Below are 57,671 nucleotides of genomic sequence, written 5' to 3'. Positions count from 1 at the left end.
GTTATTTAATTGAGACCGGAGAAGAGCTAAAGGAAGAAGTAAGTAAACTAATTATTCGAAATCAACATTACAAGTCCGCTCAGAAAATAATTACCTATTTACTAGCCGAAGTAGAGTCAATCTTTAACGCAAATATAAAAGGAAAGCTACTTACAACTAAGGAAGAGTCTGCTCTTAAACTGCTCTTCAGAACTCACTTAGAGCAAGAAATACAAGCCCGTCTAGGTGAAAACGTCCTGGAAATATTTAACCGTCAAATCAATGGAATGGTCTATTTCTTAACAGGAAATTGCCACCTGGAGTGGAAATGATGCTTTTATACAACAAAGCGTTGGATGCAAATCATACACTACTTCGCATGACTGCATTATTAGTCTCTTGGAAAGCAGAAACCGTAGAGGGTGAAGCTCTACGGTTATTTGACTTCTTAATAGCAAATCCTGCTCATATCCAAAAGCTGTCTGTGCCAAGAGATAGGTTTGTCGAAAAAAATGAGTTTAAAAGTTATAAAAACCGATATCAGAACTTTGATCCAAAGAGCCTCTTCAATGCTATGAAAGAAACACACTATGTAGTTATTGAGCGACTTGTTGATCTAGGTATTTTTCAAGCACATAAAAACTCTTCGGAATATCAAGTTCTGCTCGACAATATTCCAGAAGAATTAAAAAATTTAGCTGAATCAAGAGAAAACAGCATATCCAGTCAGGCAATTGATTTCATCGTAGCAAATTTAATCACGATTCCTGTTACAGGCTCTGATGGGTTGAAAAAAATAACAAGTTTAATGGACTACAAATACGATGTTAATTAAACCTACTTTGAAGGTTGAGAGGCTTCATGTAAAAAGAGGTTCTCAAATTGCTTTTGATGAAGTTTTTCATCAAGGTGTTAATGTGTTGTTTGGGAAAAATGGTTCCGGCAAGACTTCCGTGATTCAACTGCTAATGTATGGGCTAGGATATGAAGTCCCAAACTGGAAAGACGAAGCGGGACTATGTGAAAACATTTATGTGGAGTTAAGAGTCAATGGTAGTCCCGTTACGATTAGACGTAAAAACAATGGTTCAGATAAGCAATCAATGGATTTTTGTTTTTCGGAAATGGATGCAGCATTAGCCTCTCCTCTCACAAGTTGGTTTAATTATCCGTATGCAATAGGAAGCAAACCTAGTTTTTCTCAACAAATGTTTGACATACTTGGTTTACCTGAAGCAAAAGCAGATGCAAACAATAATAATGTAACCTTGCATCAAATGTATCGACTTATTTACGCGGATCAATCAAACACCTCTAGTGCCATATTTAACAATGAGCCTTTCGATTCGGCATTCAAAAGGGAATCAATAGGTAAATACCTATTAGGCTTGTACGACAACGAGCTTTATGACGCAAAGATCAAACTTGTTGAAGAAGAGAAAAAACTGCAAAAGATAATTTCAAAACTTCAAGCAATTCAGTCGGTTGTCGGAAAGACTTCTTTTGGCGAGGGCATCGAAACCATTGAAGAACAGAAGACAAACATTTTAAATGATATAGCTTCTATCAATGTCGAAATTATAAAGGTTAAAGAGGAATCTTTGGTTTCATACAGTTCTGAAAAAAAGGAAACAGAGTCCTCGGCAAAAGATAGCGTAGCAATTCGAAATAAATTGCTAGAAGTAGAAACTGAAATTCAACAATTGAATTACAACATACTTGATTCTGAAGAGTTCGTTTCAGAGCTTCTTGACAAACAGTGCGCATTAAGGGACTCAATAAAAGTTGGGAGTTTGATTGATGGGTTCAAGTTTTCTTCGTGCCCAAGTTGTCACAAACCCCTCAAAGAAAAAGCCAAGGAATGCTGTGGCGTATGTGGTGAGCCGAGAGAATCAAAAGACAGTTCAAATAGCCTCCTCAGAATGAAGAATGAAATCGAAATCCAACTTCGCGAATCTGAAAAGCTATTGGAAAAGAAAAAGCAAAAACTAACGGATCTTACAGCTAAACGAAAGGAATTAAGAACCTCATTCAGAAAACAAGTTAGCAAAGTAACTGCAACTATGAGCTCAGTCGACGCCAGTAAAGAAAAGCAGCTATTTGAGCTTTACCGACAAACAGGAGAGCTAGAAGAAAAGCTTCAGACATTAGATAAAATTGCTGAACTACATCAGTCCTTACTTGAATTACGAGCTGACAGGGACTCTGTCCAGTCTGAAGTTAACAGGCTCAACGATAAAATCGAATTGATAGGAAAACAAAGACTCAAGCGTGAACCTGAAATTAAGGCGCTTATATCCGAGAAGCTTTGTGAGTTGCTGAGAAAAGATAATGGTGCAGAAAAAGAATTTAAAAATGCAGGTTATGCAGAGTTTGATTTCGCTGCCAACAGTGTATCAGTGAACGGAAAAACAGCCTTTTCAGAAAGTGGAATGGTCTTATTAAATAACGCGTTTCATGTTGCACTCTTGATGGCCGCACTTGAAAAAAAATATGTGCGCCTACCTCGATTTTTAGTTCTCGATGGCATTGAAAATGGCGGGATGGAAGATGACCGCTCAAAGAATTTTCAGAAAGTCGTAGTTGAGGCACTATCCAGTTACGAAGTAGACTTTCAATTGGTCTTTGCGACAAAAAATGTTGATGAAAGTTTAAAATCAGAGGCTTATATGATTGGTGAGGAATATAGCGAGTCAAACAAGAGCCTAAAATATTTCAGTTAACTTTTCCATATATGACTGTGGTGGAAAAAGGGCTTATAACAAATGGCTGTTGCCGGACGCGCCTACGCTTCGCTCCGGCACGCCGCAAAGCCAAGCGTTACCACTTCAATTTATAAATCACTTTTGTCCATAAGTGAGTTTGAAACGCATCATTGATAACGTACTGCTACTCAATTCCACCCTCATTTTGTCCTGAATTCGATTGAAATGATTAGCAGTGCTGACCATGGATGGTCAGTAAGGCCTGCTTGAGCCATGGATGGTGAATCAGGCCGCCTGCGTAATCATGATTGAGAATTCAGAAAAAGACAAAATGCGGTGTGCTGCGGGGGAGTCCAGAGGGGGGCGCAGCCGCTCCCTTCTGGGTGATGTCGGCACCCCGACGAGAATAACGTGATGAGCCTATAACAGCTAAACCTACCCAGTAAACAAGAAAGATATAAATCCGCCGTGGCGCAGCCACAAACCATCAAAATAAGGCCATGCCCATTAAGATATCCTCCACCAGCTTAGGCACACTCTGACTGGCTTTACCGCCCTTTTTCAGTAAAAACTGGTCGTTATTTCGACTTGGCGCCAGATTCACCTCAACCGTAGTGGCACCTGCCTGATTAGCCAGTGAAACAAAACCAGCCGCGGGATATACCTCCCCAGAAGTGCCGATGGCAATAAACAAATCGCATTGAGATAGTGCCTGTTCTATTTTTTCCATTTGCAGCGGAATTTCGCCAAACCAAACAATATCTGGTCTGAGAGGTTGCGGTAATGGACAACAATCACATAATGTATCAAAACCAAAATGCCCAAAATCAGTGGTCTGTTTACCACTGCGGGGACAACGGGCAGAATTTAACTCCCCGTGCATGTGCAACACTTGCGCCCCTGCCCTTTCATGGAGGTTGTCTACGTTTTGAGTAACTATCAACAACTCCCCACCAAATTGCTTTTGCAGCTTTGCTAAAGCTTGATGGGCATCATTAGGCTTAATTTCTGGCAAACTCAATTGCTGTCGGCGAGCATTATAAAAATCAAACACCAATTGTGGATCACGTTGGTAACCTTCAGGAGTAGCCACATCTTCTATGGCATGGTTTTCCCACAAACCATCATTATCTCTGAATGTATTTATGCCTGATTCAGCTGAAATACCGGCACCAGTTAATACCACAATTTTTTTGTACATCTTTCATCCAATGAAGTTAAATTTAATCACAATTGATAAAAATAATTATTATCAATTGCAACTTTAAGGTTTCAAGTTTACCTTGTAAGCATTAAAATAAAAATATCGATTTCCAAAAAGACAGTTTCATGGCCGAACAAAATCAAGCATTAAAAAAAGCAGGACTGAAGATCACCTTACCTAGAGTAAAAATTTTAGAATTACTTCAGCAACCTGAAAACCAACATATTAGTGCAGAAGATTTGTACAAGATCCTGTTAGAGACAGGTGAGGAGATTGGTTTAGCAACTGTTTACCGTGTGTTAAACCAATTTGACGATGCTGGCATTGTCACCCGTCACCACTTTGAAAGTGGCAAAGCAGTTTTCGAATTAGCTTCAAATGACCATCATGATCATCTGGTGTGCCTTGACTGCGGTGAAGTCATTGAATTTGAAGATGACACCATCGAGCGCATCCAGCATGAAATCGCTCGTAAGCACAATATCAAACTTTCTAATCACAGCCTTTACCTTTACGGTCACTCTACTGACGGTAACTGTAATCACTAATTCAGCCCTTATATTTGCCCTAAATGCATATAACCACTAGGGTTATCTGTACCAGCGTGTTAGGATGCGCGCTGCATTTTTTATAGAGGGCAAATTCATGGTCGCTATTGGTCGTTATAATCGTTTACAAATTCTAGAGAAAGCGCCTCAAGGTATCTACTTAGATGGTCAAGAGCTAGGTAAAATTTTGCTACCCAAGCGATTCACCAATGATCAAATGCACATTGATGATTACCTTGAGGTCTTTATTTTATTTGATTCCGAAGACCGTTTGGTGGCGTCCCTAAAAACGCCTCGTGCACAGGTGGGTGAGTTTGCCTTACTGAACGTTATCGATACCAACAATGTTGGTGCCTTTTTAGATTGGGGCATGGACAAAGACTTATTACTTCCCTTCGGTGAACAGCGCAAGCGAGTTCAGTCGGGTGACCGTGTATTAGTGCATATCTACCTTGATAATGCTTCTGAGCGTATTACCGCCAGCGCTAAAATTGACAAATTTCTGGATAACACGCCTCCACCTTACGGTAAGGGAGAAGAAGTTGACCTAGTGATCGCGACTAAAACTGACTTAGGCTTTAAGGCCATCGTTAATAATAAACATTGGGGGGTATTATTCCACAATGAGGTTAACCAAGCTCTGCCCCAAGGTAAAAAGCTTAAAGGCTACATTAAGCAAGTTCGTCGAGATGATAAAATTGACCTTTGCCTGCACAAAAATCACAAAGCAGCCAAAGATGATGCCAGCGATAAAATTATTGCCACTCTCAAACAAAATGAGGGGTTTTTAGCCGTACATGATAAAAGTGAACCTGAGCTTATTAAGCGAACGTTTGGGCTATCTAAAGCCGCTTTCAAACGTGCTATTGGCAATCTTTACAAACAAAAACTTATTATCATTGAAAAAGACGGCATTCGGCTAGTCTGATCCAGTTCACAATCGAGCCTGCGTAACTATGCGCGGGCTCACATTTCCAGTCCTTGCTGCCACCCAGTCGGTAATTTTGTGCCACCATAACCCTTGCCTTTTTCACACTGAAAACGCTTTTAAATCAATTGTTCATAAACATTGTTAACTCACTCGCAAAATTGTGTTTGGGTGATTTTTTCAAATTCTGCAATTGTTATAATTTAAATATAGGTAAATTGGTCTTACCAATTAATGGACCTCTCGGTTGGGTTTAACCCGTAATGCCACAAATTCTATTTTAAATCGCTTATTAGCAACCTAATAGGCAACAGCAAAGCAACAAGCATTAATATTCTTGTTGTAAAGGTGACAGTAATGACTGAACAAACACAAATGTTCGCAGTAGCCTGGGATGGCTTCAAAGCTGGTGATTGGAAAGAAAACGTAAATGTACGCGACTTTATTCAAGCTAACTACACCCCATACGAAGGCGACGAGTCTTTCTTAGCGCAAGTCACTCCAGCAACAACTGAGTTGTGGCAAAAAGTGATGCAAGGCATTAAACAAGAAAATGCTACCCACGCGCCTGTTGATTTTGATACTGATGTCATTTCTACCATTACTTCTCACCCTGCTGGCTACATCAACAAAGATCAAGAAACCATTGTTGGCCTGCAAACTGAAGCGCCACTTAAGCGTGCGATTATCCCTAACGGCGGTATTCGTATGGTTGAAAGCTCTTGTAAAGTTTACGGCCGCGAACTTGATGCTGGTATCAAGCAAACTTACACCGAGCACCGTAAAACCCATAACGCGGGGGTATTCGACGTTTACAGCCCGGATATTCTACGTTGTCGTAAATCAGGCGTACTAACCGGTCTACCAGATGCCTACGGCCGTGGTCGTATTATTGGTGATTACCGCCGCGTAGCACTATACGGTGTTGATTTCCTAATGCAGGAAAAACAAGCACAACACCGCTCAACCCAACATGATTTTGAAAATGCAGCCAACGTTGCTGAAATCATGCAACTGCGTGAAGAGATTGCTGAGCAACACCGTTCTCTAGGTCAATTAAAAGAAATGGCAGCCAGCTACGGCTTCGACATTTCTGGTCCTGCTACTAACGCCCAAGAAGCGATTCAGTGGACATACTTTGGTTACCTAGCAGCCGTTAAGAGCCAAAACGGTGCGGCAATGTCTATGGGCCGTGTATCTAGCTTCCTAGACATCTACATTGAGCGTGACCTTCAAAAAGGCCTGATTACTGAAGTCCAAGCACAGGAATTCATGGATCACTTCATTATGAAGCTACGTATGGTTCGTTTCCTACGTACTCCTGACTACGATCAACTGTTCTCTGGCGACCCAATTTGGGCAACAGAATCTATCGGTGGTATGGGTGTTGATGGCCGTACCCTTGTCACTAAAAACGCTTTCCGTACTCTGCACACGCTATACACCATGGGTCCAAGCCCAGAACCAAACATTACGGTACTTTGGTCTGAGCAACTGCCTGTCAATTTCAAGCGTTACTGTGCCAAAGTATCGATTGATACTAGCTCTATCCAGTACGAAAACGATGATCTAATGCGCACTGACTTCAACAACGATGACTACGCTATCGCTTGTTGTGTCAGCCCAATGATCATTGGTAAGCAAATGCAGTTCTTCGGTGCTCGCGCTAACCTTGCGAAAACCATGCTGTATGCCATCAACGGTGGTGTAGACGAAAAACTTAAGATCCAAGTTGGTCCTAAGACTGATGCCATTACTGACGAAGTACTAGACTTTGATGATGTAATGGGTCGCCTAGACAGCTTTATGGATTGGTTAGCCGTTCAATACGTAAGCGCGCTGAACTCTATCCACTACATGCACGACAAGTACAGCTACGAAGCCATTCAAATGGCACTGCACGACAAAAACGTTGAGCGCACTATGGCTTGTGGTATTGCTGGCCTGTCGGTTGCCGCTGACTCTTTAGCCGCCATTAAGTACGCCAAAGTTAAGCCAATTCGTGATGAAAACGGTATTGCCATTGATTTCGAAATTGAAGGTGACTACCCGAAATTTGGTAACAACGACGCCCGTGTCGATGACATTGCAGTAGAGCTTGTGGAAAGCTTTATGACTAAGATCCGTCGTCAACACACTTACCGTAATGCCCGTCCGACGCAGTCAGTACTGACCATTACTTCTAACGTTGTATACGGTAAGAAGACGGGTAACACACCAGATGGTCGTCGCGATGGTCAACCATTTGCACCTGGGGCTAACCCAATGCACGGTCGTGACCAAAACGGTGCGGTAGCGTCACTTACTTCGGTTGCAAAACTGCCATTTAGTCACGCTAAAGACGGCATTTCTTACACCTTCTCTATCGTGCCTAATGCCCTAGGTAAAGATGAAGACAGCCGTCGCTCGAACCTGGCAGCGCTAATGGATGGTTACTTCCGTCACAATGACAAATTAGAAGGTGGGCAACACCTAAACGTGAACGTGCTAAATCGTTCAATGCTTGAAGATGCGGTTAAGCACCCTGAGAATTACCCTCAGCTCACTATCCGCGTTTCTGGTTACGCCGTGCGCTTTAACGCGCTAACGCCTGAGCAACAAGCTGACGTCATAGCCCGTACTTTTACCGAAAGCATGTAATTAATACTGCGCACTCTGTTATTGGGAGTGCGCAGTTTTTACATGAGTTCCTTTTAAAGGTACTAGAGTCTAAATTAAAGGGCACAGGCCCTAGGTATTTACATGTCATTGATTGGTCAAATTCATTCTACTGAAAGCTTTGGCACCGTTGACGGTCCTGGTATTCGCTTTATTGCCTTTATGCAGGGCTGTCTGATGCGATGCCAGTATTGCCACAACCGTGACAGCTGGGCATTAGATGAAGGTACCAGCATCAGCAGTGCTGAATTAACCCAGCAGGTATTGCAATATCGCCACTTTTACGAAAATGGCGGCGGTTTTACCGCCAGTGGTGGTGAAGCGATACTTCAGGCCGAATTCCTAGCAGAAGTGTTCAGTAACTTAAAAAGCCAAGGCATTCACACCTGTTTGGATACCAACGGCTTTGTGCGTAAGCACAGCCAAGGAATTGATGATCTATTAGACAATACCGATTTGGTGATGTTGGACATAAAACATATTGATGATCAGGCTCATATTGCGCTGACGCATGTGAGTAACCAACGTACCTTACAATTTGCCCAATACCTGCAACAACGCAACCAGAAAACCTGGATACGTTATGTGGTGGTACCGGGTCATACCGATAAAGTTGAAGACGCGGAAAAGTTAGCAGAGTTTATTAAGCCAATGACCAATGTGGAAAAAGTAGAGTTACTGCCGTACCACAAACTTGGCGCCCATAAGTGGCAGACCCTAGGGCAAAAATACCCTTTAGAGGGGGTAGAGCCACCGACTATCGAAGTTATGGAGCAGATTAAAAACGTATTTAAAAATAATGGAATATTGGCGCAATATTAAAGTTCTCGCCAGTAATCCTCATCAAGTTTACCAAAGGCTGTATTGAGTATTTGGGCTAAATCTAAATACTTACCGCCGTTTTCCATACGGGGGGCAGCATAGCCAGCAGCTTTGAGGGTTTGACGTAATTCAGAGCACCAATCCATTAACGAAAGTGGCAATGGTGCTTGAGCTCGCTGTCCAAGCCAATACAGTCCCTGTAACGGCAGGCTGATAAAAAACAAGCCGATGGTGACTGCCAGCTCAACGGAAGAAAAGGGATTAAATAGCAATTGACTGCTGACGCTGACTACCGCAACGATTGGAGCGAACTTCAATCCGAAATTGGTAGCACGGATCACCCGGTATTCGGGAAACAAGGACGCTAGAGGTTTAATCATTGGCCAAATCTTTAAATATTTTTGACCCATGATGAATGTATGCCAAACAGAGTTCATGTGTATTACAGCCTATGTGATGTTTCTTTAACATAGCATAAATACGTCAAAGAAGTCTTAACAGCTTGCATTTTAAACGCATTAAACGATTAATTTTCGGCACAGCCGTTATCTCTTTGTTAAAATATGAGATAACCATTCGACTGTGACACACATTCAGGTGAATATCGATGTCTAAAAATTTAGTTCTAGTTCTTAACTGCGGCAGCTCGTCGCTCAAATTTGCTGTAATGGATGCCGCAACTGGTGATGACCTAATTTCAGGTCTTGCTGAGTGTTTCGGTTTAGAAGATGCGCGTATTAAGTGGAAAGTGAACGGCCAAAAATCTGACGCTTTGCTTGGTGCATACAGTGCCCACCGTGAGGCTGTTGAATTTATCGTTAATCAAATCCTTGGCGATAATCAAGAACTTTCAGATCGCATTGCGGCAATTGGTCATCGTGTGGTTCATGGTGGTGAGAAATACACCAAATCAGTATTAATCGATAATAGCGTGATCAAAGGTATTGAAGATTGCGCGGCACTAGCGCCTCTCCACAACCCTGCGCACCTAATTGGCATTCGTGCTGCTCAAGCCTCTTTCCCCGATTTACCTCAGGTTGCTGTGTTTGATACTGCTTTCCACCAAACCATGCCAGAAAAAGCTTACATTTACGCGCTACCTTACAAACTGTACCGCGAGCACGGTGTTCGTCGTTACGGTTTCCATGGTACTAGCCACCTTTTCATCACCCGTGAAGCGGCTGCTGCCTTAGGTAAAGATATCTCTGACACTAACATTATCAACTGTCACTTAGGTAACGGTGCTTCTGTGGCTGCCGTTAAAGATGGTAAATGTGTGGATACCTCTATGGGCATGACCCCACTAGAGGGGCTAGTAATGGGAACTCGCAGTGGCGATTTAGATCCTTCGATCTTAACCCATTTAACCTCAACACTGGGTTACACCAACGAAGAATTAAACAACCTTCTTAATAAACAATCAGGTTTACTTGGTATCTCAGAACTGACTAACGACTGTCGTGGTATTGAGGAAGCCGCAGAAGAAGGCCATAAAGGCGCAACTTTAGCCTTAGAAATATTTTGCTATCGTTTAGCCAAATATGTTGCTTCTTATTCTGTCGCCCTAGGTCGTATTGACGCTATCACTTTTACCGGTGGTATTGGTGAAAACTCTGATGTGATCCGCAGCAAAGTACTGACTTACTTAAGCATCTTTGGCATCAAAGAAGATGCTGCCGCTAACTTAGCTGCTCGTTTTGGTAAACAAGGATTAATTACTACCGCAGATTCGGCAATTAAAGCAATGGTGATCCCAACCAATGAAGAGTGGGTTATTGCACAAGACGCTATGGCGTTAATTTAATCGATGGTATCTGGAGGAGTGCAACTCCTCCTGTAAACAGAGGCATCTATGTCTAGAAAAATTATGTTGATCCCGGTAGGATCTTCTGTTGGTTTAACCACCATAAGCCTGGGCCTTGTCCGCGCTGTTGAGCGCACAGGGGTTAAGGTACAATTCTTTAAGCCAATTGCGCAACAACACAATAATGATAGTGGTCCAGAACGTTCTACCACCATCCTGAGTCGCTCGCCAACCATAACACCATTACAACCATTTACTATGGATTATGCTGAAGAGTTAATTGGCTCTAAGCAATTGGACATTTTACTTGAAGATATTGTTGCTCGAGCTGCAACGATTGACCGTGACACTGGAGTGACCATCTTAGAAGGCTTAGTGCCTACTCCTCAGCACGGCTTCGCTGATGAAATGAACAAAGCCATCAGTAATGCCCTAGATGCAGACATTGTATTTGTTGCAATACCTGGTGAAGACAGCCCCGCTGAAATCAAAAACCGCCTAGAGATCATGTATCACAGCTGGGGCGGAGCCTCTAACAAGCGAATACTCGGCTGTATCATCAACAAAATTGGTGCTCCCATTGAAGGAAGTACCGAAGGTAAAGATACATTAGCGCTTTTTGATGACTCTATCGATTATAATGCTGTAGCTGCTCAAAGTTTCCAACTTCCGGGTAAGTCACCATTAAAAGTTTTAGGTGCGATCCCTTACCAACTTGGCATGGTTTCTCCCCGTGCTTCGGACCTTGCTAAGCACTTACGAGCTCGTATCCTAAACGGTGGTGAACTAGACACTCGTCGATTAACAAAGGTTACCTTCTGTACTCGCTCTATTCCAAACATGATTGAGCATATTACTCCTGGGTCACTCTTAGTTACCTCTGGTGACCGTGCCGATGTATTAGTTGCGGCGTGCTTAGCTGCCATGAACGGTGTCAAGATTGGTGCAGTACTACTGACTGGTGGCTATGAGCCGGAAGGGCCGGTAATCAAACTATGTGAACAGGCCTTTGAAACTGGCCTTCCAATTTTCCTGGTTGAGTCAAACACTTGGAACACTGCGATTGCTATCCAACGCTATAACGATGAAGTACCTGTCGATGACACTGCCCGTATTGAAATCGTTCAAGACTCTGTTGCACGTCATATCTCATCAGATTGGATCAGTAGCATTACTGATGGCACGGTTCGAGAACGCCGCCTATCACCTGCCGCATTTCGATTCCAGCTTACCGAGCTTGCTCGCCAGGCCAAAAAAACTGTGGTGCTGCCTGAAGGTGATGAACCGCGTACTGTGCAAGCGGCAGCCATTGCAGCTGAGCGTGGTATCGCGAAATGTGTGCTTATTGGTAACCCTGAAGAAATTCACAGAGTAGCGGAACAACAAGGGGTGACCCTAGGTGAAGGTATTGAGATTATCGATCCTGAACTAACCCGTCACAAATACGTTGCGCCGATGGTCGAACTGCGTAAGCATAAAGGCTTAGAAGAAGTCATGGCTGCCACGCAGCTTGAAGATACGGTCGTACTCGGCACTATGATGTTGGCACTAGATGAAGTAGACGGGTTAGTTTCAGGAGCTGTGCATACCACCGCGAATACTATTCGTCCACCACTGCAGTTGGTTAAAACCGCCCCTGGTGCATCACTGGTATCTTCAGTATTCTTCATGCTGCTGCCTGATCAAGTACTGATTTACGGTGACTGTGCGATTAACCCAGATCCAACCGCAGAGCAATTAGCTGACATTGCCATTCAATCGGCAGAATCCGCTGAAGCCTTTGGTATTGAGCCACGTGTAGCCATGATTTCATACTCTACCGGTTCATCAGGTACGGGTTCAGATGTTGAAAAAGTACGTGAAGCAACCAAACTAGCCCAAGCTAAGCGTCCAGATCTAATGATTGATGGCCCACTTCAGTATGATGCAGCGGTTATGCCTAATGTTGCAAAATCTAAAGCACCTAACTCACCGGTTGCAGGTAAAGCTAACGTATTTGTATTCCCTGATCTAAACACGGGTAATACCACATACAAAGCGGTACAACGAAGTGCTGATCTAATTTCTATTGGTCCAATGCTGCAAGGTATGCGCAAGCCAGTGAATGATTTATCCCGTGGTGCCCTAGTGGACGATATCGTGTACACGATTGCGCTGACAGCGATTCAGGCTGCCCATAACGATTAATGGCTTAGCCCTGTAGTTGCAATAAAAAATCCCGAGCCAGTTTCATCTCGCTCGGGATTTTTATAGGGTTAATTTTAGTGTCTAAGTATCTTGTCTAAATAGTGCTTCTACTGATAAACCTTGCTGGGATAACATATCCTTCATCCGGCGCAATGCTTCGACTTGAATTTGACGGACACGTTCACGGGTTAAACCAATTTCACGGCCAACATCTTCAAGTGTTGAAGGTTCATAGCCCATCAAGCCAAATCTTCTCGCCAGCACTTCTCTTTGTTTAGTGTTAAGCTCAAATAACCATTTAACGACTGAATCTTTGATATCAGCATCTTGCACACAATGATCAGGAGCACGATTATCATCATCAGCAATAATGTCTAATAATGCCTTTTCACTCTCTCCACCAATCGGCGTATCTACAGAGGTAATACGCTCATTAAGCTTTAGCATTTTGCGGACATCTTTAACCGGTCTATCAAGGGCTTCAGCGATTTCTTCTGCGCTTGGTTCATGGTCAAGTTTTTGAGCAAGTTCTCTGGCCGCGCGCAGATAAACATTTAATTCTTTAACGACATGAATGGGTAGGCGAATGGTACGGGTTTGATTCATTATAGCCCGTTCAATAGTTTGACGGATCCACCAAGTGGCATAGGTAGAAAAACGGAAACCACGTTCAGGATCGAACTTTTCGACCGCTCGTATTAAACCCAGGTTCCCTTCTTCAATTAAATCCAGAAGTGGTAAACCACGGTTGTTATACCTTCTTGATATTTTAACGACCAGTCTCAAGTTGCTTTCAATCATACGCTGCCTAGATTTAAGACAACCTTTTAAAGATTTACGTGCAAAATATTTTTCTTCATCGGCAGAAAGCAATGGAGAAAAGCCTATCTCACTTAAATAGATTTGGGTAGCGTCGAGTTGCTTAGGGCTATCAGACTTACCTGATAGTGCAGTAAGCTCATATTGATCGGAATTTTCACTTTCTTCAATTTCATTTAGTTCAGAAATTGAAACATCTATATCATCAACATTGCCATTAAGTTGCTGTTCAATTGCCGCATTTTTCATTTGTTCTCTCCCATAATTCAAAACTGAAAAGTGAAAGTACTTCAAATAGCGACTATCAAATTTGACAGTCAAAGTTAAGGCAACAGTTTAATTGGGTCAACAGGCTTACCATTTTTGCGTATTTCAAAATGTGCCATTACTCTATTGATCCCGGAACTGCCAACCTCGGCAATTTTTTGTCCCTGCAATACATTCTGTTTTTCTTTAACTACAATCCTATCCGAGTGAGCATAAGCACTAAGGTACTTATCAGAATGTTTAATTATTACTAAATTGCCATAGCCTCTCAGTGCGTTACCAGCATAAACAACAGTTCCAGCTGCTGCAGCCTTAATAGACTGCCCTCTGTCTGCCTGTATTCTTATTCCTTTCACACCATCAGCTTTGTAAGAAAAGCCCTCAAGCAACTCCCCTTTAACAGGCCATGTCCAGCTGCCATCAAAAGTTGCCTTTTGGGGTCGAACATTTTGCTTTTGCGATTCTTGCCTGTGGACAACATTGTTAACAACTTGTTGTCTACTTGTTGAATAATACTGAGGAGTCTTTGTCGTTGCAACGGTTTTAACTGGCACGCTCGTTCTATTTAAATTCTTAACCGGTTTGGGCCTTACCGCAGGCTTGAATTTTGACTTTGGACGCTTGTTAACTGGTATGGGCTTAAAATCATTGGGCTTATCAAGTTTGGCCATAGCGACTTGTGTTGTTGGCTTATCAATAGCAACAGGCGGAGGCGTTAACACCAGTACTTGGCCTGGAAAGATTTGGAATGGTGCAGAGAGCTTATTAAGCTTAGCAAGCTCGCTATAATCTTTGCCAGTTTGCCAAGCAATTGAGTATAACGTCTCCGTTTCCTTAACCGTGTAAACCGTTCCAGTATAAGATGAACGAGTATCTTCGGTGTAATTTTTGCCGACCATTATATTCTCTACCGGAGCCGGTACCCGTGGGGCATGACTACAAGCAGTGATTAATGCGATTAAAATTAATAAACTTCCTTGCCTAGACACTCTGTTTCTCATTAATTAAATTATTTCTGCCACCAAAGGAACGAATTTCACTGGCTCGATGGCCGTTTGGTAATATTGATCTTCTTTGCGTTCAATGCAATACAACATTTGTTGCTGTTCGCCAACCGGTACAACTAAGCGACCGCCAGGAGCAAGTTGCCTCAATAAAGCCTGCGGGACGTCAATCGGCGCTGCCGTGACAATTATGGCATCGAATTGATGTTGCTCGCTCCAGCCCAGCCAGCCGTCTCTGCATTTATATTTAATGTTATGACAATCCAGTTTGCGCAATGTTGCTTTAGCTTTGATTTGCAACTCTCGTAAACGTTCAACCGTATAAACTTGCTCAAACAATTGCGACAAGATAGCTGTTTGATAACCACTCCCGGTACCGATTTCAAGTACTTTTTGGGGCTTGATTTGTGCAATAAGCTGAGTCATTTTGGCCACAATGTAAGGTTGTGAAATGGTTTGCCCAGAACCAATAGGCAACGCCGTATTATCAAAAGCCTTAGCCATTAAACTTGAATCAATGAATAACTGCCTCGGCAAAGTAGACATTACTTGCAAAACATTTTGGTCTGTTATCCCTAACTGAACAAGCTGTTGTACCAACTTCTTAGCTGCAAGTTGATTAATTGTTGATGTCATCTTTAATCCAATCTTCTAATTCAGCGAGCTTTTCATAAGCCGTTAAATCCACCCACAGAGGCGTAATTGCAACGTAGCCTTCTCGGATAGCAGCGAAGTCTGTGCCAGGCCCTGCATCTCGTTCATTACCTAATGAACCAATCCACAAAATGTTTCTCCCTGCCGGATCTTTATCTGCCACAATTCCTCCTGCAGGTTCCCTAGAACCTAGGCGGGTAACCTTGATCCCTTTAATTTGTTCATAAGGCAGATCTGGCACATTTATATTCAAAATTTGATCGGCAGGTAATGGCTTAAGCATTAATTTTTCTACGATTTCCCTTGCAACTTTGGCAGCAGTATCAAAATGCTTAGATCCAACCAGTGAAACCGCTACTGCTGGCATACCTAAAAAGCGACCTTCCATCGCTGCAGCTACAGTACCAGAATAAAGGGTATCATCACCTAAATTAGCACCAGCATTGACCCCTGAAACGACAATACTTGGTCCACTTTCATAGAACTCCCGCACAGCCATATGCACGCAATCTGCAGGTGTTCCGTTGACACTCAAATAACCTTTTTCAACCTCTGTGATCCTTAACGGTTGAGTGAGTGTGATTGAATTACTGGCGCCGGAACAATTTCTATCAGGAGCCACAACTTTAACGTTTCCTAACTTGCTAAGCTCAGTGGCTAGGGCATCAATCCCCGGTGCATGAACACTGTCATCATTAGAGACAAGTATATTCATTTCAACAGGGGCTTGTGGAGGCTCTTTTTGTTGTTGTCTGGCTCTTTCAAAAGCATCCTCATAGTTAAGCAACTCCCGTAAAACTGAAGTGGCAAAACAACCTGCTGGTAAAAAGAAGCTGATTTCTAGTTCACTGTCACTCAGAACTTTCCAACTTAAATGCTCCGGATATAACCACAGATTTTTTCTCTCCTGTTTGAGCCCCGCATGTTCTAGCCCATCTTGTAAGTGTTCACAGCCTTGCATGGCATTCGCTTCAAACTCAGCAATTGCACCTTGGGCAATCGTTTCCCCCCTACCCCATAGCGGGCCTGTCAGCTGCACATCACGACTCTTAAAGCGCTGCAGATCTTGTTCATCACCTTGATGGACAAAGTAACTTTGAGTGCCTCGAAGCTGTAATGGCTCACCTACAGTTAGTGTTAATTGCTGTTGTTGTATACGATGACTTAAACAAAGATTAAATAGGTAAGAGCGAGCAGCAGACAGATACATTGAGCGCTTATTCCTGTCTTTAGCACGCCAGCCGGCAAACATTTTTTCGGCTTTTGCAAGATTGCCTCCCTGATGACCAAAACGTTGTTCACCAAAGTAATTGGGTACACCGTCCGCTTGCACGTTAACCAGTCTTTGGAGGACATCTTGGATATCACTAATTTCACGTATAACTAAAGTGAATTTATTCCCCGCCAGAGCACCGGTTCTAAGCTTTTTTAAATGTCGAGTATGTTTAAGTACTTTTAACCCTGGAAGCTGTTGCTCAAGTTGCTGCCAATCAGGGCTGGTGAGCCCTGGAATACGAACACATATCCACTGCTGGGTGACTGCATGACGATCTTTTTGCCCCGCCACCGACACATCTCTTGCGGCAACACCAGCAAATTGAGCAATTTGATTGACCGCATACTGAGTATTCATGCCTTTTTTTTCTATGTATAAATAGTGGTGTTCACCTTCTCCACTAAATTCAAAAGGCAAAATCTCTGTTACACGAAAATCTTCCTCGGTGGTACGGATCACACCATAGGATTTTGGCTTAGAATAAGCATAAGCCCAATTAAAATGATAATCAGTCATTAGTATCTCGAATCAATAAGGCAACGGCCGCAACGGCAATGCCTTCTTTACGACCAACAAATCCCAATTTTTCTGTTGTTGTCGCTTTTACATTAACAGCGCTAATATCGACATTAAGATCTTCACTAATGCACTGTCTCATTGCATCGATATGTGGACGCATCTTAGGTGCCTCAGCCATTATGGTGCAGTCGACATTATTGATGATATAACCTTGCTCTTTACACAGTCTGACGCACTCACGTAAGAGTACTCGAGAATCAGCACCAGCAAAATTAGGATCAGTATCGGGAAAATGTTTTCCAATATCTCCAAGCGCTACTGCACCCAATAAGGCATCACTTAATGCATGTAATACGACGTCCCCATCAGAGTGAGCAAACAGGCCCACGTCATGTTCAATCGTTACACCGCCAAGAATTAACGGCTTTTGCGCACCAAATTTATGAACATCAAAACCATGGCCGATACGCATCATAGTGCTTGCTCCTGAGCTTGCATAAACAATTTTGCTATTTGCAAATCTTGTGGGTGGGTCACTTTTATATTATCGAAAGATCCACCAATCAGTTGAACTTTACCACCTAGCGCTTCAATAGCACTGGCTTCATCTGTTATGTTGATGCCCAAACGTTGCGTCTCAATAATGGCCTGCTGTAACTGCTCCTTATCAAAGATTTGGGGTGTTAAAGCATGCCATAACTGACTTCTATCGACAGTCTGTGCAATGCAATTATTACTATCTGAACGCTTCATAGTATCCCTTACTGGCATCGCTAAAATTGCACCATCTTCATGTTTACGAGCGGCATCAATAAGCTTATTGATATCTTGCTGTGTGATACAAGGCCTAGCAGCATCGTGTACCAAAACAAAGGGCGACTGAGGCCATTCAATCGCTTGTAATCCCGCCAAAACCGAGTCAGAACGTTCTTGGCCACCTAAAATTGCTTGCAATTTTGGGTGCTTGGCAACGGCGAGGTGTTCAAACCAAACATCATCTTGATGAAGTGGAACAATAACTTGCTCGATTTGCGGATGATTAAGAAACCTTTCAAGGGTATGCTCTAAAATCGCTTTACCATTGATCGTTAAATACTGCTTTGGCAGCGAAGATTGCATGCGCGAACCAATTCCTGCTGCAGGAATAATGGCAAAAATTGCCTTAGACGAAGTCGTCACCTTTTACCTCTTGGGAAATATAGCCTTTTTATTTTGAGCGACTCACTCGGTAGAAGGTTTCGCCCTCTTTGACTAAACCTAATTCATTACGAGCTTTTTCTTCAATGGCATCCAAGCCATCTTTTAAATCCTGGATTTCATTTATAAGCGCTTGATTTCTCAGCTCAAGCTCAACATTCCCTTGCTCTAAGGCGTAGACTTGTTGGCCCATTGCTATTGAATCTGAAAGACTGTTCTTGCCGAACCAAAGTCGGTACTGCAACAAGCCTAAAATGATAACTAAAACTAGAAACAATCGATTCATCATTAAAACCAGTTAAGTCCTTGAATACTCATATTATTGCTGATTTAGATAAAATCACAAGTATAAAAAAAGCAGCGACAAAGTCGCTGCTTTAGGACTAATCAATAAAATTATTGACCTTTAACTTCTTTTAAGCCGTTAAAAGCCACGTCACCTAGTTGCTCCTCAATGCGAAGCAATTGGTTGTATTTAGCGATACGGTCTGAACGTGATAGTGAACCCGTTTTAATTTGACCAGCAGCAGTACCTACCGCAAGATCAGCAATGGTTGCATCTTCAGTTTCACCACTACGGTGAGAGATAACCGCAGTAAAACCAGCATCTTTTGCCATCTTAATAGCATTTAGAGTCTCTGTTAGAGAGCCAATTTGGTTAAACTTAATTAAGATTGAGTTACCAATGCCTTGCTCAATACCACGAGCTAAAATCTTAGTATTAGTTACGAATAAATCGTCACCAACAAGCTGAACTTTGTCACCTAGGATTTGAGTTTGGTATGCCCAACCATCCCAATCTGACTCGTCTAGACCATCTTCAATAGAAACGATTGGGTATTGCTCAGTTAGTTCTTTTAGGAAGTCAGAGAAACCGTTAGCATCGAATTTCTTACCTTCGCCAGCTAGGTCGTACATGCCATCTTTGTAGAACTCAGATGCCGCACAATCCAGTGCTAGAGTAATATCTTTACCTAGTACATAACCTGCTGCTTCTACTGCTTCTTTAATTACCGCTAGGGCTTCAGCATTAGAAGAAAGATCTGGTGCAAAACCACCTTCATCACCTACCGCTGTATTTAGGCCTTTACCTTGCAGTACTTTCTTAAGTGCGTGGAATACTTCCGCACCCATACGTAGCGCTTCACGGAAATTAGCTGCGCCCACTGGCTGGATCATAAACTCTTGGATATCAACGTTGTTATCCGCGTGCTCACCACCGTTAATGATGTTCATCATAGGTAGTGGCATAGAGTACTGACCAGCTGTGCCGTTTAGCTCTGCGATGTGTGCGTATAACGGCATGCCTTTTGCGGCGGCAGCGGCTTTAGCTGCAGCTAAAGAAACGGCAAGAATAGCATTAGCCCCTAGCTTTTCTTTATTTTCAGTGCCATCAAGCTCTAGCATAATGTTATCTAGGGCTTCTTGTTCACGGGCATCTTTACCGATTAATGCAGGGGCAATGATGTCGTTTACGTTAGCTACTGCAGTTAGTACACCTTTACCTAGGTAGCGTGACTTATCGCCATCACGCAGTTCTAGCGCTTCACGGGTACCAGTAGACGCACCAGATGGTGCAGCTGCTAGCCCTATGAAACCACCTTCTAAGTGAACTTCAGCTTCAACGGTTGGATTACCGCGTGAATCCATAATTTCACGACCTAATACTTTAACAATCTTGGCCATAATTACCTCAATGTAAATTTAAAAATAGAATTTTTTTAACCAAAAACGGCGCCAAAAATGGCACCGTTGAAAATCTTTTAAGAAATTAACGAATACCCTTTTGGTAATCGTTTGCAGCAGCGACAAAGCCTTCAAATAGTGGCTGACCATCCCTAGGGGTTGAAGTAAACTCAGGGTGGAACTGACCTGCAATAAACCAAGGGTGTTCTGGCACCTCGATAATTTCAACCAGCTGTTTATCCGCTGAAAGGCCTGAAAAAACAAGTCCAGCTTGCTCAAGTTGAGCAATATAGTTGTTGTTCACTTCATAACGATGACGGTGACGTTCAATACAAGTGTCGCTACCATAGGCAGCTTGAGCTTTAGTTCCTGGTACTAAATGACACAATTGCGAACCTAATCTCATCGTACCACCTAGGTCAGATGATTCAGTACGAACTTCTGTTTTGCCTTCGCTGTCTTGCCACTCGGTAATTAAACCTACGACTGGGTGAGGTGCATCAGCATTAAACTCTGTTGAGTGGGCTCCTTCAAGGCCTGCAACATTTCGAGCATACTCAATTAAAGCCACTTGCATACCTAAACAAATACCAAAGTATGGTAGTTTGTTTTCGCGGGCATACTGGGCAGCAAAAATCTTACCCTCAACACCACGCTCACCGAAACCACCTGGCACTAGAATGCCATCAATACCTTGCAGGGCATCAGCGCCTTTCACTTCCACATCCTGTGAATCAATGTATTTTATTTTCACTGATAGACGGTTCTTAAGGCCGGCGTGCTTTAAGGCTTCGTTTACTGACTTGTATGCATCTGGTAATTCAATGTACTTACCGACCATACCAATGACTACTTCATTTGTAGGATTGGCTTCTTGGTAGATGACGTTTTCCCACTCAGAAAGATCCGCTTCAGGGCAATCTAAGTGGAAACGACGAGTGATAATTTGATCCATACCCTGAGATTTCAGTAACGCAGGGATTTTATAGATGCTGTCGACGTCTTTCATCGAGATCACCGCTTGCTCTTCTACGTTACAGAACAGCGCAATTTTGGCACGCTCATTGGCAGGGATCGCCGCTTCACTTCGACAAATAAGAATGTCAGGAGAAATACCGATTGAACGTAATTCTTTAACCGAGTGTTGAGTTGGCTTGGTTTTCACTTCGCCTGCTGCCGCTAGATACGGTACAAGGGTTAGGTGCATAAACATCGCACGCTCACGTCCCAATTCAACACCCATCTGACGGATGGCTTCAAGGAATGGTAATGACTCAATGTCACCTACCGTACCACCAATTTCAACGATAGCCACATCATGACCTTCACCACCAGCAATTACTCGCTCTTTAATGGCGTTAGTAATATGAGGAATAACCTGAATCGTCGCCCCTAGATAGTCACCTCGACGCTCTTTACGAAGTACGTCTGAGTAGATTTTACCAGTGGTAAAATTGTTGCGCTTGGTCATTTTGGTACGAATAAAGCGCTCATAGTGGCCTAAATCTAGATCGGTTTCTGCACCATCTTCAGTGACAAATACCTCACCATGCTGAGTTGGACTCATGGTACCTGGATCAAGGTTGATATAAGGGTCCAGTTTTAGCATTGTCACATTTAAGCCACGAGCTTCTAAGATCGCCGCGAGTGAAGCTGCTGCAATACCCTTACCAAGGGAAGAAACAACCCCGCCTGTTACAAAAATATACCTAGTTGTCATGATGAACCTGAATTCTAAATTTAATGGAAGTGGCAGTTGATAACTGCAAACTCGGACGGGGAATTAGTATACCCAAATCCGGCATTAGCAACAAACTTCCTGTTCAAAAAAATGAGTGTTCTTGAGCAAATAGTCATTTTTTAATCAAAACAGAATAATTTTTAGCTATGCTTCTTTGCTTCTATCCAATAACAGTCTAGTTCTTGCAGAGTATGTTGGCTAAATAATCGACCTGATTTCTGAACTTGCATTTCGACTTGCCTGAATCGAGACGCAAATTTGTGAGTGCTGAGGCGTAGTGCTTGTTCAGCATCAACGCCTAGGTGTCGTGCTAGATTAACCACGGAAAATAACAAATCTCCAAGCTCTAATTGCAACGCTTGTTTATTGACCATTGGTCTATTGGCCTCTTCCAGCACTTCGGCTATTTCTTCATGAACTTTCGCTAATATTGGTGCTAATTCTCCCCAGTCAAAGCCTACCGATGCCGCTCTTTTTTGGACCTTTTGGGCTCGACTCAAACTGGCTAAAGTTAACGGCAGATCGTCCATCAAAGAGGCCAACCCTTGCTGCTGGCGCTGTTGAGTTTTATTTTGCTCCCAATCTGGTTGAGGCTGTTGAGCAAACACATGGGGATGACGCTCAATGAGCTTTTGTTTTAACCCCACTAACACATCTTTAAAATCGAATTGGTGCTGTTCTTTGGCTAACTGACAATAGAAAACCACCTGAAATAGAAGATCCCCAAGTTCTAGGGGTAATTCAGCCATGTTTTTTGACTCGATGGCCGCCGCCACCTCATAAGCTTCTTCGAGGGTATGGGGAACAATACTCTCAAAGGTTTGTGCTAAGTCCCAAGGACAGCCAGTATCTGGATCCCGCAATTGGGCCATAAGCTGCAGGATTTCATCGAGTTCTAGCAACGTTTTGCCTCTATCACACCTGAAACTTGTTCTATCTTATGCAATAGTCTGGAAAAACTATCGATATCATTGAGTTCAAACTCAAAATCTATGGTCGCTAATTGAGTTTTAGCATCGGTGCGGGTGCCCATACCTATTACATTCACTTTTTCATTGGCCAAAATAGTGGTGACATCTTTTAATAGCCCTGAACGATCTTGGGCGATGACTTTGGCTTTGGTTTGGAATACCCCGTTGTATGCACTTGACCAAGCCACATCTACATAGCGTTCAGGATTATTATTAAGTAACGCTTTAAGCTGCTCACAATCAGCTCGATGCACTGAAATCCCTTTGCCTACGGTAATAAAACCTTGGATTGAGTCACCCGCTACGGGATGGCAACACTTTGCCATTTGCGTCATCAAATTACCCACCCCCTCAACTTCTACCTGATCGCCTTTTGACTTACGGGTTTTATGGGTTCGACTTAATACATCTTGGAGGACTTCTTCATCGGATTCTGGCTGTTTGTTCAGTTTTGCCTGAAGATGATTAATCACCTGATGGATGCCTACGTCACCAGCACCGATAGCAACGAGCAAATCATCCATTGTGGCCATATTAAAGCGAGCCACCGCAAGCTCTGCATCTTTGAGGGTAAAGTCAAAATGCTTAAGCTCATTATCAAGGATCTCTTTACCTGCCGCTAAGTTTTTATCCTTATCCTGCTTTTTAAACCATGTCTGAATTTTGGCTCGGGCCCTTTGCGAGTATATATAGCCCAAATTAGCATTTAACCAATCTCGCTTAGGCTCAGGCTCTTTTTGAGTAAGGATTTCTACCCTTTGTGCGGTTTCTACCTTATAGGTAAATGGCACAATACGACCATTAACCTTGGCACCAATGGCTTTATGTCCCACTTGCGAGTGAATATAGTAGGCGAAATCCAACACGGTCGATCCTAATGGCATATCAATTACCGCACCATTAGGGGTAAAAACGTAAACTCTATCTTCAAATACCTGATTTTTAATCTCTTCTACCAGGTTACCTGATTCGGCGACATCTTCTTGCCACTGTAAAATCTTACGCAGCCAATTGATTTTTTCTTCATAGCCGCTCCCTTTAGAGCCTGCCGCCCCCTCTTTGTATTTCCAATGTGCGGCAACCCCTAACTCTGCATCTTGATGCATAGCCTCTGTCCGAATCTGTATCTCTACTGATTTACCTTCAGGGCCGACTACGACCGTATGAATCGATTGATACCCATTCTGCTTAGGGTTAGCGACATAATCGTCGAATTCAGAGGGAATGTGTTTAAACTGGGTATGAACCACCCCTAATGCGGCGTAGCAATCTTGCAATTTATCCGCAACAACCCTGACCGCTCTAACATCAAATAATTGATCAAAGCTGAGATTTTTTTTCTCCATCTTCTTCCAAATACTGAAGATGTGCTTAGGACGGCCATACACTTGGGCTTGTACTTTATTTTCATTTAAGGCTTGTTGTAAAAGCGCCACAAAATCTTCAATGTACTTCTCACGATCGAGTCGCTTATCAGTGAGCATCTTCGCAATTTGCATATAAGTTGTTGGATGCAAGTATCTAAAGGCAAGATCTTCAAGTTCCCATTTTAACTGGCCGATACCAAGTCGATTGGCTAAAGGGGCATAAACTTGAGAGATTTCGCGGGCCACCAACACGCGGGTTTCCTCATCGTGGTTTTTAATTTCACGCAGTACCACCACACGTTCGGCCAGTTTGATCACTACCGCCCGAACATCTTCCACCATAGCCAATAACATATGCCTGATTTTTTCGATTTGGTTACCATCAAGCTTATTATTGATAATACTCAAGCTGCCAATGGCATTCATCGAAATAGCACTGCTTACCAATAATTTTAATGAAGCACCATAATCCTCTTCTATTTGCTCCAACGACAACCAATCACTGTCGACTAGGGTAAAGAGAATCGCCGCCATTAAGGTTTCAAAATCCATATTCATTGGCGCAAGGATTTCAATTAACTCAATGCCTTTATGACGTAATAGCTGGGTTTGCAGTGGCGAGTGCCGCTTTCCCAAAGTTTCTATCAGTTGAAACAAGCTCAATAGCTGCGCATGTTCTTGCGCATCGCTGCAAAATTGCTCTAACCACTGTTCAACATTGTTCGTGTCATCTTGCAGATGGGTTTGACGAACAGAAACCATACTTCATATCCTTGATTTGCTTAAAGGCTAAATAACGCCATTGTTTCAATTTGATTGGTGTGGGTAAACATATCCAATGTACCCATTTTTTCTATCTTATAACCCGCTTTAACTAAAGGTTTAGCATCTTGAGCTAAACTGCTGGGGTTACAGGCAATGTATAAAATTTTGCTGGGCTTATATTTGACTAATCTACTGATTATTTCAAATGCACCCGCTCTAGCGGGGTCGACCACCACCTTAGTGACGCCCTTCATATCGACCAAAGTATTGAGGTCACTCAAATCACCAGCGCTAAACGTTAAATTCTTTAAGCCTAAGCGTTGGCTGTTTTTTCGGGCTTGCAAAACCATAGATTCTACCCCCTCTACCCCGTGCACTGAACCAGCCAGCTTAGCCATTGGCAGAGCAAAATTACCTACCCCACAGAACAGATCTAAAACTTTATCATCAGTGTTAAGTTGCAGCCAGCTTATTGCCTGGGCCACCATCTTTTGATTAATTGTATCATTAACTTGAATGAAGTTGTTCAAAGTAAATTCAACATCAATTTGGTCGCTAAGCTGGTAACTGGCGCTGCTGCTAAAATCCTTGGTGATTGGATTTAAGTTTTGCTGATTATCTTGCCAGCCAATGCTTAGCTGGTGGCTCTTGGCAAATGTGGATAATATTTCAATGTCGTTAGCGCTTGGGGCTTGCATCAACCGTAAAAGTACAACATTTGTTGCCTGACCTTGGATTAACTCCACATGGCCAAGGTGTGACACCACCGATAATTGGTTAAGCAACTGCGACAATGGCTGTAATAATCCAGAAAATGGCTCGACTAAAATTAAACATTCACTGACTTCAATAATTTTTTTTGAAGAGGCGGCTCGAAAGCCCAGCTTTAATCTATGTTGCTGTTTATCATAAATACAAGCTAAACGGGCTCGGCGGCGATAATGTAAGCTGTCACTGATGATAGGCTCAACGATACTTTCTGGCTTCGCGGATGTTGCCTTTTGTACCATAGACAATACGGCTTGCTGTTTGTAGTCATGCTGCAGATCAACACTTAAATGTTGGGTCTGACATCCCCCACAGCGACCATAGAAAGTGCAAAAAGGTTTCGCTCTATGTTGGCTGGGCTTGTCTATTTTTTTTAATTTAGCTCGCCAATGAAGCTTCTTTGATTCGACTATGTCCACCACCACTTGCTCACCAGGTAAGGCAGCTTCGATATAAACCTGCTTACCTTGATATGACGCAACGCCATCAGCAAAGTGACTCAAGCTATCAACCAACAGAGTAAGATTTTTTGGTAGCGCTTTGGAGGTGGAAGTTTTAGATTTAAAGAATTGAGCCATAATCAAATTTTCGAGTAAATATGCACTGAGAAGAAAGCATGTTATTCTATATTTCAAGTTTAGTTTGTTGAACACAAAACACATTGCTAAGTCGGTAGACGCGATTAACAACAATACCGCTCCTAAGGACATTTTCCCACAAATGAATAATTTGGCAAAGTTTAGCTTAAGAACTTGGGTTTTTATTGTAGGTTTCCTACCTACTCTGATCATAGGTACCGCATTAGGTGGTTACTTTACCCTCAATCGCTTTGAAGAAGTAAAGAAAAACCTTATGACTCAGGGCCACAACATCATCACCCCTATTGCAGTAGCGGCAGAGTTGCCAATGTCCTCTAAGGACCGAGAAACCGCAAAAAAGCTGATCAGTTTATCGCAACTGAAAAATAGCCAATTAATTAGCTCGATTGCTATCTTCGATGAAAATAACCAAATTTTTGTCACGTCGAATTTCCATCGTGATTTCGAAAATATGCGCTTCCAAGGGGATATTAATAACATTCAAGAAAATACTGTCAACGCTTATGGCGACAATGCTATTTTCTATATGCCGATCTATTCAGATCCTTTTTGGTTAAATAATTTTTCCAAAGATGAGCCTCAAATCATTGGTTATGTATCAATATTACTGAAGCTAGAATCCGCCATACTCGCCCAACATCGAGCTGCCATGGCTGCTTTTATCATTGTATTCCTTGGCCTGCAGCTAAACATATTCTTCACTCTGAGAATGTTCAAGTATATCTCTAACCCCGTTAATCAAATGGTCAATGTGGTTAAAAAAATTCAGCAAGGAGAACTCGATGCCAGAGTAAGTGGTCCGTTAGTCGGCGAGTTGGATCACCTACGATTGGGCATCAACTCAATGGCCAGTTCCCTGAACGATTATCATCATGAATTACAGTTAAGTATTGATCAAGCCACCCAAGATCTAAGGGAAACCCTTGAACAGTTTGAAATTCAAAACGTTGAGCTAGATATCGCTAAGAAAAAAGCGGAAGAAGGTTCAAAAATAAAATCAGAATTCTTAGCCAATATGTCTCACGAATTAAGAACGCCATTAAATGGTGTGTTGGGCTTCTCAAGACAATTGCTTAAAACCCCACTTTATGGCAATCAACAAGAATATATCAGAACCATAGAACACAGTGCTGGCAACCTGCTTAAAATTATTAATGACATTTTAGACTTTTCAAAGTTAGAAGCTGGCAAGATGGTGCTGGAGCAGATCCCCTTTAATTTTAATGATTGCATCGATGATACCATCAAGCTTTTGAGCCCTATCGCCCATGATAAACAATTAGAGTTAATTATTGATATTGACCCTAATTTACCAGAAAACCTTACCGGTGACAGCTTAAGAATAGCTCAAATAATCAACAACCTGGTCGGCAATGCCATCAAGTTTACTAAAGAAGGTTCAATCACCTTTAAAGTGGAAGTGGTCAATATCAGCCCTGAAGAAATCGACATCAAAGCTGAAATTATCGATACCGGTATCGGTATTTCCGAAGCTCAATCTAAACAACTATTTAAAGCCTTTGGCCAAGGGGATTCATCCATTTCAAGAAGTTATGGCGGCACAGGTCTGGGCTTAGTGATCACCAAACACTTAGTTAATCGAATGGGTGGCCAAATCGGATTTTCACGCAATACCTATAACGGCACCACATTTTGGTTTAGTTTAAAACTCAAAACTGGCCCTTTCCAAATTGATGAAAGTAAACTCTTTAAAAACTTAAAAGATAAAGTAATGGTCATCATTGAGAGTAAAAGTGCGAGCAACTACAACCTTAGTAAGCGCTGTCGGCACCTGGGTTTGAATGTGCAATCTTTTGAACATATGGATATGGCGATTGAATATATTGAAAATACTCCCAAAGTTGACTTTGTCACTTTATCTATTCATAAAGATCAACAATATACCCAGTCCATAAAAACCATCCAAAAATATTGTGAACAGATGTTGATCAGTCATGACAACCAAGATATTCATCAACTGCAACCGCTAATAAGGGCGGATAAAGACTCTTTAGTTAACAACCCAATCAGTCACAGACAATTGACAAAGTCACTGCTGTTCAGAGGCGTTGCCCCCATTCAGACCATTGATAAGAATAAACGCATCAATGCCCATGTGCTTTGTGTGGATGATAATCCTGCTAATTTAAAGCTCATTAAAACTCTGGTATTAGATCATGTCACTGAAGTGACAACTGCAGAAAATGGCGAACAAGCGATTAGCCAAGCGTCAGAAAACATTTTTGACCTCATTTTAATGGATATTCAAATGCCCATTATTGATGGCTTACAAGCGACTGAAGCTATCCGTAAAGACTCGAAAAATACCACCACGCCAATCATTGCGGTTACCGCCCATGCTGATGCCCAAGAGCAACAAAAAATCATCAGTTATGGCATCGAAGAGATCATCACTAAACCTATTTCTGAGGCGAGAATTAGCAAAATGCTTTATTCTTGGCTAAACAAACCTAATGTGGCCAATACCGATTCTCTTAATTGGGCATTAGCCCTAAAACAGGCAAACAACAAACCAGAATTAGCGAAAGATATGATTTTAATGTTGCTTGATTCTTTAGCACAGGCCTCTCACGCCATTGAAGCAAACTTGCAAAATGATGATGCTTCATCATTAATTGAAGTCGTCCATAAATTACATGGCGCAAGTTGCTATGCTGGCACCGAGCAATTGCAAAAAATTTGTAGGCAACTAGAACAGTCCCTCAAAGCAGGGAGAACGATTAACCAGTTAGAGCCTGAGATTCTAGAGCTGCTTGATGAGATTACTAATATTGAATCAAGTGCCCCAGCCTTTATGGCAAATTTAAATGTGGAAATCAATTAACTATGTCCAAATCCAATGGATTTTTCCAACGCATAAAAGCGTTGCCAAAACAACACAAACTGATTTTTGCTGTAGCGTTAACTCAGCGAATGCAGCCTAATTACAAATTATTTTGTGAAATTGAGCAAAAGGACTTTCTCGATCAGTACAATGCAGCATTGGACAAGCTGTGGCAAAAAAGCGTTAATCCAAAATTAAAGATCAACTACCAGGTGACTTGGGAGAGGCTCGATGCTATCACCCCTGAACCGGAACAATACAATTCTTATGTGGCGTTTCCTGCTCGGGACGCAGTGGTTTCTTTAGTTGCTATTTTTAATGCCCTAGAAACCGTTGAAGCTGAGGATGAACTGATTAATATTTCTAAACTTTCGAGTTCAACGGTGGTGAATTATATCTCGGCTGCTGAGCAGATTGAAATTCCTCTAGAAGGCTTATCTGATGACTTCTATGAGCATCCATTAATGCAAGATGAACAAGCTTTCCAGCAAAGTATTTTAGATTGGATAGAACCGATTAAGAATATCACTCAAGAAGTCGTCCAAGACTTAAGAAAGGCTTTAAAAGATCATAACGTCTCTAATTTAGGGCTCTGATCTGTAGAAGCTTGTAAAGAATATCAAGGGTTGCTTATGCAACCCTTTTTTAAAGGAACTGGGCCGGTAATTATCGAAATCACCAACTCGCTGCTGATAAATAGGGGGCCAAAATCGCCGCCGCAATGGCCCACATGGTCACAAAGATAAAACGGTCTAGCCACATCCAAGAGGTCGGTTTTTTGAATATGGGTGCCAGTTTTCGACTCATATAAGCCAAACTAAAAAACCATAAGAAAGACGCTAACACTGCACCGGCAGCAAACCAAGGACGAGCCGAATCGTCAAATTGGGTACTGATGCTTCCTAACAGCACAACCGTATCTAAGTACAAATGTGGGTTAAGTAAGCTAATCGCAAGCGTTCCAATGATAGCCGTTTTTAACGGTTCAGCGGTTCTGTCAACCGCCAACTCCATCCCCTGAGCTCCCATTGAACTTTTTAACGCCGCGTAACCATACCAGATCAAAAAGCCAGCACCGGCAAAACTAGCAATGTCTTTAACCATTGGGAAACTTTGAATTAAACGACCAAAACCCGCTACTCCAGCAGTGATCATCACGGCGTCAATCAAGGCACAAATAAGCGCGATTGGCAGCATTTTTTGCCCCATGATCCCTTGCTTCAACACAAACGCATTTTGAGCTCCAACAGCAATGATCAAACTGGCGCCGACGCCAACACCTTGAATAAATGCTAATTGCACCACTCCACCCCACACAATTTGGCCTCTTTGATGGCCTGCAATGATTTAGATGGCGGCAGAATAGCTTGCGCCTAAAGGTAAGTAAAACTAATATATTTTATATATGATAAGTAAAGCTTATAACCCATTATGTTCGATTACAAATCAATACAATCATTAGAAGCGATCGCAACCCAAGGGGGATTTGATAAAGCCGCCAAGTCCTTACATATCAGCCAATCGGCCATATCTCAAAGAATTAAGCAATTAGAAGATCAGATAGGGCAACCGCTGTTAATTCGCAGTAATCCTGTTGAAATCACCGCCACCGGCAAAAAGCTTTTGCGCCACTTCAAGCAGGTAAGATTACTGGAACATGAGTTGCAAGCAGACATAAAAGGAAAAACCAACCCTAGTAGCGTTAACATTGCCTTAGCCGTCAATGCCGACAGCCTTGCTACTTGGTTCATGCCAGCCCTAAATGACTTGGTATTAAGGCAAGATTGGTTATTACAAGTCACCATAGATGATGAGGCACAAACCCATAACCTCTTAAAAGCGGGCTCAGTTATTGGTTGCATCACCACTCAAAAACGCGCCATGTCTGGTTGCTCCAGTGATTTTTTGGGGATCATGCGCTATTTTTGTGTTGCCAGCCCGCGTTTTTGCGACAAATATTTCCAACCTGCAGCCATCAGAAGCAACTTACTCAAGGCACCTGCAGTGGTGTTTAATGCTAAAGACAAACTGCATCATAAATTTTTAAAGCAATATTTCGACATTGACGAACAGCAATTTAACAGCCATCAAATCCCGTCTAGTGAAGGGTTTTTAGAAATGATAAAGTTAGGTTTTGGTTATGGCATGGTCTCCCATTTACAAGCCGACAAATTGATCCAACGCGGTCAGCTCGTAAATCTATTCCCTGAGCACTTCATTGATGTGCCCTTATATTGGCAACATTGGAATATTAGTGCACAACAAAACCGTTTGTTGTTTCGAGCGCTCAGTTTAAGCAGTCAAAAATTACTTATTCAACCTGGGCAGCTTGCGGGCTAGCGGTTGGCCATGCATTTAAAATTGCCCGAACCAATGAGGCTAAAGGTATTGCAAAAAATGCTCCCCACACTCCCCAAAGGCCGCCAAAGATCAATACCGCAATAATAATAACGACAGGATGTAAATCAACAGCTTCCGAAAATAACAGTGGCACCAGTAAATTACCATCGATTGCTTGAATGATGCCATACGCCAGCATTAAATAACCCAATTCTGAACTTATTCCCCATTGGAAGAAACCCACCAGCGCAATCGGAATGGTCACTAAGGTTGCACCAATATAAGGGATCAGCACTGACAAGCCCGTGAGCACGCCTAATAAAGCCGCATACCTAAGATCCATCAAGGCAAACACTAGATAACTAGTGGTACCGACGATAGCGATTTCAATTACTTTACCGCGGATGTAATTAAAGATTTGTTGCTCCATTTCAAGCCATACCTGTTGGGCAACAGCATTTTTGGCTGGCAAAAATCTTTTCGCGCTATTAAGTAACTGGGTTTTATCTTTGAGAAAAAAGAACAGCATTAACGGAATCAATATCATATACACCATTAACACTAGTAAATTTGCAGACCAGCCCAAAATGGAGGCTGAATAATCAATGATCTGTTCCGGGGCTAAAAAATCACGAAGTCTTTGCAGTAAATTAGCCACCTGTGATTCAGAAATATATTGAGGGTAAGCTTCTACAAGCGTCAACAAATAGGCATTACCTTTATCAATGATCTTAGGGAGTTCCGTAGCCAAACTGACACCTTGTTCAAAGATGCTAGGGATCAATCCTAATATCACCCACAAAGTTAACAAGATAAAAAAGAACAGCACAATACTGGCACCGGCTAGCCTTGGGATTTTGCATCGTGTCATCTGCTTTACTGGCCATTCCAGTAAAAACGCCAACACTAATGCGACTAAAACTGGGGCGAGGATATGGCCAGCGAAACCGATCAACAAAGCAAACATAACCAATAAGGCTAATAGGGTCACCGCTTGAGGATCAGAAAAATGTTGTTGCAACCAAGATTTAAGCACTTTAAACATGTGGAGCAGTGGTCCCTATAGTTGAATGATTGATAAGAATTTCAAAACCCAATTCATTTGCTCCACAGCTAATGTTATAGCCTTTTTTTATCAGATATTTAGGTAAATCGCTAATACTTGCAGAGTCTTTTACCAAAACCGTAATGGGTAATTGTGAAGCGTGTTCCTTTAAAAACATCTTAGTCTTTACCAAAGGCAAAGGACAGTGTAAATGACGATAATCCAAGTAAACCATATCAATATATTTTATCAATATCTAAAATCACTATTATCCATTGTCACTCACAATTGCTCAATAGTGGTAGCGTTAAAGATTTCAACAGATTAAACTGAAACTAATGACATTTATGTTGGTCTACCTATAGGTAAGCTAATTAAACAATACAAAGGGAATCCATTGCTTCTGAACAAGAATCGAAAAGCCTTGTGGCTTGCTGCTGCACTGTTTTGTAGTTCGACCAACGCTCAATATAGCCATTCAAATCTACCCGATCTGGGTACCGCTGCGGTGAATACTTTAAGCATTGAAAAAGAAATGCTCTACGGTGATGCCTACATGCGTGTGATCAGAAGTTCCGCTCCGATTGCGGATGATCCAGTTCTGAATCAATATATATCGGAACTTGGTGCAAAACTGGTTGGTAATGCTGAGGACGTAAAAACTCCTTTTTATTTTTTCTTATTACAAAACAATGAGATCAATGCATTCGCCTTTTTTGGCGGGCATGTCGGTGTGCATACTGGTTTATTTTTAGCGGCGGACAATGAAGCACAATTGGCTTCGGTTCTTGCCCATGAGGTGACCCACGTCACCCAAAGACATTTAGCTCGAACTCAAGAGGCCGCCGCCAAAACAGGGCCAGCATCGATGGTCGGTCTATTAGGCTCGATTTTATTAACTATTGCTGCTCCGCAAGCTGGCATGGCGGCATTGGCAACAACCCAAGCACTCGCCACACAATCTAAAATTAATTACACCCGACTACACGAAAAAGAAGCAGACAGAATCGGCATGGCGACCATGGTTAATGCTGGTTTTGATCCTAATGGCGCGCACCAATTTTTTGGTAAACTAGCCAAACGTTACCGTTATAGCTCTACTATCCCGCAAATGCTGTTAACTCACCCGATTCCAGAATCGAGGATCACTGAAGCACGAGCCAGAGCAGCCAATTATAATGTGCCTAGATACAAAGAAAATCTAGACTTTCACCTAGCTAAAGCAAGAATTGAGGTCAGGTTCTCGCGCACGTCAGCGGAAACCGCTCTGGCCAATTACCAAGCAAAAGCCAAAAAAAATCAATATCTCTATAAAGAAGCCGCGGATTATGGCTTGGCATTAGCCTATTTTGAAGTGAAGGACTATCAACAATCACAAAAGATTATCGATAGATTATTGGCCCAAGATCCCAATAATCTTTTTTACATTGATACCAAAAGTGACTTATTGTTAGCACTTGATAAACATCAGCAAGCCATTGAGCTACTGAATCATCATTTAAAGTTAAAACCGACTAGCACGGTGATTTTAGCCAATCTCGCTTATTCTTATATACAATATAATCAAGCTCAAAAAGCCATTCCTCTGCTCGAAAACATTGCCTATCTCGATAAGCAATCAATGTTGCCATATTCAATGCTCATCTCTGCCTATCAGAAATTAGGCAACAAAGCCAAAGAACATTTAGCCAGAGCCGAGCTATTAGCCCTTTCGGCTAATTACAAAAACGCCATAGATCAATTAAACTTTGCCTACCGCTTAACCCAGGAAGATCCGCTTCAAAGTGCCCGTATCGAAGCTCGTATTCGACAATTCAGAAGTGCAGATCAAGCATTAGAAGCATTAAAATAAGAGAAAAAAATGAGTATTACTATTTATCACAATCCCCGCTGCTCCAAAAGTCGCCAGACCCTTGCATTACTTGAAGAAAATGGTGTCGCCGCAAAGGTAGTTGAATATCTAAAGACACCATTAACTCAAGATGAATTAGCGAGCTTAGCAGACAAGCTGGGGGTAGACGCTATCGCAATGACACGCACTAAAGAAGCAGAATTTAGCCAACATGGTTTAACTAAAGACAGTGACAATCAGCAGCTGTTTGCGGCAATGGCAGCCACCCCAAAATTAATGGAGCGTCCAATTGTGGTTAACGGCCCCAAAGCCGTCATTGGCCGCCCACCTGAAAATGTTTTGGAAATTATCTAATGCGTATTGAAACAGCGAAACTGGCACGCCTTAACCAAATTGGTTACCTATCCTTGGTGTTATTAATGGCTGGCTATTTTTTTGGCCAAAGCAGCGAATACTCTTTGGTTTTTCGAGCACTGTTGTGGTTACCACTATTATTTCCACTAACAGGGATATTACAAAGTAATCCATATACCTTTGCTTGGGCTAATTTTATTTTATGTGGCTATTGGTGTCATGCCATGACTCTTTGGTGGGTAGCACCTGAATTACGAATTTTTGCGACGATTGAATTTCTGCTGATCAGTGCTCTACTACTTGGCTGTATGTATTATGCGAAATGGCGTGGCCAAGAGTTAGGTTTAAAGCTCCCTAAGCTCAAAGATGAAAATAAATAACTCTAACTAACCCGAAAATAAAAATGCCACTTCGTTTTGAAGTGGCATTTTTTATGGAAAGTGGTTTACCCCAAGGCGACATACAATTGGGCAATAATAATGACAATCCCTGCCAAAGTGATCAATCCAAGCCCAAGGTTTCCGCCAGCAACCTGATAACCTTGAGGCTGAAGCTGACGTTGTTTAATCGCCATCAACACTGGTAGGAACATGATCATTATCACTAAGGGTAAAGCGGCAAAGCCCAGTACTTTAAAAAAGCCATCAGGATAAAATAGTGCGCATAAAAGCGGTGGCACAAACGTCAGCAACCATGTTTTCGCTCTGCCAGCAGCATCATTGCTTGCCTTAATTAACTCTGCAACATAATCAAACAAACTCATGGTCACGCCTAAAAATGAAGTGATTAATGCCAGGTTTGCAAATATATCAATAATTTGCTTTAGAGCATTGGAGTTGGCTAAATCTTGTAAAGCATTAACCAATAACGGCAACTCACCATTAAAAGAGAATACTTTTGCAGGACCAACCGTACCAACAGACACCAGCAACCACAATAAATAACAAATTAAAGGCAGAGTAGAACCAATAATTAATACCTTGCGAAGTGAAACGACATCACCCTCTAAATAACGCACAATCGAGGCAATACAAACATGGAAACCAAAACTTGTGAAAATAATGGGAATGGCGGTTAAGAATAATCGATTGAAGTTATTGGCTGTTACATCATCGATGGCCACCACATTACTTAGCAATAGCAAATCCACCTCAGGTAATAAATAAACCACCACTACCACAAATAGCGCAACCATCAACGAGAACAACAACCGGGCAGCTTTATCTATCCAACTTACGCCAAAGGCAATAATACCGCCGAACACTAGGGTAAAAATCAGTACCGCGGCTTGTTTATTTAAATCTATCCCTAAAGGCAACAGGCGGTTTTCTAATAATGAGGAACCGCCCATTAAATAAACCATGGTTAAGGCAAATAACAGACTCATAAACGAGCCACCTTGAATCATTTGACCTACTGGCCCAAGAAGTTTGCCAGTTATGGCATGGACATTGTCCCCTACGCCACTTTTGAGGTTAATTTCTAACATCAATAATGCGGTGTAAACCGAAGTCCCCCAGATCCCTACTAATAACAGTAAGGCTGGTAAAGTACCCAATGCAGCAGTTGCTAGTGGCAAAGCTAACATGCCTCCACCAATAGCGGTACCTGCCACAATGGCAATCGATCCAAGTTGTTTTAAATTCACAATAATTCTCGTTATTTAGTTATCGTTTATAGCCTAATCAAATTTTGACACGCTGACAGTAACAATGCACCACCACATTATCAAGAGTATTAGGTTATAAACACCCTAACAGCTCAAATTGACAGCAGCCTCCCACAAAAAAAGCAACAATTTAACAACGAAATCACAAAACCCAAATGCTTTAAAATCGACTATAATCGGCGTTTTTATTGTTAAGGATTTAGATGGAAGCCCTCTTCACCTCAACTGTCGCCGTGGCTATTGCTGAAATAGGCGATAAAACCCAATTACTGGCGATGCTCCTTGCCGCCCGCTTTAATAACCGTTTAAGTTTAATTTCGGGCATTATCGCAGCGACCCTATTAAATCATTTTGGTGCCGGCTTGATAGGCCATTACTTTACTGGTTTTTTCCAAAATGAGTGGATTGGTTATGTTGTAGGTGGTGCCTTTATTGCGCTTGGGTTATGGCTATTAATACCTGATGAAGAAGATGAGGAAGACAAACGGTTTTATAAATATGGCGCATTTATGGCGACTTTTGTCCTGTTTTTCTTGGCTGAAATTGGAGACAAAACACAAGTGGCCACCGTACTATTAGCCGCTAAATATGAAGATTTATTCATGGTGGTGATAGGGACGACTTTGGGTATGCTCGCAGCTAATGTACCGGTTATCTATATCACTCAGTTTTTCATTAAGCCAAATTATTTAATGTGGATCCACAGAATTGCGGCTAGCCTATTTATTATTCTAGGTATCATCACAGTGATCAGTTACTAAAGTCACAACCAATGAGTCTCATTAATCGTCTCTGACTTGAAACATTTATCAGCTTTATCCGTAGTAGTTAGGTAACCAATAGATTATTGCACCCTGCAACATTTGCACAGTGCAATCATTACTTGTTGTTTTTTATAGATTTTTATCACAAAAACGGCAATAGCCAACTAATATTTAAATAGGCTTGGTTAAATGTTATCTGGGACAATGCTATGAATATTTTCGATCAATTTCAGCAGCGCTATGAAGCAAAACAAGATGAACAACTTTCAATAGAGCAATATTTAAATCTTTGCAAGGATGACCGCAAGGCCTATGCCAGCGCTGCAGAAAGATTACTTAGTGCTATTGGGGAGCCTGAGATCATCAACACAGCAGATGATCCAAGACTCAGCCGCATCTTTTCAAATCGCATCATATCCCGCTATCCTGCTTTTAAAGACTTTTTTGGAATGGAAGAAGCCATTGAGCAAATTGTGGCTTACCTTAAACACTCAGCCCAAGGATTAGAAGAGTCAAAACAAATCCTATATTTGCTAGGCCCAGTCGGGGGCGGTAAGTCTTCCTTAGCAGAAAAGCTCAAATCGCTGATGCAATTAGAACCTATCTACGTCTTAACCGCTAATGGTGAACGCTCGCCTGTTAACGACAGTCCACTTTGTTTGTTTGACCCCGAGGAAGATGCGCAATTACTTGAGCAACAATACGGAATAGGACAGCGCTACATTAAAACCGTGATGTCGCCATGGGCGGCAAAAAGATTACAAGAATTTGGCGGCGATATCAGCAAATTTGCTGTTGCCAAAATATACCCGTCCATTTTACAGCAAACAGCCATAGCCAAAACCGAGCCTGGTGATGAAAATAACCAAGATATCTCTTCTTTAGTAGGTAAAGTTGATATTCGTAAACTCGAATCATACTCCCAAGATGATCCGGACGCCTATTCATATTCAGGGGCCTTGTGCCGTGCCAATCAAGGGTTAATGGAATTTGTTGAGATGTTTAAGGCGCCTATTAAAGTTTTACACCCATTATTGACCGCCACTCAAGAAGGTAATTTTAATGGTACTGAAGGGCTATCTGCACTGCCTTTTAGCGGCATTATATTGGCCCACTCTAATGAATCAGAATGGCAAAGTTTTAGAAATAACAAGAATAATGAAGCCTTCTTAGACCGTGTTTATATCGTCAAAGTGCCATATTGTTTAAGGGTTTCTGAAGAACAGAAGATTTATCAAAAGCTGTTGCTAAACTCTGAATTAACGTCGGCCCACTGCGCCCCAGGTACGCTAGAAGCCATGGCCCAATTTTCTGTCCTGTCGCGACTAAAAGTTCCTGAGAATTCATCCATTTACTCGAAAATGCGAGTGTATGATGGTGAAACCTTGAAAGATACCGATCCGAAAGCAAAATCCCATCAAGAGTATAAAGACTATGCGGGTGTCGATGAGGGCATGGATGGCTTATCCACCCGTTTTGCATTTAAGATTTTGTCTAAGGTTTTCAACTTTGATACCACTGAAATCGCTGCTAACCCAGTCCATTTATTCTATGTTTTAGAAAAACAAATCGAACAAGAACAATTCCCAGCCGAAACTGCAGAAAGATATTTAGAATTCCTGAAAGGATTTTTAATCCCCAAATACATTGATTTTATTGGGAAGGAGCTGCAAACCGCCTATCTAGAATCCTATTCAGAATTTGGCCAGAACATCTTTGATCGCTATGTTACTTATGCTGACTTCTGGATCCAAGACCAAGACTATCGCGACCCTGAAACTGGGCAATTATTTGATCGTTCAGCCTTAAATGCGGAACTTGAAAAAATTGAAAAACCAGCGGGCATTTCCAATCCGAAAGATTTTCGCAATGAGATTGTCAATTTCGTGTTACGGGCTAGAGCCAATAACTCTGGTAACAACCCGAAATGGACCAGCTATGAAAAACTCAAAAGCGTTATTGAGAAAAAGATGTTCTCTAATACCGAAGACCTATTACCAGTGATTTCATTTAACGCCAAAACCTCAACTGAGGACCAGCAAAAACATGATGATTTTATCGCTCGTATGGTCGAAAAAGGCTATACCACCAAACAAGTAAGATTGTTATCTGAGTGGTATCTACGAGTTCGTAAAGCTGGATAGGAAACACTATGACCCATTTCATTGACAGAAGGTTAAATGCAAAAGGCAAAAGCACCGTAAACAGACAAAGATTTTTGCGGCGCTATCAGCGCCAAATTAAAAAATCGGTTTCCGACGCGGTAACAGGCCGGAGTGTTACCGATGTCGACTCTGGTGAAAGTGTCAGTATTCCGACCAAAGATATTAAAGAACCTTATTTTAGACAAGGCATAGGGGGAATTAGGCAAAGAATATTTCCGGGTAATGATCAATACATTGCTGGAGATAAAATTGAGCGTCCCCCACAAGGCGGCGGCACTGGCAGCGGCGGCTCAGATGCTTCAGATTCTGGTGAAGGTAAAGATGAATTTGCTTTTGAAGTCAGTAAAGATGAGTATCTTGACATTTTGTTTGAAGACCTCGCTTTGCCCAATATGCATCAGACTGAGCAAAGCCGAATTGTTGAGTATAAAACTCGTAGAGCGGGCTTCACCAACGATGGCGTGCCGAGCAATTTAAATATTGTACGCTCATTAAAATCTTCCATTGGCCGCCGATTAGCCATGACTGCCAACAAAAAGGCTGAACTTAAGGCACTTGAACTCGCACTTCAGCAACAGTCACAACCTGAGAAAATTCAAGAGCTTGAACAGCAAATTGCAGCCCTCAAACGTAAAATCAAGGCGGTCCCTTTTATCGATAGCTTTGACTTACGTTATAACAATTTTAACAAATACCCAGTACCAAGTTCCCAAGCAGTGATGTTCTGTTTAATGGATGTTTCTGGCTCTATGGATCAAGCCACTAAAGATATTGCAAAACGTTTTTATATTTTGCTGTTTTTATTTTTGAACAGACGTTATCAAAATCTAGAAGTGGTCTTCATACGCCATCATACCCAAGCCAAAGAAGTTGATGAACATGAATTCTTCTATTCCCAAGAAACGGGGGGGACTATCGTTTCTAGTGCACTCAAATTAATGCATGAGATCCAACAAAGTCGCTACCCTTCGCAACAATGGAATGTATATGTTGCCCAAGCTTCAGATGGGGATAATTGGGCCGATGATTCGCCTACCTGCCATCAAGTACTCGAACAAAAAATACTTCCGCACTGCCGTTACTATAGCTATATAGAAATTACCAACCGTGCTCATCAAAGTTTATGGCGAGAATATGAAAAACTCGCTGAAAAACACTCTCATTTTACTATTAAGCATATTCTCGGGGTTGAAAACATCTTCCCAGTCTTTCGAGAGCTCTTTCAAAAACAGACAGTATAGGGGGAATCATGTCTAACACACCCTTATCTGATGGGCCTGATTGGAACTTCGGATTACTTGAACAGTATCAGCAGCAAATAGAACGGGTTGCCAATCTTTATAAGCTTGATTGCTATCCCAATCAAATTGAAATCATCACTGCTGAACAGATGCTAGATGCTTATGCCTCTATCGGCATGCCGATTAATTATACTCACTGGTCCTTTGGCCATAAATTTATCCAATCACAACAAGGCTACCAACGTGGGCAAATGGGGCTAGCCTATGAGATTGTCATTAATTCCTCTCCTTGTATTAGCTATTTAATGGAAGAAAATACCATGCCAATGCAAGCACTGGTGATTGCTCATGCCTGTTATGGACACAATAGCTTTTTTAAAAATAATTATCTTTTTAAAACCTGGACTGATGCCGGTTCTATTATTGATTATTTAGTTTTTGCCAAAGACTATGTGGCTAAATGTGAAGAGAAATATGGTATTGATGCGGTTGAGGAGATCCTAGACTCTTGCCATGCACTGATGAGCTTTGGCGTCGACCGCTATAAGCGGCCTAACCCCAGATCATTAAAAGAAGAACAAGCCATGTTAAAAACAAGGCAAGAATACCTGCAGACCCAAGTTAATGACCTATGGCGGACCATCCCCAAAAACAATGCTGACAAAGTAAATAAACAATACCGGTTTCCAGAGTCACCAGAAGAAAATATTTTGTATTTTTTTGAAAAGAATGCGCCGTTACTCGAGTCTTGGCAAAGGGAATTAATTCGTATTGTTCGTAAAATGGGGCAATATTTTTACCCTCAAAAGCAAACTCAAGTGATGAACGAAGGCTGGGCCACATTTTGGCATTATACTCTGCTGCAACATCTTTACGATGAGGGCAAACTCACTGATAAATTCATGCTAGAAGTGCTGCACAATCATACCAATGTGATCTATCAAGCACCCTATAACAGTCAATATTTTAACGGCATCAACCCTTATGCTCTCGGTTTTAAAATGTTTACCGACATCAAACGAATTTGTCAAAACCCAACCGCCGAAGATCACTATTGGTTCCCAGATATTGCGGGCAGTGATTGGCTAGAAACTCTCCATTTTGCCATGCAAAATTTTAAAGATGAAAGCTTCATCAGCCAATATCTGTCACCTAATGTTATTCGTGATATGCAGTTATTTGCCATTTCAGACAATGCCAAGAAAAAGTATATTGAAGTAGAAGCCATTCATGATGAACAGGGCTATAAACAAATCAGGCAAACCCTATCAGAGCAATACAACCTGGCAAATAACGAACCCAATATTCAAGTCTACAACGTTGACCTAAAAGGGGATCGCTCATTAACATTACATTATGTGCCACACCAAGAAATCCCTTTAGATAAAAGCTTCAATGAAGTCCTTAAGCATTGCCATAGATTGTGGGGATTTGAAGTCATATTAAAAGAAGACAACAACGGCCAGTTAACAGAACTTGGACGGTGCAACAACAATTAAAAAAGCCGCTAAAGAAAGCGGCTTGGGTGTTTATAAAGCATCTTGAGCGATGTCTTTAGGCATATGCTCACGCATCCTTTGCCAAACCAATCCTGATTCTACGCCATGCTGGCGCATCAGTTCAGGAACCTTATGGAAATCATGGTCTTTAGCAATCAATAAAAGGTTCTGATAAAAACGCTGAGCCAACTGTCGAGCCTCTGCATCATCAAAGTAAAATTCACCCACTCTTGAGTACAAACCTTTAAAGCCATTTAAAATCAGCACATAAATAGGATTACCAGAGGCAAAGGCTAACGCATGATGCACTTTATAATCAAAATCAGTATAAGCTTTAGAGGTGTCTTCAAGTTGGGCAGCAGTCTCTAATACCTCCACCACTTCACGAGGTTTTAAGCGAACCGCAGCTCTAAAGAAGATAATGCTGATATTAGTGCGAGCAGATAAAAGTTGGTCAACCAATTTTGGTGCCCCCTCTTGATCAAGCTGAGCAATCGTTTCAAGAATATTAAGTCCTGAAGTTTCCCAAAAATCATTAACTTTTGTCGGTTTACCGTGCTGAATGGTTAACCAACCATCTCTGGCAAGACGCTGCAATACTTCACGCAAGGTAGTTCGAGTAACACCAATAAGTTCCGATAGCTCACGCTCTGCTGGTAAAATTGAGCCAGGTGGGAATTTATTTTCCCATATTGAGCGAACAATATACTTTTCAGCAAAGCTCGCTGGGCCTTTTGCATGGATGATCATTAAATACAGCCTTTGTGTTATTCAAGAGATTGAGTTCAAGCTCAATTTTATCTTTTATCGGTAACTGATCATACCAGAGGTTTAAAGAAAAATAAGTCTTTATCTCGGTATTATTTCAATTTATTCACCTAAAACACGAATAATTGACGATAAATTCCCCGATTTAACAGGGTTGTTGAGCAAATAACATCCAGCACGATAGCGACTGTCATATGCAGCCACTAATTATGGTTGATTTTTCTTGCCATAAATTTAAAAGACCGCAAAATAGCAATAATAATAAACATCGACTATCAGTAGAAAAAATATGCTTGTGGTTTCAAAAACACTTACTTCTCGTAAAAGCTATGCGCTATTGTTGGGACTCAGTGGCTTTTTATTCATTGCCGCGTTATTTTCCCAGCATGTACTAAATTATCAACCTTGTATCAATTGTGTCTATCAACGTTTAGCTATGGTTATGATTATGTTGAGTGCCATTATCGCAATGGTTGCGCCGCACTCTTGGCTGATACGTAACCTTGCTTTTAGCATTTGGGGCACGGCTGCGATTTGGGGAAGCATTAAAGCATGGGAGCTTTACCAACTGCATGCGGACCCTAATCCATTTTCTTTTTGTTCTTTCTTCCCTGAGTTTTGGCTACCCCTAGAACAATGGTTACCGCAAATATTCCAGCCTACTGGTGGTTGTACCGATCCCGTTTATTCTGTTTTTGGCCTATCTATGGTGCAATGGAGCTTAGTTGCTTTTATTTGTTTTACTGTGGCTTGGGCAATATTTATCATCCCTTCATTACTGCAACGCAAATGAACAACGTAAACTGGCAAATACTCGAACAGCAATGGCCTCAATTTGTGCTAAAAATTGAAGCACTATTAAAGCAATTGGATTTATGGCCTCTTCAATATCAAATTGACCATGTCGCCTTGAGGACCAATCAGCCAGAGGCCACTCAAGCATTGTGGCAACAGGCTCATGCTCAAGGGGCGCAACTGTTATCTGATACCATGGTAAATGGGCGTCCTATCTATGTATTTAAAAGCACTCAAAGCTGGTCTTTATTGAACCAAGATGTGAAGGTCATAGAAATGCCCTTTCCAGGTGAAAAACAATATTTTCATCAGGGCTGGGAACACATAGAGATCGTCTTGCCAGCTCAGGTTAATGCTGTCGCGGATTTCAAAAAGACTATCCAAAAACAGTTGCCTAATCTGCTTAGCCAAGCTCAAAAAATCGAAGCGGAGATCAAATGGTCAATGCCCCAAGCAGCAGGTGAACAGTTAGCAAACCCAACCATTGCGATTAAAAAAAATGGGGTATGCATTAAGCTACACCCCATTGCTTTAGAACACATCGTTAGCCATCACGCTTAGTTCATCGGTGGCGCCCATAATTGAGGGTCGAGTCGTACTTGCCCCCAATTTAAGCGCCAATCTAGATGTGCTCCAGTGGAGCGACCTGTGGCGCCAATTTCACCAATTTTATCGCCTTTAATGACCTTATCACCAACGTTGACCGTTAACTTACTTAAATGTAAATAACTGGTATTAAGGCCAAAACCATGATCTATCACGATAGTGCCACCAGAATAAAACATATCTGGACTGGCAACCATAACGACTCCAGATAAAGGCGCCACAACTTTAGTGCCTGTTGGCTTTGCCACATCCACCCCATAGTGAGGTCTACCTGGTTGCCCGTTATATATTCGCTGGGAGCCATACACACCACTTATTGGCCCCGTTGCAGGCCAAATAGGGGTTTGCTTAAAATAAGGTTGAGTACTTCGGTGTTGCCGGGCCATATAAATCTCAGCACTTTCTTTTTTAATACGTGTTAAATCTTCAGCTGATGGCTGCATTATCGATTTTTTAATGCCCGTTATTCGCTGAATTTGATAATCCCTGGGACTCAGCTCGATGTTTCTAGAAATGGTTTCACCGTTCGCTAAATTAATCTTAAGCTGATGGGTTAATGGCGCATCCCTTCCAAAACCAATAACAAAATCACCGCCTTGATCAACCTCAACAACTTCATTATTCAATGTTACTGTTGACCCCGTAGCCACTCTTCCCATCAGCAAACCACCTTGGGTAAAGTTACCTTGCAACTCAAGGTTGGCCGCCGCCCCCATACTACATAGGAGTAATGTAGATAAAAATGCTTTGATTTTCATTTACTGTCCACGTCTTTTTAATTGATCTTTCAGATTCGGTGGTACCCCATGAATCGTTAATGTATCGGCTTCAGCGTTATAAATGACCCGTTGACCCAAATGCATACCTTCAAAACTAATACTGACTCCACCACCTGTACCAGAAAACTTTTTCAGTTGCCTTAATTGGGCTTTATCTGCATGAAACTCTTGTTCGAGCGCAATCTCAGCGCTATCGGCATAGCTGGAAAAATCTTGTAAACCTGTTTCAGATAATTGCTCAGATAACACGTCTAACTGCACCGGAGCCCCCGCATCTAACTGTTCAGAACAATAATTAAAGACTAATTCTCTGACCTGCTGGGACTGATCTTGATCCATCTCTTGTTGGGTTAATGATTTTTCAACCACCTCTAATAACGCTTTAGATTGTGCTTTGGCATTGGAACCTTCAGAGCATCCCATAAAATCTAAAAAGAAATCAGCAACCTTACGACCCGCACGCCCTTTTACAAAAGAGATGTATTTATTTGAGTCAGCAACCCTTTGCCATTCCGTCAGATCAATCCTTGCTGCAAGTTGTAAATTATTAAGATCCAAATGCTCATTGTGGGCTAATTCGAGATCGCTGCCGATGGTCAAAGAGGGCTTGGCGCTTAACAGCGCAACAAACAAATAATCACAAGCCATATGCGAATAAGTCGCTAATAATAAAAACCCACCCTGGGCAAAATCATATTTACCAAGCTCTTGCTCTAACAACTTACCAGCCTTCGCCGAGAAAGCAGTAAAATCTTGTTGCTCTGATAACATCGCCTGAAGGGCATTTTTAAATTCAACATTCGCTTCACCATCGTCGCCTTGGATACCAAAGTGACCATAGCCTTTTCCAGCTTTGGAGGTATAAATTCGATGCAGTTCTTCAAGGGTATCATCAAGAGCTTGTGACTGACTTAAAGGCTTAGGGCTCAGCTGGCAAGTTAACTTTCCTTGATTATCTGCTGATATTGTATGAATAATGGCATTTTCTATAGAAATCAAAATTATCTACTCATAGTGATTATGTTACTTTTAAGCTATTATAGGGCGTTTATTATGCCAATTGCGAAGAGTTTTAACTATGGCCCAAATTTCAAAATACACCAACGAGCAAGTAGAAGCATTAGTTGATGATCTATTAGCCACCCTTGAAAAGCATCAAGCGCCTGTTGATCTATCAATGATGTGTTTAGGCAACGCCCTAAGCCATTTACTGAATACTAGAGTGAATAAAGAAACTCGAGTTCAATTAGCTGAACAGATCGGACAAATTTTAATATCATCGACTAAGTCTTAATTGACTAAGATAAGGAAAGCCAAAACCCATGGGGAACGATAAAGTAAGGGTAAAAGATAAAACCTCATTACTCATTAATTGGGGCCACTGGTTCTGTGTATTTAATGGTTTTTTAGCGGTTTTAATCGCCAGTCGCTATGTCATTGCAATGGGCTCACCGACCGACTTTATTGGTTGGCTGTATTTGCTCACGACAGGCCTGAGTCACTTTATCTTTTTGGCTTTCATTGTCTATGTAGTCGTCATATTCCCGATAACCTTGCTGCTGCCCTTCTCTACCATATTGAGGGGGACGGCTGCAGTCATTTCAACCTTGGCTTTATCATTACTTATGTTTGATGTGGCCGTGTTTAATGAATATGGGGTCCATTTAAATCCTTTTTCATTAAGTGTTGCTAGCAGCGATTTACCCAGTTTACTGGAAGGCCCCAAACCCATCTTCTTACCCTTGGCGATCTTAGTATTAGAATTGGTTGCCGCGAATTGGCTTTGGAAAAGAATTAGGCCGATACAAAAGAAGAATATGGGAATGAAAGTGGTCACTTTTGTCGGCGCTTGTTTTGTCTTATCCCATGGCATTCATATTTGGGCAGATGCGTATAACGTAAACTCAGTTACTCGCCAAGATCCCATGTTCCCTTTATCTTATCCTGCAACGGCACAACAGCTGTTCAAAGACTATGGGGTAGCGACGAACCCTAATGACAGCCAAGCCCAAGCAAGCCAATTACTCAATTACCCATTAACACCGATGCAGTGTCAACCACAGCAACTGCATAACATCACCCTGGTGATTGTTGACAATTGGCGCAGCGATTTGGTGTCGGTCGATTCAATGCCGAATTATTCTCGCTTCGCCAATAACAACCACCAATGGCTGAATCATTATAGCGGCGGACCTAGCGTTCAAAGTGGTTTATTTTCCATCCTCTATGGCTTACAGGGCAGTTATCAAGAAGCTCTAGAGTCTGATCTGCAAGCACCGCTACTGACTCAAGTAACGAAAACCTTAGGCTATCAAAATCATTATTGGAGCTCAGGCCACAGCGAGCAGAATTTTAACTATGCTTTTGCTGATATCAGTAAGCATATTGTTGATGAGCAAAAAAACCTTGCTGAAAATGACATTGTAATCGTCACCAACTATTTACAGCAGCAACACCCTAGCACAGCCCAATTTAATATCATTCGCCTTTCCGGCCTCAGCAGTTATGATGTCCCAGCGGGTCAAGTGGGTATTGCCGCAGTGGAAGCCCCAAGTGGTTACAACACAGCTAAAAAAGTGTTATTCAATCAATATCGCCAAGCACTGTTTGCGTTAGATAAACAGCTGCAAAGGATAATCGATGCCGAGCCGAATTCAACGCTGATCATCACTGGCATCAATGGCATGCTATTCACCGTAAACAGTTATGATCACGAACATGATCTGTCTCCTGAGTCCCTTGCTGTTCCATTGGCTTGGTCTAAAGGCTCCGATGTGAAAAATACTTTTCCCCAATTCAGTTCTCATCACTCAGTAGTTCCCACGTTGATGAGCAAACTTTTAAAATGCAACAACCCAAGTTCTGATTACTCCAGTGGGGGAGATCTCTTTGATCAGGATTCTAAACCTTGGTGGTTTGCAGGTAACCGCCATAATTTTGCGATATATCAAAATAATAAAATTACCGTCATTGATCGACATGGTCGCTTCGAAACATTGGATTATCAGTTCAATCCGATAGAACAAGAACTCGATGCTCCCCAACTGATAAAAATGATGCGTGAAGGAAAGCGTTTTTACCGAAATTAGCGTCTATTAATTAGTCACTTAGTTCGATAGCTATTGCATTCGTTATTTAACTAAGTAGACTGCATAGGTATCGGAACGTAGCGCAGCTTGGTAGCGCACTGTCATGGGGTGTCAGGGGTCGGAGGTTCAAATCCTCTCGTTCCGACCAAACATCAAAGCCTTAACATTGTTAAGGCTTTTTTTTCGCCTTGATTTTTTATCAGCACTCATCGGTGCAGTTATTGGCACTTTTCAAGATATACTCCCTTACATGCAATGAAGCAGAGCTGCCATTGCAGCGATTATGTTATTTAGAAAAGGTTTTCAATGTTTTTAGCACCATTCCACACTAGTACTCCTGAGTCTATCAATATTACCCCTGAGCAAGCCAGTAACTTTGCTAAGGGTGTGGCCCATGACTTTAACCCTATTCATGATCCCGATAACAAGCGTTTCTGTGTTCCTGGTGACTTACTATTTTCATTAGTGTTAAATCGCTATGGCATTGCTAAGAAAATGCATTTTCGTTTTGAAGGCATGGTAGGGGCGAATGCCGAATTAGTTTTTCCAGAACAGCCTAGTGGCCAATTTGCCATCACCGATAAACAACAAAAAACGTTTTTAACGGTTAGCACCGAAGGTGAAGCTAAACATTGCCCACTGGCAATTGAAACCTTTGCCACCAATTACGTTGCGTTCTCCGGCCTTAATTTTAATGAAGCCCTGGTACCATTAATGCGCCAACACCAGTTAATGATCAACCCAGCCCGTCCATTAGTTATTTACGAGCAAATGGAGTTCGAGTTTGACACCCTAGATGTGGTTGCCCCGACATTACAACCTGCAGGTGCCGATATGGTGGTAAATGGCAAGCGTGGTGACGTTACCTTGAGTTTTGACATTATTGATAATGGCATGAAAGTCGGTACTGGCTCGAAAAAATTGGTGATGAGTTCATTACGCGCTTACTGCCAAGACAGCCTTAACGACCTTTGTGAAAGTTATCAGGCACGCCAGCAAAGTTTTGCTATTGCCAGCTAAGCAGTGAACTATCTGCTAAGACACAATATCAGTAATACATGCTGACATTGTGTCTTAAAGTTATTGAGCTAACAGCTCTTCATATAAAAAAGGGCCAGATAGGGCCATTAAAGCGGCACGCCCGCCTCGCTTATTGTTAATTTTCCAACTACCGACCAAGAATCCCGGACTTTCAATAGTGAGCTCATAGGTAACGCTATGATTTCGCGATTGACCAGCTTGATACTGCTTGGTAAAGATCACCGTCTTATTGGAAACAAAGCCTGAGACATCGGCCACAAAAACACCGCTATCACTGTTCGCCCCTTCATTAGGCTCTGTGATCATACCCGTTAGAAAATTTTTGTTTTCTTTTAAAACAAGAGTAAAGCTTTCTGGTGGCATCCCATCCGTTTGTTCATAAGAGAACACCCCAACCCAAACACCCGATAGATTATATTTGGCTAAGCCGCCAAAACTGACCACGCTTAATAATATAAATAACAATGCTTTCATTCTCTGACCTAAATTAGTTTAATTTATGTAATAACCATAATGGGGCGAAACGCATCAATATTCCACCCACTACATTCCAAGGCCAGCCGGGGACAAAGGCATGCTTAGGTTGTCGAGCAATAGCCTTAATTAACTTTTTCCCCCCCTCCTCAAGGGAGATCCGAAACGGCGCATACTCTAAATCTTTGTTGATATCAGTCAGAATGTAGCCAGGATATATGCAGCTCACCTTAATAGGTTTATGGTAAAACTCAAGCTGTAAGCCTTCACATAAAGACGCTAAAGCCGCCTTGGTCGCCGCATAAACCGTCATATTGCCGCGAAAGCCGCGAACCGCCGTAATAGAAGATATCGCGACAATATGTCCAGAACCTTGCTCGCGCATAATAGCAGCAGCAAAATGCAATTGAATTAAGGCGCCGATGAAATTGATGTTAGCGGTTTGCAAATTTGCAGAAAGCCCTTGCTTACCAATCGGCTGGCCTTTGCCGATGCCCGCATTAACAATGATGCGGTCTAATCGACCAAAATGTTGTTTAAACCCATTAAATACAGCTTCAACCTGCTCTCTGTTACACACATCAACTTGCGCGACCTGCACATCAATATTGCTGCTGAGCGTAAGTAATTCGTCTTTTAATTGATTTAATGCCTCAAGATTACGGGCACAAATCCCAAGGTTGTAACCCAATTTGGCGTATTCACGCGCCATTTGCGCCCCCAAACCTTGGCTCGCTCCAGTAATAACGATATTTTGACGCATACTTTTTCCTTCTATAGATATGCAAATATTTATTTTTGTACCACCTTATGGTTACTGCTGGTTTTTGTAAATTAAATGTCATCATTAAATGTAAAAAAAACCATCTAAATCCCCCTCTGAATGGCACCGCCCCACCCAAAAGCAAACAAAACCACATACATAAACGCAACATTGGTTAACACTGTGTTTCAATTCTGCCCTTGCAGTATACCTATATAGGGTGATCCGCTCACAAAATAATCGATATTTGTGAGTTATTGCTAAACCCACTCAATTGCATTTAAAGTACATCCCGATAAAGATTTAATAACAAATGAAGTAACAAAAAAGATGAATAAAGCAGTATTATCATTACTAGTGCCAGCAACCTTGGCAGCAGTCCCAGCCCAAGCTGTTGAAGCAGATTTTAGTTTAAATACTACGCTAACGACTGATTCAAGATGGCGTGGTGTGAGTTTAACCAATACCCAGCCGGCTTTACAGCTCACCGCTGACCTATTCTTTGATAATGGCTTTTACTTGGGCAGTTGGTTATCACATATTGAAAATGGCACATTAGATGCTAATAACCAATTAAGTGGCGAGCAAGATATCGAACTGCATGCTTGGGGTGGCTATTCTAATTTCCTCACTGATGAGATCGGCTACGCGGGCAGTATTATGTTTTACAACTACCCAGAGCCAGATGCTAATTTGACCGGTTTCTCTGAGTATATCGCGACAGTATTTGGTTATGGTTTCGTAGTGGAGTATGCATACAGTAATGACTTTTCTGGTTTAGGAACGAGCAGCCATTATTTCGACGTGGATTTCGAACAACCACTTATGGAAAACTTAACTCTTAATCTGCATGCAGGTCATAGTTGGGGTGAATATGCAGATCTCGCGATGGCTGGTTCTTATACTGATTTATCAGCGAGTCTAAAAACCAGTCACTTTGGCTTTGATTTCTCGTTAGACTTAATACATAACATCTTAGATGATAGCCAAAAGTTTAACCCTAATGATATTTTTAGTAACTTTGTATTTACTGACAATGGCAGTACGGCAGTATTCTCTATAGGTAAGACTTTCTAACTTACTAACTATCATTTTGAAAAGTCCTTCTACTAGAAGGACTTTTTTATTTGTTCAATACCCAAGTTTTAAATAAAACCCACCTCTCATTTAACGGTCACCTGATAAGTATTTATCAACAACATGCTTTTAAGGTTCAAAGAAATAAGTTATTTTGCAAGCGCTCATATAAATAAGGCAGCGCATAATAATGAAAAAAATACTTTCTAAAGCATTAAAAGTAAATAAGGACATCAGCCACGCTAAAATGCAGAGGGAAACTCGAGAATTGCGTCGCTTAGAAACGTTAATTGATACCGTTTTCGCGTTGATGATCATTTCTATTGTGTTCAACGAACCGCTACCAGATAACCTTGAACAAGATCAAATCATAGCTTTTATTACCGACCGCGCTTACCACATGTTAATGTCAGCCATAGGGATTGTGGTGGCGTTTGTATACTGGTTTCAAAGCAATTTATTACTGGGTAATTTAATTCGCACCGATACCCCCCATGCCATTATCTCTATCAGTCAAATTTTTATGATTTTGCTGTATTTAATGACCTTGCACTACGGCATCATACTGGGTAATGAACCGATTATTTTAGCGGCACAATCACTGGCGGCAACATTAGTAGGCTTAACAGCTGCCGCGGCTTGGTGGTATGCTAGCTACCAACGGCGATTATTGACACCAGAAGCCTGTAATCACGATGTCGCCGCTTTGCGATTACGAGTTATTGCCGAACCATTGACTGGAATATTCACCTTATGTATGGCTTTTATCAGCCCTAGTTTTTGGATAATAAGCTGGCTTAGCTACCCAATATTTATTCAGTTGCTGCGCCCGAGAATAAGCCATTAACTGCTCGACTTAAACCTACCTAAGCTGGAGCGCCACTATGGAATTTAAAGTCCTGATCTGCTGATGAAATAAGCTCTGCTTCTACCTTGCCAAAGAAAACAATACGCTCTGAAATATCATGGCCTGCGATTTCTTCAGCAAGGGTAAGGTAATCTTGGTAGTGGCGCGCTTCTGAGCGCAGCAAAGACACATAAAATTTGGCAATATCATCTTCTAAATGCGGCGCTAACTTGGCAAAACGTTCACAGGAGCGGGCTTCAATATAAGCACCGATGATCAGCTTATCCACCAGCGCATCTGGCTCGAAGGTTTTCACATGCTTAATCAACCCCTTGGCATAGCGGCCGGCCTCAATCGGTGCGTAATCAATACCTTTAGATTCTATTATTTCCAACACCTGATAAAAGTGATGTAGCTCTTCTTTAATCAGCATCACCATTTTATCCACTAAATCCTGACCGTAAGCGCAGTCAGGGCGCACTTGCACCTGTTTAGAGATATTCGACTTGCCCTTGAGGGTGTCTAGCCCACCAATACGCTTATAAGCAAAGGCTTCATAGGGCTTGATCCATGCAGTTAAATCCTGGGCACTTTGCTGGTCTACTGCATACTTGCGAATTAAAAACAACGCTGACTGGGCAGCCTTAAGCTCACAAAACATATGATCGCGCAAAATCACATCAAGGTTCTGCGGATCTTTCGCTTTTTCAATCCAGGTATCTGGGGTTTCACAGTGTAAGAATTGGTGGATCGGGGCAAGTAAATCTTGGTATTGGTCGAGCATGGCTGGCTAATATCAGTGGTAAATCATATGACCCTTAGTGTACCACAGCACAACAACGACCAACACCGTTATGCCGTTACAGCCCCAATCATCCTAGTCGCGTATAATAATATTCATTCACGCAAATAAACGATAAACATTATCACTTGATATCATGCGGTTTTCTTGTTCTTGTAACTGCTTACTTTGTTCTTTAGAAAGTCTAATATCAAAATCCCGGGGCCAATCGCTTTGGTCATAATCAAATCGAGCCACATCATCATATAAGTTTGCCATACAAAACTCCTTTTCACTTCCACTTGGCATTTGTAATTTTATTACATATTACAACCCAATCTGTCAACAATAACTGCTAAACAGACCTAATATGAAACTTAATTACATAAAGTAAGTGAAAAGTCAGATGCAAGAGAACAGTTTAGTGGTTAAATAAGTAACCTAAACCACTGATGCTACTTTGAACCATTGCGAGTGTGGTAAAATTCAATTATCACAATTTTTGAGTAACCCTATGTTTATCCATCATGTTAACGGCATCGACTGGCTGGTGATCACCGCCTATGAAGAAATAAAAAAGATGTTCATTGAAGAGGCCGGTGTCATTCCCTCTTATTTCTCTAGCAAAAGTGAATTGAGTCTTATTGATCAGGCCAAACGCCATTATGGATACTTACCCACATACACAGGCATCATCACAGATACCGGCGTTTTCCAAAGCCCCAACAACGAAGAAGATTTGAACCCACAACTTGCCTGCCTAGTGGAAGGTCGCGGCCGCGTGTTTATTTACTATGGCGGCTATGTCGCTTTTGTGGATGAAGAACAAACGTTTATTACTCGGATGGATTAGTCTATCGGTACGCTGCTCCGCAGCTTTAGTACGGAACTGCGTTCCTTTAGCACGGCTGCGCCTTTGGTACGGCCTTTGGCCTTTAGTCATATTTTAAGACGGGCTTCGCTTGCTAGGTGAATTTATCAGCAAGCCCCCTTGTCATAAAGTGACTGTGTGGATCTAACTTATAATGAGAAAATGGACCACAATTATTGAATCCAAACTTTTCATACAATTTCCTTGCGGGTATAAAAAACTCTTGAGTACCAGTTTCCAAACTCACTTGTGTGTAACCACGGTCAATTGCCACATTTAGAGCGTGACTCAGTAATCTCGATGCCACTCCGGATTGACGAGAAGCTTGGGTCGTTCTCATAGACTTCAGCTCAATATGCTGAGGAGTTAACTGCTTGATAGCAAGGCAGCCTTGTAACTCACCGTTGGACCAACCGCTGAAAAAGGTAATATCAGGTGACTTTAACTCTTTTACATCTAAAGCATGCACACTTTCCGGAGGCGATGTCGCATACATATCAGCTAAATGCTCTTCGAGTAATTGAATGACTTCCCCACCAGACAAGTCATCGATCTTAATTTCCATATATTGAATGCTCCGTGTTTATTCTATCTTACGACAATGCTTAAGTTGATTAGCCTTTACCTGTCTTGACCGTAAAGGTGCTTGAAGGCCCTACATTTAAGCCGTTGGTCACAAGAAATACTTCAATTTCTAGATCCAACTCGATTTGTTGGGAAGGATGACCATCTAACCATGCGAATAAAATATTACTCTTGCCATGCTCTATCACCCCAACCATTGGGATATCAGGAAAAATAGCATCAGGAAGCGTGCCACTCTTTAATCGAAAATAAAAGCCAAACTCTTCGATAGAGTAAGTAGATTGTTCAGGAAGTGATATTTGTAATGACAGCGTACCCGCATCAGAGCAAGAAGTTCCCGGTTCAGTTGAACCTCTAGTCACACTTATCACTTTAATTACAGGTGCGGGAACGGGTTCCCAATAACTGCCTTGTTCACCTCTTTGCGCTGGGCCAGGATGCTGCTGCCAGCGCTCCAAGGTTGGCTTAAATAAATCCGAACCTGCAAATGAGCAAGCCAGTGCCCCTTGAGAACTAACGATCAGTAATACCGCAATGATTTGAACTAGATGCTTCATATCTCTTCCTGTGAATCTACACTTACAGTCGTTATGTTGGAAGACCAACTGGGGCGAATTATTACTCTTTGATTTGGTAGGCTTAAATCAAAGAGCGTATTGTTATGTTTACATTTGACCTAAAGGTATATTCCAGCTTGTTCTATTACTACCGCCAAGCCCCAAATAAACTGCATCATCTTTCACACCTTTAATGATACTTTTAGCATCTAGGTTAGGATATTTTTTAGAAACAATATCCAAATCTATTTGGGACTGATCACTATAATTGACTTCTACGCCTGTCACTGTAAGACCCATACTATCGGTCTGTATAAAATCAAAGTTACCTATATAAGTTGCTTTACCCGGCTCAACCTTAAACTCAATGGCGATTGGAACAATCGGCTTTAAAAAGACATGACCACTACTTACTCCCCATCTCCATACTTTGTAATTTCCTGCAGGTAACTCAACAGCAAAGACTTCTCCTTTGCGATTCAAGTGAGAAAAGTCGCCTTTAGGAGGGATGGGTAATAGAGCAACACCTTCACCAAATTTAATGTTGCCGCTAATTCCGTTGCTTATTCCTCGGTAAAATACAGAATAACCAGAGTAACCTCCCCGATTGCTCACAGAAGAAATTAACACTCCGTTACCTGACTTATCATTCAGGGAATAACTCTCCTTAATCGTTTTGGTTGAAGCGCACCCCGTTAAACAGAGTAATAATAAAGCTAAGCTAATAAATTTATTCATAAGTTGTCGACCTAATTACAATAATAAAACTGACTATCTTGATTTATTCTTCTCTTGTAAAGAACCAGAATACACTCGCCGCAATGGCGCCCGTAACCCCCAGAAATAATGACTGCAGTATTTTCTGTAAATATGTATCGTTACCAAAGAAATGAAAACCAAACACAGTAACAACACCAAGCACAAAGCCAAGAATAATGTAGTAAACCGGTGAGTAATACTTTTTGTGTTTTAATAACATTACCGGGGCAGCCACTATTAATCAGTAACTTAGCAAAATAAACCTCTCGATAAAAACAAAATATTTCGATAGTTGGTTCAACTCAGTAGGTTACTGAGTAACATTGTGTGTTTTGCCATCTTTTCACGTATTCACTAGCCTAATAGCTGAAAATTAGATATGAAAAACCCACTGCTTAAAAGCAGCGTTGTAAAATATTGGTATGGATAAAGGCTAGCTTTTGTCTATTAACATACAGCTTTGCTTAAAGTGCCGTCGCACCCGATTGGTATGCTCACAAAACTTGTCATGCTGTTGTAAGTGCCCCACAGGGCCATGGAATAGCTTGCCAAAGTCATTCACGATTTTTAACCAATTTTCAGCTGGAACGTTAAGCCTTTCAAAGATTGCTAAGCTACTTTCGCTTATTGAGCCTCGTTTATCATGGCGGATTACTCTGCCTGTTTCATCCACTAATTGGAAGTAGTCTTTGACTGAAACAGCTAACCCTTTCGGTTGGTTAGCACGCTCATTGCCTATAAACGGCAATAACTCTTGTGGCTGCTCACCGTTTAGTGCTGCCTTAATTCTTAATTGAATACTGGTGTGCTTGGATTCTTCTGGTGTGTTAGCCATTTTAGCTCTTACTGGGTTTAAATCCACATAGGCCATACAAGCCAACACTGCTGCTTCATCAAGCAATGCCTGGCACTTGAAGCGCCCTTCCCAAAAACGACCAGTGCACTTGTCTTCTGCATTGGCTTGCCTCGCAATAGGTTCATTCAAACAGCGCATAAACCAGGATATATCCATTAGGCGAGAACGATATTCTCTCACCTGTTTAATCAGCACGAAGGCCTCGCCACCACTAAGCACTTCACCTTTGGCAAATCTTTGAGTAATTTCAGTGCCTTTGAATAATTGATGCCAATGTTCGACTACCTCTAGGTCACTCCAAGCATTGGCTTTATCTACATCAACACTGAGTACGACATGTAAATGATTAGACATCACTGCATAGGCAGCAACATCAATAGCAAAGACAGCTGGAAGTGATAGAATTAACTCTTCTACCCAGCCCCTCCTATGGTTATAGTCTTTACCTGTAAGGTGATGTTTTCCCATTAAAAAAGCACCACGAACCATTCTGGTATAGCAATGGTAAACTGTGGTGTCTTCATAAGATATTTGGTACTTGCGCGGAAGAGTCATAACAACCTCCTATAACTCAAACTTAACTAAGTCTAGTCGAGGAGGCGTTATCCTTCCATTAACGAAGGGTGTCCTTGTTATTTTGCATTAACCCACCACGAATGCGGTGCACAGATTGAATATATAACAGATATGCTTACTCGAAGAATTGGCAACTTTGTTTGAAATGCTTTCGCCGCCTTTCTAAGTGCTCACAGTATTTATCATACTCTTGCAAGGTACCCAC

General features: G+C 41.8%; 56 protein-coding genes, 1 tRNA gene and 1 pseudogene (1 of these 58 running past the window's edge). 28 read left to right on the top strand and 30 right to left on the bottom strand.

From position 1 onward, the window contains the following. The 3 genes in view from GFB48_RS14240 to GFB48_RS14230 are tightly spaced (each overlapping or abutting the next) and all read left to right on the top strand, a layout consistent with a single transcriptional unit that may run on beyond the window. Positions 1–311: the 3' portion of an ABC-three component system protein gene (locus tag GFB48_RS14240; RefSeq protein ID WP_163937126.1), read on the top strand. Its footprint begins 229 nt before the window's first position; only the last 311 of its 540 coding nucleotides appear in the window; its start codon lies beyond the left edge, outside the window; its stop codon occupies positions 309–311. After that, positions 308–814 (top strand): ABC-three component system middle component 5, encoded by a 507-nt coding sequence (locus GFB48_RS14235; protein ID WP_163937123.1) that lies wholly within the window; start codon positions 308–310, stop codon positions 812–814. Before GFB48_RS14240 ends, GFB48_RS14235 begins: the two co-directional genes overlap by 4 nt. Beyond that, on the top strand, positions 804–2,702 hold the full coding sequence (locus GFB48_RS14230; RefSeq protein ID WP_163937120.1) for a hypothetical protein: 1,899 nt from the start codon (positions 804–806) through the stop codon (positions 2,700–2,702). Before GFB48_RS14235 ends, GFB48_RS14230 begins: the two co-directional genes overlap by 11 nt. 469 nt (positions 2,703–3,171) lie before the next feature. On the opposite strand, the gene cobB is transcribed toward GFB48_RS14230, so the two are convergent. Next, a complete protein-coding gene (gene cobB / locus GFB48_RS14225) occupies positions 3,172–3,885 on the bottom strand; it encodes a Sir2 family NAD+-dependent deacetylase (protein WP_163937117.1) in 714 nt (237 codons plus the stop codon). A 128-nt stretch (positions 3,886–4,013) separates the two neighbouring features. On the opposite strand from cobB, the gene fur reads away from it, so the two are divergent. The 4 genes from fur to pflA all read left to right on the top strand — a co-directional run bounded on the left by fur (position 4,014) and on the right by pflA (position 8,844). Next, positions 4,014–4,436 (top strand): ferric iron uptake transcriptional regulator, encoded by a 423-nt coding sequence (gene fur, locus GFB48_RS14220; protein WP_163937114.1) that lies wholly within the window; start codon positions 4,014–4,016, stop codon positions 4,434–4,436. 64 nt (positions 4,437–4,500) lie between these two features. Further along, positions 4,501–5,364, top strand: a complete 864-nt coding sequence (locus GFB48_RS14215; protein ID WP_240464884.1) for a S1 RNA-binding domain-containing protein — start codon at positions 4,501–4,503, stop codon at positions 5,362–5,364. A 357-nt stretch (positions 5,365–5,721) separates the two neighbouring features. Next, on the top strand, positions 5,722–8,004 hold the full coding sequence (gene pflB / locus GFB48_RS14210) for a formate C-acetyltransferase (protein ID WP_163937111.1): 2,283 nt from the start codon (positions 5,722–5,724) through the stop codon (positions 8,002–8,004). Positions 8,005–8,106: 102 nt separating this feature from the next. Further along, positions 8,107–8,844, top strand: coding sequence for a pyruvate formate lyase 1-activating protein (pflA, locus tag GFB48_RS14205; RefSeq protein WP_163937108.1), 738 nt, complete (start codon positions 8,107–8,109; stop codon positions 8,842–8,844). On the opposite strand, the gene yfbV is transcribed toward pflA, so the two are convergent. Further along, positions 8,841–9,281 carry a terminus macrodomain insulation protein YfbV gene (gene yfbV, locus GFB48_RS14200; RefSeq protein WP_163937105.1) on the bottom strand — a complete coding sequence of 147 codons (441 nt, stop codon included), beginning with the start codon at positions 9,279–9,281 and terminating at the stop codon, positions 8,841–8,843. The genes pflA and yfbV overlap by 4 nt on opposite strands. Before the next feature lie 170 nt (positions 9,282–9,451). Between yfbV and GFB48_RS14195 the strand changes: the two genes are divergently transcribed. Both GFB48_RS14195 and pta read left to right on the top strand, forming a co-directional pair. Continuing rightward, positions 9,452–10,648: an acetate kinase gene (locus GFB48_RS14195; RefSeq protein WP_163937101.1), complete on the top strand. Its 1,197-nt coding sequence runs from the start codon at positions 9,452–9,454 to the stop codon at positions 10,646–10,648. A gap of 48 nt (positions 10,649–10,696) precedes the next feature. Further along, complete coding sequence (gene pta / locus GFB48_RS14190; RefSeq protein WP_163937098.1) at positions 10,697–12,835, top strand: phosphate acetyltransferase; 2,139 nt, start codon at positions 10,697–10,699, stop codon at positions 12,833–12,835. 81 nt (positions 12,836–12,916) lie between these two features. Here pta and rpoS read toward each other — a convergent pair whose 3' ends face one another. The 13 genes and pseudogenes from rpoS to rlmD form a co-directional block, all read right to left on the bottom strand. Further along, complete coding sequence (rpoS, locus tag GFB48_RS14185) at positions 12,917–13,903, bottom strand: RNA polymerase sigma factor RpoS (RefSeq protein WP_163937095.1); 987 nt, start codon at positions 13,901–13,903, stop codon at positions 12,917–12,919. Between the two features lie 74 nt (positions 13,904–13,977). After that, positions 13,978–14,910: a peptidoglycan DD-metalloendopeptidase family protein gene (locus GFB48_RS14180; protein ID WP_163937093.1), complete on the bottom strand. Its 933-nt coding sequence runs from the start codon at positions 14,908–14,910 to the stop codon at positions 13,978–13,980. Positions 14,911–14,925: 15 nt separating this feature from the next. Further along, positions 14,926–15,561 (bottom strand): protein-L-isoaspartate(D-aspartate) O-methyltransferase, encoded by a 636-nt coding sequence (locus tag GFB48_RS14175; protein WP_163937090.1) that lies wholly within the window; start codon positions 15,559–15,561, stop codon positions 14,926–14,928. Beyond that, on the bottom strand, positions 15,545–16,294 hold the full coding sequence (surE, locus tag GFB48_RS14170; RefSeq protein WP_163937146.1) for a 5'/3'-nucleotidase SurE: 750 nt from the start codon (positions 16,292–16,294) through the stop codon (positions 15,545–15,547). The genes GFB48_RS14175 and surE overlap by 17 nt, the downstream gene beginning before the upstream one ends. 81 nt (positions 16,295–16,375) lie before the next feature. Next, positions 16,376–17,371 (bottom strand): annotated as a pseudogene (gene truD, locus GFB48_RS14165) (tRNA pseudouridine(13) synthase TruD); the annotation flags it as partial. Beyond that, a complete protein-coding gene (gene ispF, locus GFB48_RS14160) occupies positions 17,364–17,846 on the bottom strand; it encodes a 2-C-methyl-D-erythritol 2,4-cyclodiphosphate synthase (protein ID WP_305848753.1) in 483 nt (160 codons plus the stop codon). The pseudogene truD and the gene ispF, both read right to left, overlap by 8 nt. Beyond that, on the bottom strand, positions 17,846–18,553 hold the full coding sequence (ispD, locus tag GFB48_RS14155) for a 2-C-methyl-D-erythritol 4-phosphate cytidylyltransferase (RefSeq protein ID WP_163937085.1): 708 nt from the start codon (positions 18,551–18,553) through the stop codon (positions 17,846–17,848). Before ispD ends, ispF begins: the two co-directional genes overlap by 1 nt. A 28-nt stretch (positions 18,554–18,581) precedes the next feature. Beyond that, complete coding sequence (gene ftsB, locus GFB48_RS14150; protein ID WP_163937143.1) at positions 18,582–18,857, bottom strand: cell division protein FtsB; 276 nt, start codon at positions 18,855–18,857, stop codon at positions 18,582–18,584. Positions 18,858–18,967: 110 nt separating this feature from the next. Then, positions 18,968–20,257 carry a phosphopyruvate hydratase gene (gene eno / locus GFB48_RS14145; RefSeq protein ID WP_163937082.1) on the bottom strand — a complete coding sequence of 430 codons (1,290 nt, stop codon included), beginning with the start codon at positions 20,255–20,257 and terminating at the stop codon, positions 18,968–18,970. A gap of 85 nt (positions 20,258–20,342) precedes the next feature. Continuing rightward, on the bottom strand, positions 20,343–21,977 hold the full coding sequence (locus tag GFB48_RS14140) for a CTP synthase (RefSeq protein ID WP_163937079.1): 1,635 nt from the start codon (positions 21,975–21,977) through the stop codon (positions 20,343–20,345). A gap of 161 nt (positions 21,978–22,138) precedes the next feature. After that, positions 22,139–22,900, bottom strand: a complete 762-nt coding sequence (gene mazG / locus GFB48_RS14135; RefSeq protein WP_163937076.1) for a nucleoside triphosphate pyrophosphohydrolase — start codon at positions 22,898–22,900, stop codon at positions 22,139–22,141. After that, positions 22,894–25,098: a GTP diphosphokinase gene (gene relA, locus GFB48_RS14130; RefSeq protein ID WP_163937074.1), complete on the bottom strand. Its 2,205-nt coding sequence runs from the start codon at positions 25,096–25,098 to the stop codon at positions 22,894–22,896. Before relA ends, mazG begins: the two co-directional genes overlap by 7 nt. 20 nt (positions 25,099–25,118) lie before the next feature. Further along, the gene (gene rlmD / locus GFB48_RS14125) at positions 25,119–26,447 is read right to left on the bottom strand and encodes a 23S rRNA (uracil(1939)-C(5))-methyltransferase RlmD (RefSeq protein WP_163937071.1); all 1,329 of its coding nucleotides are present in this window, start codon (positions 26,445–26,447) and stop codon (positions 25,119–25,121) included. 67 nt (positions 26,448–26,514) lie between these two features. Here rlmD and barA point away from each other — a divergent pair, with 67 nt between their 5' ends. After that, on the top strand, positions 26,515–29,313 hold the full coding sequence (gene barA / locus GFB48_RS14120) for a two-component sensor histidine kinase BarA (RefSeq protein WP_240464882.1): 2,799 nt from the start codon (positions 26,515–26,517) through the stop codon (positions 29,311–29,313). A 2-nt stretch (positions 29,314–29,315) separates the two neighbouring features. After that, on the top strand, positions 29,316–29,909 hold the full coding sequence (locus tag GFB48_RS14115) for a YjaG family protein (protein ID WP_163937068.1): 594 nt from the start codon (positions 29,316–29,318) through the stop codon (positions 29,907–29,909). A gap of 79 nt (positions 29,910–29,988) precedes the next feature. Here the strand turns inward: GFB48_RS14115 and GFB48_RS14110 are convergent, their stop codons facing one another. Then, on the bottom strand, positions 29,989–30,615 hold the full coding sequence (locus GFB48_RS14110) for a LysE/ArgO family amino acid transporter (RefSeq protein ID WP_163937065.1): 627 nt from the start codon (positions 30,613–30,615) through the stop codon (positions 29,989–29,991). A gap of 129 nt (positions 30,616–30,744) precedes the next feature. On the opposite strand from GFB48_RS14110, the gene GFB48_RS14105 reads away from it, so the two are divergent. Beyond that, positions 30,745–31,653: a LysR family transcriptional regulator ArgP gene (locus tag GFB48_RS14105; protein WP_163937062.1), complete on the top strand. Its 909-nt coding sequence runs from the start codon at positions 30,745–30,747 to the stop codon at positions 31,651–31,653. On the opposite strand, the gene GFB48_RS14100 is transcribed toward GFB48_RS14105, so the two are convergent. Both GFB48_RS14100 and GFB48_RS17820 read right to left on the bottom strand, forming a co-directional pair. Next, a complete protein-coding gene (locus GFB48_RS14100) occupies positions 31,625–32,698 on the bottom strand; it encodes an AI-2E family transporter (protein WP_163937059.1) in 1,074 nt (357 codons plus the stop codon). The genes GFB48_RS14105 and GFB48_RS14100 overlap by 29 nt on opposite strands. Next, positions 32,691–32,933, bottom strand: coding sequence for a sulfurtransferase TusA family protein (locus GFB48_RS17820; protein ID WP_368669082.1), 243 nt, complete (start codon positions 32,931–32,933; stop codon positions 32,691–32,693). Before GFB48_RS17820 ends, GFB48_RS14100 begins: the two co-directional genes overlap by 8 nt. Positions 32,934–33,101: 168 nt before the next feature. Here GFB48_RS17820 and GFB48_RS14090 point away from each other — a divergent pair, with 168 nt between their 5' ends. The 3 genes from GFB48_RS14090 to GFB48_RS14080 are packed head-to-tail and all read left to right on the top strand — an operon-like array spanning position 33,102 to position 35,284. Next, positions 33,102–34,550 carry a M48 family metalloprotease gene (locus GFB48_RS14090; RefSeq protein ID WP_240464885.1) on the top strand — a complete coding sequence of 483 codons (1,449 nt, stop codon included), beginning with the start codon at positions 33,102–33,104 and terminating at the stop codon, positions 34,548–34,550. Between the two features lie 9 nt (positions 34,551–34,559). Next, positions 34,560–34,904, top strand: a complete 345-nt coding sequence (gene arsC / locus GFB48_RS14085; protein ID WP_163937053.1) for an arsenate reductase (glutaredoxin) — start codon at positions 34,560–34,562, stop codon at positions 34,902–34,904. Continuing rightward, positions 34,904–35,284 (top strand): DUF2069 domain-containing protein, encoded by a 381-nt coding sequence (locus tag GFB48_RS14080; RefSeq protein ID WP_163937050.1) that lies wholly within the window; start codon positions 34,904–34,906, stop codon positions 35,282–35,284. Before arsC ends, GFB48_RS14080 begins: the two co-directional genes overlap by 1 nt. A 65-nt stretch (positions 35,285–35,349) precedes the next feature. Here GFB48_RS14080 and GFB48_RS14075 read toward each other — a convergent pair whose 3' ends face one another. Then, the gene (locus GFB48_RS14075) at positions 35,350–36,552 is read right to left on the bottom strand and encodes an aromatic amino acid transport family protein (protein WP_163937047.1); all 1,203 of its coding nucleotides are present in this window, start codon (positions 36,550–36,552) and stop codon (positions 35,350–35,352) included. Between the two features lie 224 nt (positions 36,553–36,776). Here GFB48_RS14075 and GFB48_RS14070 point away from each other — a divergent pair, with 224 nt between their 5' ends. The 4 genes from GFB48_RS14070 (at position 36,777) to GFB48_RS14055 (ending at position 42,242) form a co-directional block, all read left to right on the top strand. Next, a complete protein-coding gene (locus GFB48_RS14070) occupies positions 36,777–37,334 on the top strand; it encodes a TMEM165/GDT1 family protein (protein WP_163937044.1) in 558 nt (185 codons plus the stop codon). A 212-nt stretch (positions 37,335–37,546) separates the two neighbouring features. Then, positions 37,547–39,481: a PrkA family serine protein kinase gene (locus GFB48_RS14065; protein WP_163937041.1), complete on the top strand. Its 1,935-nt coding sequence runs from the start codon at positions 37,547–37,549 to the stop codon at positions 39,479–39,481. A gap of 8 nt (positions 39,482–39,489) precedes the next feature. After that, a complete protein-coding gene (locus GFB48_RS14060; protein WP_163937038.1) occupies positions 39,490–40,743 on the top strand; it encodes a YeaH/YhbH family protein in 1,254 nt (417 codons plus the stop codon). An 8-nt stretch (positions 40,744–40,751) separates the two neighbouring features. After that, positions 40,752–42,242 carry a SpoVR family protein gene (locus GFB48_RS14055; RefSeq protein WP_163937035.1) on the top strand — a complete coding sequence of 497 codons (1,491 nt, stop codon included), beginning with the start codon at positions 40,752–40,754 and terminating at the stop codon, positions 42,240–42,242. A 30-nt stretch (positions 42,243–42,272) separates the two neighbouring features. Here GFB48_RS14055 and fadR read toward each other — a convergent pair whose 3' ends face one another. Next, on the bottom strand, positions 42,273–42,992 hold the full coding sequence (gene fadR / locus GFB48_RS14050; RefSeq protein WP_163937032.1) for a fatty acid metabolism transcriptional regulator FadR: 720 nt from the start codon (positions 42,990–42,992) through the stop codon (positions 42,273–42,275). Between the two features lie 307 nt (positions 42,993–43,299). Here fadR and GFB48_RS14045 point away from each other — a divergent pair, with 307 nt between their 5' ends. Beyond that, positions 43,300–43,803, top strand: a complete 504-nt coding sequence (locus tag GFB48_RS14045; protein WP_163937030.1) for a disulfide bond formation protein B — start codon at positions 43,300–43,302, stop codon at positions 43,801–43,803. Beyond that, complete coding sequence (locus GFB48_RS14040; protein WP_163937027.1) at positions 43,800–44,366, top strand: VOC family protein; 567 nt, start codon at positions 43,800–43,802, stop codon at positions 44,364–44,366. Before GFB48_RS14045 ends, GFB48_RS14040 begins: the two co-directional genes overlap by 4 nt. Here GFB48_RS14040 and GFB48_RS14035 read toward each other — a convergent pair. Further along, the gene (locus GFB48_RS14035; protein ID WP_163937024.1) at positions 44,363–45,169 is read right to left on the bottom strand and encodes a M23 family metallopeptidase; all 807 of its coding nucleotides are present in this window, start codon (positions 45,167–45,169) and stop codon (positions 44,363–44,365) included. The genes GFB48_RS14040 and GFB48_RS14035 overlap by 4 nt on opposite strands. Continuing rightward, on the bottom strand, positions 45,170–46,192 hold the full coding sequence (gene yejK, locus GFB48_RS14030; RefSeq protein ID WP_163937134.1) for a nucleoid-associated protein YejK: 1,023 nt from the start codon (positions 46,190–46,192) through the stop codon (positions 45,170–45,172). A 76-nt stretch (positions 46,193–46,268) separates the two neighbouring features. Between yejK and GFB48_RS14025 the strand changes: the two genes are divergently transcribed. The 4 genes from GFB48_RS14025 (at position 46,269) to GFB48_RS14010 (ending at position 49,299) form a co-directional block, all read left to right on the top strand. Beyond that, positions 46,269–46,484: a DUF1414 domain-containing protein gene (locus GFB48_RS14025; RefSeq protein WP_163937022.1), complete on the top strand. Its 216-nt coding sequence runs from the start codon at positions 46,269–46,271 to the stop codon at positions 46,482–46,484. A gap of 28 nt (positions 46,485–46,512) precedes the next feature. Next, positions 46,513–48,279 carry a DUF3413 domain-containing protein gene (locus GFB48_RS14020; protein ID WP_163937020.1) on the top strand — a complete coding sequence of 589 codons (1,767 nt, stop codon included), beginning with the start codon at positions 46,513–46,515 and terminating at the stop codon, positions 48,277–48,279. A 71-nt stretch (positions 48,280–48,350) separates the two neighbouring features. After that, positions 48,351–48,427, top strand: a tRNA-Pro gene (locus tag GFB48_RS14015). Positions 48,428–48,585: 158 nt separating this feature from the next. Next, positions 48,586–49,299: a DUF3581 domain-containing protein gene (locus GFB48_RS14010; RefSeq protein ID WP_163937017.1), complete on the top strand. Its 714-nt coding sequence runs from the start codon at positions 48,586–48,588 to the stop codon at positions 49,297–49,299. 60 nt (positions 49,300–49,359) lie between these two features. On the opposite strand, the gene GFB48_RS14005 is transcribed toward GFB48_RS14010, so the two are convergent. Both GFB48_RS14005 and GFB48_RS14000 read right to left on the bottom strand, forming a co-directional pair. Next, the gene (locus GFB48_RS14005) at positions 49,360–49,794 is read right to left on the bottom strand and encodes a hypothetical protein (RefSeq protein ID WP_163937014.1); all 435 of its coding nucleotides are present in this window, start codon (positions 49,792–49,794) and stop codon (positions 49,360–49,362) included. Between the two features lie 13 nt (positions 49,795–49,807). Further along, a complete protein-coding gene (locus tag GFB48_RS14000) occupies positions 49,808–50,557 on the bottom strand; it encodes an SDR family oxidoreductase (RefSeq protein WP_163937012.1) in 750 nt (249 codons plus the stop codon). A 330-nt stretch (positions 50,558–50,887) separates the two neighbouring features. Here GFB48_RS14000 and GFB48_RS13995 point away from each other — a divergent pair, with 330 nt between their 5' ends. After that, positions 50,888–51,634, top strand: a complete 747-nt coding sequence (locus tag GFB48_RS13995) for a TorF family putative porin (protein WP_163937009.1) — start codon at positions 50,888–50,890, stop codon at positions 51,632–51,634. Between the two features lie 190 nt (positions 51,635–51,824). Continuing rightward, positions 51,825–52,481 carry a hypothetical protein gene (locus GFB48_RS13990; protein ID WP_163937006.1) on the top strand — a complete coding sequence of 219 codons (657 nt, stop codon included), beginning with the start codon at positions 51,825–51,827 and terminating at the stop codon, positions 52,479–52,481. Positions 52,482–52,500: 19 nt separating this feature from the next. On the opposite strand, the gene miaE is transcribed toward GFB48_RS13990, so the two are convergent. Both miaE and GFB48_RS13980 read right to left on the bottom strand, forming a co-directional pair. Further along, positions 52,501–53,265, bottom strand: a complete 765-nt coding sequence (gene miaE / locus GFB48_RS13985) for a tRNA isopentenyl-2-thiomethyl-A-37 hydroxylase MiaE (RefSeq protein WP_163937003.1) — start codon at positions 53,263–53,265, stop codon at positions 52,501–52,503. Positions 53,266–53,382: 117 nt separating this feature from the next. Beyond that, positions 53,383–53,541: a hypothetical protein gene (locus GFB48_RS13980; RefSeq protein WP_163937000.1), complete on the bottom strand. Its 159-nt coding sequence runs from the start codon at positions 53,539–53,541 to the stop codon at positions 53,383–53,385. 235 nt (positions 53,542–53,776) lie between these two features. Here GFB48_RS13980 and GFB48_RS13975 point away from each other — a divergent pair, with 235 nt between their 5' ends. Continuing rightward, positions 53,777–54,115 carry a cytosolic protein gene (locus GFB48_RS13975; protein WP_163936998.1) on the top strand — a complete coding sequence of 113 codons (339 nt, stop codon included), beginning with the start codon at positions 53,777–53,779 and terminating at the stop codon, positions 54,113–54,115. Between the two features lie 112 nt (positions 54,116–54,227). Here the strand turns inward: GFB48_RS13975 and GFB48_RS13970 are convergent, their stop codons facing one another. The 4 genes from GFB48_RS13970 to GFB48_RS13955 all read right to left on the bottom strand — a co-directional run bounded on the left by GFB48_RS13970 (position 54,228) and on the right by GFB48_RS13955 (position 57,445). Continuing rightward, on the bottom strand, positions 54,228–54,698 hold the full coding sequence (locus GFB48_RS13970) for a GNAT family N-acetyltransferase (RefSeq protein ID WP_163936995.1): 471 nt from the start codon (positions 54,696–54,698) through the stop codon (positions 54,228–54,230). Positions 54,699–54,747: 49 nt separating this feature from the next. Continuing rightward, positions 54,748–55,275, bottom strand: coding sequence for a hypothetical protein (locus tag GFB48_RS13965; protein WP_163936992.1), 528 nt, complete (start codon positions 55,273–55,275; stop codon positions 54,748–54,750). A 108-nt stretch (positions 55,276–55,383) separates the two neighbouring features. Beyond that, positions 55,384–56,013 carry a hypothetical protein gene (locus tag GFB48_RS13960; RefSeq protein ID WP_163936990.1) on the bottom strand — a complete coding sequence of 210 codons (630 nt, stop codon included), beginning with the start codon at positions 56,011–56,013 and terminating at the stop codon, positions 55,384–55,386. Positions 56,014–56,467: 454 nt separating this feature from the next. After that, positions 56,468–57,445 carry a transposase gene (locus tag GFB48_RS13955; protein WP_163936987.1) on the bottom strand — a complete coding sequence of 326 codons (978 nt, stop codon included), beginning with the start codon at positions 57,443–57,445 and terminating at the stop codon, positions 56,468–56,470. Positions 57,446–57,671 lie beyond the last annotated feature (226 nt).

The organism is Paraferrimonas sp. SM1919, assembly GCF_010993985.1.
Taxonomy (GTDB): Bacteria; Pseudomonadota; Gammaproteobacteria; order Enterobacterales; family Shewanellaceae; genus SM1919.
The sequence above is the reverse complement of the archived record's forward strand: the minus strand, read 5'-3'. Positions and strand labels throughout refer to the sequence as shown.

What these genes read in the sequence shown, in the direction of transcription:
- GFB48_RS14195 (WP_163937101.1), top strand. Translation starts at nt 9,452, where the DNA reads ATGTCTAAAAATTTAGTTCTAGTTCTTAACTGCGGCAGCTCGTCGCTC.
- GFB48_RS13955 (WP_163936987.1), bottom strand. Translation starts at nt 57,445, where the DNA reads ATGACTCTTCCGCGCAAGTACCAAATATCTTATGAAGACACCACAGTT.
- GFB48_RS14080 (WP_163937050.1), top strand. Translation starts at nt 34,904, where the DNA reads ATGCGTATTGAAACAGCGAAACTGGCACGCCTTAACCAAATTGGTTAC.
- GFB48_RS14230 (WP_163937120.1), top strand. Translation starts at nt 804, where the DNA reads ATGTTAATTAAACCTACTTTGAAGGTTGAGAGGCTTCATGTAAAAAGA.
- cobB (WP_163937117.1), bottom strand. Translation starts at nt 3,885, where the DNA reads ATGTACAAAAAAATTGTGGTATTAACTGGTGCCGGTATTTCAGCTGAA.
- ispF (WP_305848753.1), bottom strand. Translation starts at nt 17,846, where the DNA reads ATGCGTATCGGCCATGGTTTTGATGTTCATAAATTTGGTGCGCAAAAG.
- GFB48_RS13995 (WP_163937009.1), top strand. Translation starts at nt 50,888, where the DNA reads ATGAATAAAGCAGTATTATCATTACTAGTGCCAGCAACCTTGGCAGCA.
- GFB48_RS14070 (WP_163937044.1), top strand. Translation starts at nt 36,777, where the DNA reads ATGGAAGCCCTCTTCACCTCAACTGTCGCCGTGGCTATTGCTGAAATA.
- GFB48_RS14065 (WP_163937041.1), top strand. Translation starts at nt 37,547, where the DNA reads ATGAATATTTTCGATCAATTTCAGCAGCGCTATGAAGCAAAACAAGAT.
- GFB48_RS14175 (WP_163937090.1), bottom strand. Translation starts at nt 15,561, where the DNA reads ATGACATCAACAATTAATCAACTTGCAGCTAAGAAGTTGGTACAACAG.
- GFB48_RS13960 (WP_163936990.1), bottom strand. Translation starts at nt 56,013, where the DNA reads ATGAATAAATTTATTAGCTTAGCTTTATTATTACTCTGTTTAACGGGG.
- GFB48_RS14025 (WP_163937022.1), top strand. Translation starts at nt 46,269, where the DNA reads ATGGCCCAAATTTCAAAATACACCAACGAGCAAGTAGAAGCATTAGTT.
- GFB48_RS13980 (WP_163937000.1), bottom strand. Translation starts at nt 53,541, where the DNA reads ATGGCAAACTTATATGATGATGTGGCTCGATTTGATTATGACCAAAGC.
- fur (WP_163937114.1), top strand. Translation starts at nt 4,014, where the DNA reads ATGGCCGAACAAAATCAAGCATTAAAAAAAGCAGGACTGAAGATCACC.
- GFB48_RS13990 (WP_163937006.1), top strand. Translation starts at nt 51,825, where the DNA reads ATGAAAAAAATACTTTCTAAAGCATTAAAAGTAAATAAGGACATCAGC.
- miaE (WP_163937003.1), bottom strand. Translation starts at nt 53,265, where the DNA reads ATGCTCGACCAATACCAAGATTTACTTGCCCCGATCCACCAATTCTTA.
- GFB48_RS14010 (WP_163937017.1), top strand. Translation starts at nt 48,586, where the DNA reads ATGTTTTTAGCACCATTCCACACTAGTACTCCTGAGTCTATCAATATT.
- GFB48_RS14000 (WP_163937012.1), bottom strand. Translation starts at nt 50,557, where the DNA reads ATGCGTCAAAATATCGTTATTACTGGAGCGAGCCAAGGTTTGGGGGCG.
- GFB48_RS13975 (WP_163936998.1), top strand. Translation starts at nt 53,777, where the DNA reads ATGTTTATCCATCATGTTAACGGCATCGACTGGCTGGTGATCACCGCC.
- pflA (WP_163937108.1), top strand. Translation starts at nt 8,107, where the DNA reads ATGTCATTGATTGGTCAAATTCATTCTACTGAAAGCTTTGGCACCGTT.
- GFB48_RS14035 (WP_163937024.1), bottom strand. Translation starts at nt 45,169, where the DNA reads ATGAAAATCAAAGCATTTTTATCTACATTACTCCTATGTAGTATGGGG.
- relA (WP_163937074.1), bottom strand. Translation starts at nt 25,098, where the DNA reads ATGGTTTCTGTTCGTCAAACCCATCTGCAAGATGACACGAACAATGTT.
- GFB48_RS14060 (WP_163937038.1), top strand. Translation starts at nt 39,490, where the DNA reads ATGACCCATTTCATTGACAGAAGGTTAAATGCAAAAGGCAAAAGCACC.
- arsC (WP_163937053.1), top strand. Translation starts at nt 34,560, where the DNA reads ATGAGTATTACTATTTATCACAATCCCCGCTGCTCCAAAAGTCGCCAG.
- GFB48_RS14040 (WP_163937027.1), top strand. Translation starts at nt 43,800, where the DNA reads ATGAACAACGTAAACTGGCAAATACTCGAACAGCAATGGCCTCAATTT.
- GFB48_RS17820 (WP_368669082.1), bottom strand. Translation starts at nt 32,933, where the DNA reads ATGGTTTACTTGGATTATCGTCATTTACACTGTCCTTTGCCTTTGGTA.
- GFB48_RS14055 (WP_163937035.1), top strand. Translation starts at nt 40,752, where the DNA reads ATGTCTAACACACCCTTATCTGATGGGCCTGATTGGAACTTCGGATTA.
- GFB48_RS14140 (WP_163937079.1), bottom strand. Translation starts at nt 21,977, where the DNA reads ATGACAACTAGGTATATTTTTGTAACAGGCGGGGTTGTTTCTTCCCTT.
- GFB48_RS14235 (WP_163937123.1), top strand. Translation starts at nt 308, where the DNA reads ATGATGCTTTTATACAACAAAGCGTTGGATGCAAATCATACACTACTT.
- pflB (WP_163937111.1), top strand. Translation starts at nt 5,722, where the DNA reads ATGACTGAACAAACACAAATGTTCGCAGTAGCCTGGGATGGCTTCAAA.
- rpoS (WP_163937095.1), bottom strand. Translation starts at nt 13,903, where the DNA reads ATGAAAAATGCGGCAATTGAACAGCAACTTAATGGCAATGTTGATGAT.
- eno (WP_163937082.1), bottom strand. Translation starts at nt 20,257, where the DNA reads ATGGCCAAGATTGTTAAAGTATTAGGTCGTGAAATTATGGATTCACGC.
- GFB48_RS14105 (WP_163937062.1), top strand. Translation starts at nt 30,745, where the DNA reads ATGTTCGATTACAAATCAATACAATCATTAGAAGCGATCGCAACCCAA.
- GFB48_RS13970 (WP_163936995.1), bottom strand. Translation starts at nt 54,698, where the DNA reads ATGGAAATTAAGATCGATGACTTGTCTGGTGGGGAAGTCATTCAATTA.
- GFB48_RS14215 (WP_240464884.1), top strand. Translation starts at nt 4,501, where the DNA reads ATGCGCGCTGCATTTTTTATAGAGGGCAAATTCATGGTCGCTATTGGT.
- rlmD (WP_163937071.1), bottom strand. Translation starts at nt 26,447, where the DNA reads ATGGCTCAATTCTTTAAATCTAAAACTTCCACCTCCAAAGCGCTACCA.
- GFB48_RS14005 (WP_163937014.1), bottom strand. Translation starts at nt 49,794, where the DNA reads ATGAAAGCATTGTTATTTATATTATTAAGCGTGGTCAGTTTTGGCGGC.
- pta (WP_163937098.1), top strand. Translation starts at nt 10,697, where the DNA reads ATGTCTAGAAAAATTATGTTGATCCCGGTAGGATCTTCTGTTGGTTTA.
- GFB48_RS14115 (WP_163937068.1), top strand. Translation starts at nt 29,316, where the DNA reads ATGTCCAAATCCAATGGATTTTTCCAACGCATAAAAGCGTTGCCAAAA.
- yfbV (WP_163937105.1), bottom strand. Translation starts at nt 9,281, where the DNA reads ATGAACTCTGTTTGGCATACATTCATCATGGGTCAAAAATATTTAAAG.
- fadR (WP_163937032.1), bottom strand. Translation starts at nt 42,992, where the DNA reads ATGATCATCCATGCAAAAGGCCCAGCGAGCTTTGCTGAAAAGTATATT.
- GFB48_RS14020 (WP_163937020.1), top strand. Translation starts at nt 46,513, where the DNA reads ATGGGGAACGATAAAGTAAGGGTAAAAGATAAAACCTCATTACTCATT.
- ftsB (WP_163937143.1), bottom strand. Translation starts at nt 18,857, where the DNA reads ATGAATCGATTGTTTCTAGTTTTAGTTATCATTTTAGGCTTGTTGCAG.
- GFB48_RS13965 (WP_163936992.1), bottom strand. Translation starts at nt 55,275, where the DNA reads ATGAAGCATCTAGTTCAAATCATTGCGGTATTACTGATCGTTAGTTCT.
- GFB48_RS14045 (WP_163937030.1), top strand. Translation starts at nt 43,300, where the DNA reads ATGCTTGTGGTTTCAAAAACACTTACTTCTCGTAAAAGCTATGCGCTA.
- surE (WP_163937146.1), bottom strand. Translation starts at nt 16,294, where the DNA reads ATGAATATACTTGTCTCTAATGATGACAGTGTTCATGCACCGGGGATT.
- GFB48_RS14100 (WP_163937059.1), bottom strand. Translation starts at nt 32,698, where the DNA reads ATGTTTAAAGTGCTTAAATCTTGGTTGCAACAACATTTTTCTGATCCT.